The 57,548-nt window shown below is 66.7% G+C and carries 47 protein-coding genes; 17 read left to right on the top strand and 30 right to left on the bottom strand.

The features are described 5' to 3' along the window. Window positions 1-210: 210 nt before the first annotated feature. Window positions 211-1,011, bottom strand: a complete 801-nt coding sequence (locus KHO41_RS32990; protein ID WP_211957443.1) for an IclR family transcriptional regulator — start codon at window positions 1,009-1,011, stop codon at window positions 211-213. Window positions 1,012-1,204: 193 nt separating this feature from the next. Between KHO41_RS32990 and KHO41_RS32985 the strand changes: the two genes are divergently transcribed. The 8 genes from KHO41_RS32985 (at window position 1,205) to KHO41_RS32950 (ending at window position 8,681) form a co-directional block, all read left to right on the top strand. After that, window positions 1,205-2,137 (top strand): SDR family oxidoreductase, encoded by a 933-nt coding sequence (locus KHO41_RS32985; RefSeq protein ID WP_211957442.1) that lies wholly within the window; start codon window positions 1,205-1,207, stop codon window positions 2,135-2,137. Window positions 2,138-2,140: 3 nt separating this feature from the next. Further along, a complete protein-coding gene (locus KHO41_RS32980) occupies window positions 2,141-2,584 on the top strand; it encodes a Zn-ribbon domain-containing OB-fold protein (protein ID WP_211957441.1) in 444 nt (147 codons plus the stop codon). Beyond that, complete coding sequence (locus tag KHO41_RS32975) at window positions 2,581-3,732, top strand: thiolase C-terminal domain-containing protein (protein ID WP_211957440.1); 1,152 nt, start codon at window positions 2,581-2,583, stop codon at window positions 3,730-3,732. Before KHO41_RS32980 ends, KHO41_RS32975 begins: the two co-directional genes overlap by 4 nt. 84 nt (window positions 3,733-3,816) lie before the next feature. Beyond that, entirely contained in the window at window positions 3,817-5,433 is a 1,617-nt protein-coding gene (locus KHO41_RS32970; RefSeq protein ID WP_211957439.1) for an acyl-CoA synthetase, read from the top strand. Beyond that, window positions 5,415-5,858, top strand: coding sequence for a MaoC family dehydratase N-terminal domain-containing protein (locus KHO41_RS32965; protein ID WP_211957438.1), 444 nt, complete (start codon window positions 5,415-5,417; stop codon window positions 5,856-5,858). The genes KHO41_RS32970 and KHO41_RS32965 overlap by 19 nt, the downstream gene beginning before the upstream one ends. 10 nt (window positions 5,859-5,868) lie before the next feature. Further along, complete coding sequence (locus tag KHO41_RS32960; protein WP_211957437.1) at window positions 5,869-6,285, top strand: MaoC family dehydratase; 417 nt, start codon at window positions 5,869-5,871, stop codon at window positions 6,283-6,285. A gap of 30 nt (window positions 6,286-6,315) precedes the next feature. Further along, window positions 6,316-7,443, top strand: a complete 1,128-nt coding sequence (locus tag KHO41_RS32955) for an acyl-CoA dehydrogenase family protein (RefSeq protein ID WP_211957436.1) — start codon at window positions 6,316-6,318, stop codon at window positions 7,441-7,443. 8 nt (window positions 7,444-7,451) lie between these two features. After that, window positions 7,452-8,681 carry an acyl-CoA dehydrogenase family protein gene (locus KHO41_RS32950; RefSeq protein WP_211957435.1) on the top strand — a complete coding sequence of 410 codons (1,230 nt, stop codon included), beginning with the start codon at window positions 7,452-7,454 and terminating at the stop codon, window positions 8,679-8,681. A 165-nt stretch (window positions 8,682-8,846) separates the two neighbouring features. Here KHO41_RS32950 and KHO41_RS32945 read toward each other — a convergent pair whose 3' ends face one another. From KHO41_RS32945 to KHO41_RS32925, 5 genes are all read right to left on the bottom strand, one after another. After that, a complete protein-coding gene (locus KHO41_RS32945) occupies window positions 8,847-9,845 on the bottom strand; it encodes a tripartite tricarboxylate transporter substrate binding protein (protein WP_211957434.1) in 999 nt (332 codons plus the stop codon). Between the two features lie 44 nt (window positions 9,846-9,889). Further along, window positions 9,890-11,119 carry a CaiB/BaiF CoA transferase family protein gene (locus KHO41_RS32940; RefSeq protein ID WP_211957433.1) on the bottom strand — a complete coding sequence of 410 codons (1,230 nt, stop codon included), beginning with the start codon at window positions 11,117-11,119 and terminating at the stop codon, window positions 9,890-9,892. A 21-nt stretch (window positions 11,120-11,140) separates the two neighbouring features. Further along, entirely contained in the window at window positions 11,141-12,280 is a 1,140-nt protein-coding gene (locus KHO41_RS32935; protein ID WP_211957432.1) for an acyl-CoA dehydrogenase family protein, read from the bottom strand. A 137-nt stretch (window positions 12,281-12,417) separates the two neighbouring features. Further along, the gene (locus KHO41_RS32930) at window positions 12,418-13,416 is read right to left on the bottom strand and encodes a tripartite tricarboxylate transporter substrate binding protein (protein WP_211957431.1); all 999 of its coding nucleotides are present in this window, start codon (window positions 13,414-13,416) and stop codon (window positions 12,418-12,420) included. A 218-nt stretch (window positions 13,417-13,634) separates the two neighbouring features. After that, on the bottom strand, window positions 13,635-14,114 hold the full coding sequence (locus KHO41_RS32925) for a MaoC family dehydratase (RefSeq protein WP_376989885.1): 480 nt from the start codon (window positions 14,112-14,114) through the stop codon (window positions 13,635-13,637). A gap of 195 nt (window positions 14,115-14,309) precedes the next feature. Here KHO41_RS32925 and KHO41_RS32920 point away from each other — a divergent pair, with 195 nt between their 5' ends. Continuing rightward, a complete protein-coding gene (locus tag KHO41_RS32920) occupies window positions 14,310-15,233 on the top strand; it encodes a LysR family transcriptional regulator (RefSeq protein ID WP_211957430.1) in 924 nt (307 codons plus the stop codon). Between the two features lie 822 nt (window positions 15,234-16,055). Here the strand turns inward: KHO41_RS32920 and KHO41_RS32915 are convergent. The 13 genes from KHO41_RS32915 to KHO41_RS32855 form a co-directional block, all read right to left on the bottom strand. Beyond that, window positions 16,056-17,756: an AMP-binding protein gene (locus KHO41_RS32915; RefSeq protein ID WP_211957429.1), complete on the bottom strand. Its 1,701-nt coding sequence runs from the start codon at window positions 17,754-17,756 to the stop codon at window positions 16,056-16,058. A gap of 109 nt (window positions 17,757-17,865) precedes the next feature. Next, on the bottom strand, window positions 17,866-18,696 hold the full coding sequence (locus KHO41_RS32910) for an SDR family NAD(P)-dependent oxidoreductase (RefSeq protein ID WP_211957428.1): 831 nt from the start codon (window positions 18,694-18,696) through the stop codon (window positions 17,866-17,868). Window positions 18,697-18,736: 40 nt separating this feature from the next. Continuing rightward, window positions 18,737-19,165, bottom strand: a complete 429-nt coding sequence (locus KHO41_RS32905) for a MaoC family dehydratase (protein WP_211957427.1) — start codon at window positions 19,163-19,165, stop codon at window positions 18,737-18,739. A gap of 9 nt (window positions 19,166-19,174) precedes the next feature. Further along, window positions 19,175-19,618 (bottom strand): MaoC family dehydratase N-terminal domain-containing protein, encoded by a 444-nt coding sequence (locus KHO41_RS32900; protein WP_211957426.1) that lies wholly within the window; start codon window positions 19,616-19,618, stop codon window positions 19,175-19,177. A gap of 20 nt (window positions 19,619-19,638) precedes the next feature. Continuing rightward, a complete protein-coding gene (locus tag KHO41_RS32895) occupies window positions 19,639-20,832 on the bottom strand; it encodes a lipid-transfer protein (RefSeq protein ID WP_211957425.1) in 1,194 nt (397 codons plus the stop codon). Between the two features lie 29 nt (window positions 20,833-20,861). Beyond that, a complete protein-coding gene (locus KHO41_RS32890) occupies window positions 20,862-22,001 on the bottom strand; it encodes an acyl-CoA dehydrogenase family protein (protein ID WP_211957424.1) in 1,140 nt (379 codons plus the stop codon). 159 nt (window positions 22,002-22,160) lie between these two features. Then, window positions 22,161-22,931, bottom strand: coding sequence for an enoyl-CoA hydratase/isomerase family protein (locus KHO41_RS32885; protein ID WP_211957423.1), 771 nt, complete (start codon window positions 22,929-22,931; stop codon window positions 22,161-22,163). Between the two features lie 169 nt (window positions 22,932-23,100). Next, window positions 23,101-24,144, bottom strand: coding sequence for an acyl-CoA dehydrogenase family protein (locus tag KHO41_RS32880; protein ID WP_211957422.1), 1,044 nt, complete (start codon window positions 24,142-24,144; stop codon window positions 23,101-23,103). Beyond that, window positions 24,141-25,289: an acyl-CoA dehydrogenase family protein gene (locus KHO41_RS32875; protein ID WP_211957421.1), complete on the bottom strand. Its 1,149-nt coding sequence runs from the start codon at window positions 25,287-25,289 to the stop codon at window positions 24,141-24,143. The genes KHO41_RS32880 and KHO41_RS32875 overlap by 4 nt, the downstream gene beginning before the upstream one ends. Before the next feature lie 22 nt (window positions 25,290-25,311). Beyond that, window positions 25,312-26,337, bottom strand: a complete 1,026-nt coding sequence (locus KHO41_RS32870; RefSeq protein WP_211957420.1) for a tripartite tricarboxylate transporter substrate binding protein — start codon at window positions 26,335-26,337, stop codon at window positions 25,312-25,314. A gap of 56 nt (window positions 26,338-26,393) precedes the next feature. Continuing rightward, window positions 26,394-27,539, bottom strand: a complete 1,146-nt coding sequence (locus tag KHO41_RS32865; RefSeq protein WP_211957419.1) for a CaiB/BaiF CoA transferase family protein — start codon at window positions 27,537-27,539, stop codon at window positions 26,394-26,396. 29 nt (window positions 27,540-27,568) lie between these two features. After that, window positions 27,569-28,573 (bottom strand): Bug family tripartite tricarboxylate transporter substrate binding protein, encoded by a 1,005-nt coding sequence (locus KHO41_RS32860; RefSeq protein ID WP_211957418.1) that lies wholly within the window; start codon window positions 28,571-28,573, stop codon window positions 27,569-27,571. Between the two features lie 36 nt (window positions 28,574-28,609). After that, the gene (locus KHO41_RS32855) at window positions 28,610-29,842 is read right to left on the bottom strand and encodes a CaiB/BaiF CoA transferase family protein (RefSeq protein WP_211957417.1); all 1,233 of its coding nucleotides are present in this window, start codon (window positions 29,840-29,842) and stop codon (window positions 28,610-28,612) included. A gap of 101 nt (window positions 29,843-29,943) precedes the next feature. On the opposite strand from KHO41_RS32855, the gene KHO41_RS32850 reads away from it, so the two are divergent. Further along, window positions 29,944-30,762, top strand: a complete 819-nt coding sequence (locus tag KHO41_RS32850; RefSeq protein ID WP_211957416.1) for an IclR family transcriptional regulator — start codon at window positions 29,944-29,946, stop codon at window positions 30,760-30,762. A 54-nt stretch (window positions 30,763-30,816) separates the two neighbouring features. On the opposite strand, the gene KHO41_RS32845 is transcribed toward KHO41_RS32850, so the two are convergent. The 3 genes from KHO41_RS32845 to KHO41_RS32835 form a co-directional block, all read right to left on the bottom strand. Next, window positions 30,817-31,521, bottom strand: coding sequence for a dienelactone hydrolase family protein (locus KHO41_RS32845; protein WP_211957415.1), 705 nt, complete (start codon window positions 31,519-31,521; stop codon window positions 30,817-30,819). Between the two features lie 315 nt (window positions 31,522-31,836). After that, on the bottom strand, window positions 31,837-32,655 hold the full coding sequence (locus KHO41_RS32840; RefSeq protein WP_211957414.1) for an IclR family transcriptional regulator: 819 nt from the start codon (window positions 32,653-32,655) through the stop codon (window positions 31,837-31,839). Between the two features lie 20 nt (window positions 32,656-32,675). Next, window positions 32,676-34,097 carry an aldehyde dehydrogenase family protein gene (locus tag KHO41_RS32835; RefSeq protein ID WP_211957413.1) on the bottom strand — a complete coding sequence of 474 codons (1,422 nt, stop codon included), beginning with the start codon at window positions 34,095-34,097 and terminating at the stop codon, window positions 32,676-32,678. A gap of 289 nt (window positions 34,098-34,386) precedes the next feature. Between KHO41_RS32835 and KHO41_RS32830 the strand changes: the two genes are divergently transcribed. Further along, the gene (locus KHO41_RS32830; protein WP_211957412.1) at window positions 34,387-35,295 is read left to right on the top strand and encodes a TauD/TfdA dioxygenase family protein; all 909 of its coding nucleotides are present in this window, start codon (window positions 34,387-34,389) and stop codon (window positions 35,293-35,295) included. Window positions 35,296-35,412: 117 nt separating this feature from the next. On the opposite strand, the gene KHO41_RS32825 is transcribed toward KHO41_RS32830, so the two are convergent. The 4 genes from KHO41_RS32825 to KHO41_RS32810 form a co-directional block, all read right to left on the bottom strand. Then, window positions 35,413-38,178, bottom strand: a complete 2,766-nt coding sequence (locus KHO41_RS32825; protein ID WP_211957411.1) for a LuxR C-terminal-related transcriptional regulator — start codon at window positions 38,176-38,178, stop codon at window positions 35,413-35,415. Between the two features lie 158 nt (window positions 38,179-38,336). Continuing rightward, window positions 38,337-39,350, bottom strand: a complete 1,014-nt coding sequence (locus KHO41_RS32820; RefSeq protein WP_211957410.1) for an acyl-CoA dehydrogenase family protein — start codon at window positions 39,348-39,350, stop codon at window positions 38,337-38,339. Between the two features lie 52 nt (window positions 39,351-39,402). After that, on the bottom strand, window positions 39,403-40,563 hold the full coding sequence (locus KHO41_RS32815) for an acyl-CoA dehydrogenase family protein (protein WP_211957409.1): 1,161 nt from the start codon (window positions 40,561-40,563) through the stop codon (window positions 39,403-39,405). 37 nt (window positions 40,564-40,600) lie between these two features. Then, the gene (locus tag KHO41_RS32810) at window positions 40,601-42,172 is read right to left on the bottom strand and encodes a long-chain-fatty-acid--CoA ligase (protein ID WP_211957408.1); all 1,572 of its coding nucleotides are present in this window, start codon (window positions 42,170-42,172) and stop codon (window positions 40,601-40,603) included. Between the two features lie 552 nt (window positions 42,173-42,724). On the opposite strand from KHO41_RS32810, the gene KHO41_RS32805 reads away from it, so the two are divergent. Further along, on the top strand, window positions 42,725-44,032 hold the full coding sequence (locus KHO41_RS32805) for an MFS transporter (RefSeq protein ID WP_211957407.1): 1,308 nt from the start codon (window positions 42,725-42,727) through the stop codon (window positions 44,030-44,032). Window positions 44,033-44,141: 109 nt separating this feature from the next. Here the strand turns inward: KHO41_RS32805 and KHO41_RS32800 are convergent, their stop codons facing one another. Together KHO41_RS32800 and KHO41_RS32795 are read right to left on the bottom strand one after the other, a co-directional pair. Then, a complete protein-coding gene (locus KHO41_RS32800) occupies window positions 44,142-45,332 on the bottom strand; it encodes a lipid-transfer protein (protein WP_211957406.1) in 1,191 nt (396 codons plus the stop codon). Window positions 45,333-45,756: 424 nt separating this feature from the next. Then, window positions 45,757-46,938 carry a porin gene (locus tag KHO41_RS32795; protein WP_211957405.1) on the bottom strand — a complete coding sequence of 394 codons (1,182 nt, stop codon included), beginning with the start codon at window positions 46,936-46,938 and terminating at the stop codon, window positions 45,757-45,759. Window positions 46,939-47,184: 246 nt separating this feature from the next. On the opposite strand from KHO41_RS32795, the gene KHO41_RS32790 reads away from it, so the two are divergent. Both KHO41_RS32790 and KHO41_RS32785 read left to right on the top strand, forming a co-directional pair. Next, window positions 47,185-49,932 (top strand): LuxR C-terminal-related transcriptional regulator, encoded by a 2,748-nt coding sequence (locus KHO41_RS32790; protein ID WP_211957404.1) that lies wholly within the window; start codon window positions 47,185-47,187, stop codon window positions 49,930-49,932. Between the two features lie 335 nt (window positions 49,933-50,267). Next, window positions 50,268-51,266 (top strand): tripartite tricarboxylate transporter substrate binding protein, encoded by a 999-nt coding sequence (locus tag KHO41_RS32785; RefSeq protein ID WP_244874151.1) that lies wholly within the window; start codon window positions 50,268-50,270, stop codon window positions 51,264-51,266. A 259-nt stretch (window positions 51,267-51,525) separates the two neighbouring features. Here KHO41_RS32785 and KHO41_RS32775 read toward each other — a convergent pair whose 3' ends face one another. After that, on the bottom strand, window positions 51,526-52,029 hold the full coding sequence (locus KHO41_RS32775) for a DUF1643 domain-containing protein (protein WP_211957402.1): 504 nt from the start codon (window positions 52,027-52,029) through the stop codon (window positions 51,526-51,528). Between the two features lie 178 nt (window positions 52,030-52,207). Then, entirely contained in the window at window positions 52,208-52,417 is a 210-nt protein-coding gene (locus KHO41_RS32770; protein ID WP_211957401.1) for a hypothetical protein, read from the bottom strand. Window positions 52,418-53,210: 793 nt separating this feature from the next. On the opposite strand from KHO41_RS32770, the gene KHO41_RS32765 reads away from it, so the two are divergent. The 3 genes from KHO41_RS32765 (at window position 53,211) to KHO41_RS32755 (ending at window position 56,622) form a co-directional block, all read left to right on the top strand. Continuing rightward, complete coding sequence (locus tag KHO41_RS32765; RefSeq protein WP_211957400.1) at window positions 53,211-55,070, top strand: vWA domain-containing protein; 1,860 nt, start codon at window positions 53,211-53,213, stop codon at window positions 55,068-55,070. Further along, window positions 55,067-55,885, top strand: coding sequence for a DUF5995 family protein (locus tag KHO41_RS32760; protein ID WP_211957399.1), 819 nt, complete (start codon window positions 55,067-55,069; stop codon window positions 55,883-55,885). The genes KHO41_RS32765 and KHO41_RS32760 overlap by 4 nt, the downstream gene beginning before the upstream one ends. Before the next feature lie 410 nt (window positions 55,886-56,295). Continuing rightward, a complete protein-coding gene (locus KHO41_RS32755; RefSeq protein ID WP_211957398.1) occupies window positions 56,296-56,622 on the top strand; it encodes an EthD family reductase in 327 nt (108 codons plus the stop codon). Window positions 56,623-57,548: the final 926 nt, after the last annotated feature.

Here is a 57,548-nt window from a genome sequence, read left to right as displayed (position 1 = left end):
AGGGTCGGGAGTCGCCTCCGGCACCGGAGAGTCCCGCCCCCGGTAGCCAGAGGGTCGAAGCCGGCCAGTTTCGGCCATTGATCGATATCGATGCAAGGACACTCGAACGTCAGCTCACGCAATCCGGTCAAGCAGCCGCGGCCTTGCACGCTTGCGCGAGTTCGTCTTGCAGCTAACAGTATCCAACTGCTCTTCCTGAACAGGCTCTAACTAAGTCACATCAAACTCCGCCCAGGCCGCGCGCATCGCATCCGCCAGTGCCAGCAGCATCGGCGCGAAGCGCGCCACCAGCGGCTCATAGTTGTCGTCAGGGGCGGAAAAGCTGAGGCTCACGGCGTAAATCGCGCCATATGGACCGGCAACGGCCGTAGCAATTCCCGCGGCGCCGATCACCGTCTGTGAACGGCAGTAGCCGTGCTTTGCATGGTGGGCCAGTGCCGCGGCGATGCGCGCCTTGTGCTGCGGCCACCCGGCGCCGCTATGCGCAGCCAGCGCAGCCAGTTGCGCCTTGCGCGAAACACCGGACAACGCTGCCAGATAGGCCTGCCCGATCGAACTGTCCTCCATCGGGAAGCGCGAGCCCGCCATTGCCGTGCGGCGCATCGGTCCGCGTCCCTCGCGGATCGTTTCCAGATAGATCATCGAAATGCCGTCTGGCGCCGCCAGCGCAACGTTGACCCGCTCCTCCGTCGCGACCTTGCGCAGCAGCGGCAGCACGACCTCCAACTCGGAACGGCCAATCCGGAACGAGCGCGCGAGGCTCAGGCACACCGGTGCAAGCCGGTAACCGCGCGACACGCTGTCGTACTCGAGATAGCCCGCCGACACCAGCGAATGCGTCAACCGGCTGACGGTCGGGCGCGGCAGGCCGCTGCGCTCCGCAAGCTGCGCGTTACTTAGCATGGACGCCCCTCCCAGGAACGCGCGCAGCAGATCAAGGCCGCGCAGCAGTGTCTGGCTGCCCGGGGTTATCCGGGTGAAGGGCTCGGCATCCGACATCGTCCGGGGCATGGCGTCGTTTCACATATCGAAACGCTCATATTGCGGCTGCTGTTTCGCACAGTCAATACTCAAGACCGGGCGAGCACAAGGGCGCGGTCCTCCAAACGCACCGCCATCCGGCGAATCGGATGCCCCAGGCCCCGCTCGCAACGCCTATTGATCACACTAGCGGGCTCCGTCCCGCAAATCGAGGAGCAACCCCATGTCCCAGCTTTGCAAGGATCGCGTCGTCGTCATCACGGGCGCAGGCCGCGGCATCGGCCGCGAATATGCACTGGAATTTGCCCGCCAGGGCGCCAGGGTCGTGGTGAACGACCTCGGTGCCGCCGGCGACGGCAGCGGCGCCGACGCCGGCCCGGCACAATCCGTGGTCAACGAGATTCGTGCGCTCGGCGGCCAGGCCGTGGCCAATACCGACGACATCTCTGACTGGGACGGTGCGCAGCGCCTGATCCAGACCGCCATCGACACATTCGGCGGCCTCGACGTGCTCGTCAACAACGCCGGCATCCTGCGCGACAAGACCCTCGTCAACATGAGCATCGAAGAGTGGGACTCGGTGATCCGCGTGCACCTGCGCGGCACGTTCTGCCCGATGCGCCACGCCGCCGCCTACTGGCGCGATGAATCCAAGGCCGGCCGCCAGCGCGCTGCGCGCGTCATCAACACGTCTTCGTCGTCGGGCCTGTATGGCATCGTCGGCCAGACCAACTACGGCGCGGCCAAGGCCGGCATCGCCAACATGTCGATCGTGGCGTCGCAGGAAATGGGCCGCTTCGGCGTGACGGTGAACGCGATCTACCCGACCGCGACCAGCCGCCTGACCGAGGAACTGTTCAAGAAATCGGGCCTTGTCGCCGAGCCGGGCAAGTTCGACGCGTTCGACGCCAGCAACGTGGCGCCGCTGATCGTCTGGCTGGGCAGCGAGGCATCGTCGGGCGTCACCGGCCGCGTCTTCGGCGTGCGCGGTGGCTCGATCACCGTGGCCGAAGGCTGGTCGGCTGGTCCGTCGGTGGACAAGGGCTCGCGCTGGGAGCCGGAGGAACTGACCGCCGTGATCCCGGACCTGGTGGCCAAGGCCGCCGCGAACGCCAACACCTCGGGCAAGCGCCCGGCCGCCAAGCAGGAGGCCTGAGCGATGTCCGGCCCCAAGTCTGGTCCGGCGAAGCCGGTACCGGTTCCCGTCCCGGCCACGGTCCCCTTCTGGGAAGGCACGCAAGCCGGTGAACTGCGCGTGCAGCGTTGCGATGGCTGTGGCACGCACATCTTCTATCCACGCACGCACTGCCCGTCGTGCGGCGGCGGCAAGCTGTCCTGGGTGCGCGCCAGCGGGCGCGCCACGCTGCATTCCTATGTGATCAGCCACATGGCCATGCCCGGCTGGCAGGGCGAAACGCCCTACGTGATCGCCGTGGTCCAGCTCGAAGAAGGTCCGCGCATGATGTCCAGCCTGGTCGGCGTTCCTGCCGATCCTCAACACCTGCAACTCGATATGCCGCTCGAAGTGGTATTCGAGGCGCGAGGCGAAATGATGCTGCCGATGTTCAAGCCGGCCGCTGCACAGACGGAGGCCGCGCAATGAGCAAGCTTTCCCAGGCCATCGCCATTGTCGGCGCCGCCGAAACCGAAACCGGCGCGCTGCCGCACCTGTCGGAAATGGACCTGCGCAGCCTCTCCGCGCACCAGGCCCTGGCCGAGGCCGGCCTGACCATCGCCGATGTCGACGGCGTCACCAGCGCCGTGGACAACCCGATCGACGTGGCCCACCACCTCGGCATCCAGGCAAAGTGGTTCGATGGCACCAACGTCGGCGGCTGCTCGTTCATGATGAGCGTGCGCCACGCCGTGGCCGCGATCCGCGCGGGCCACGCGTCGGTGGTGCTCGTCACGCACGGTCAGTCGGGCCGCTCGCGCGTGGGCTGGCCGCCGCGCAGCGTGGCGCCGTTCTCGAAGCAGGGCCAGTTCGAGCTACCGTTCGGCTCGGGCGGCCCGCCCAACACGTTCACGCTACCGTTCCTGCGCTACGCGAAGGAAACCGGAACCACGCTGGAGCAACTGGCCGAAGTCGTCGTCGCGCAAAGCCACTGGGCCGAAGGCAATCCGCGCGCGGCGCGTGGCAAGCGGCTCACGGTCGACGAGGTGATGAACGCGCCGATGATCGCCTACCCGTTCACCAAGCTCGAATGCTGTGTGGTGACCGATGGCGGCGGCGCACTGGTGATTACCTCGGCCGAGCGCGCGCGCGATCTCAAGACGGCTGGCAAGCCGGTGTACATCCTCGGCACGGGCGAGGCCGGCGAGTCGTCGCTGATCTCGCAGATGGAAGACTTCAGCAGCTCGCGCGCGTTCCGCATGTCGAGCCGGCAGGCGTTCGACGAAGCGCGCCTCACGCCGAAGGACATCGATCACCTGATGGTGTACGACGCCTTCGCCCACCTGCCGCTGTACGGGCTGGCCGACTGCGGCTTCGTGGAGCGCGGCGAAGCCGGGCGCTTCATCCAGGACGGCCACACGCGTCCGGGCGGCAAGCTGCCGATGAACACCAACGGCGGCGGCATCCTGTACACGCACACCGGCATGTACGGCATGTTCGCCATCCTCGAGGCCGTGCGGCAGTTGCGCGGCGAGGCGTTCCGGCAGGTCGACAACGTCCGCACGAGCTTCGTGCAGGGCGTGGGCGGCATGTTCACGGCGGCCTCGGCGCTGGTGCTGGCAAACGAGCTTCAATAACACGCATCGACAAGAACTGCCGGCTGTCTCCGCTCCGCCCACGGGCGGAGCCGGAGCGCGGCCGGCCTGATGGAGACCCCTGCCATGGAAGACCAGAACTGGTCTTGTCTGGGCGACCGAGCCCGGCTGCACCCCGACCGCCCCCTGATCATCAACGGCACGACAGGCGACACGCTCACGTACGCCGAAGTCGACCAGCGCTCCAACCGCCTCGCGCACTACCTGTACAGCCTCGGCCTGCGCCCCGGCGACCACATCGCGATGGTGCTCGAGAACAATATCCGCTGCATGGAGATCGGCTGGGCAGCGCTGCGCGCCGGCCTGCTGCTGACGGCGGTCAACCGCTTCCTGACACCGGACGAAGCGGCCTACATCATCGCCGACAGCGGCTCGAAGGCGGTCATCAGTTCGCTCGCCATGCGCGAGCTGGCCGAGAGCCTGTCCACGCGCATGCCGGGCTGCCCGATCCGTCTGATGGCAGACGGCACCATCGACGGCTGGCAAAGCTACGAAGACGCCGTGGCGCGCTTTCCCGCCACCCCACTGCCCGACGAAAGGCTCGGCGCGCTGATGCTCTACAGCTCGGGCACCACTGGCCAGCCCAAGGGCATCCTGCGCGCGCCGCACTCGGACAAGGTCCACGAGTATCTCGACCCGTTCCGCAAGAAGCAGTTTGCCGGCTGGGGCTTCTTCGAGGGAATGGTCTACCTGTCCACGGCGCCGCTGTACCATTCCGCGCCACTCGGCTGGGTGCTGCAGATGGGCGCGGTCGGCGCCACCGTGGTGTACATGGAAAAGTTCGACGCCGAGAAGGCGCTCGCGCTGGTCCAGCAGTATCGCGTCTCGCACAGCCAGTGGGTCGCAACCATGTTCGTGCGGATGCTCAAGCTGCCCGAGGCCACACGCAAGGCCTACGACCTGTCGAGCCTGCGCTGTGCCACGCATTCGGCAGCGCCGTGCCCCGTCGACGTCAAGCTGGCGATGATCGACTGGTGGGGTCCGATCATCCACGAGTACTACGGCGCCACCGAAGGCAACGGCATGACCATGATCGACACGGCCGACTACCTCGCCCATCCGGGCTCGGTCGGGCGCGCCGTGGTCGGCATCCCTCACATCTGCGACGACGACGGCAACGAGCTGCCGCCAGGCCAGAGCGGCCTGATCTACTTCGAGCGCGACAGGCAGCCATTCCACTACCACAACGACCCCGAGAAAACGGAGTCGGCGCGCCATCCGCGCCACCCGAACTGGACCGCCGTGGGCGATGTCGGCTACCTCGACCAGGACGGCTACCTGTACCTGACCGACCGCAAGACGTTCATGATCATCTCGGGTGGCGTGAACATCTACCCGCAGGCGATCGAGGACGCGCTGGTCACGCATCCGAAGGTTGGCGACGCCGCCGTGATCGGCGTGCCCGACGCGGAGATGGGCGAATCGGTCAAGGCCATCATCGAGCCGGCCGAAGGTGTGGCGCCATCGGCGGAACTCGCCGAGGAACTGATCGGCTACCTGCGCGGCAAGGTCGCGCGCTACATGATCCCGAAGTCCGTGGACTTCATCGAGCGCATGCCCCGCCTGCAGACCGGCAAGCTCTACAAGCAGGAACTGCGCAAGCGCTACTGGGAAGCGGCCGGCAAATCCGTCGAAGCCCCCCTTACCAAATCACTGGAGACCACATGTTCGACAAAAACCTGATCGGCCACAGCTTCGGCCGCCGCAGCATTACCGTTGAAGCCGGCGGCTTGCGCGACTACGCGCGCGCCATCGGCGAGACCAACCCCGTCTACTTCGACGAGGCTGCCGCGCGCGAGGCCGGCTATCCGGCCGTGCGCGTGGCGCCTGCCTACTTCTTCTGCCTCGAAAGCAAGCTCGGCCTCGCCGCCAAGGTCAAGGAAGTCCTCGACTTCGACGTCCGCCGCATCCTGCACGCCGAGCAGTCGTTCACGTACCACACGCCCGCGTTTGCCGGCGACACGCTGACTTTCGAAACGAAGCTCGTCGACATCTACGACAAGAAGGGAGGCGCGCTCGAATTCTTCGTCACGGAATCGCGCATCACCAACCAGGACGGCATGCATATCGCCGATGTGCGCAAGGCGCTTGTGCAGCGTCAACTGTAAGGAGAACACCATGCAATCGAACCTGGACCAGTTCAAGGCCGGCGACGCCATCGCCGCGCTGACGCTCGCACCTATCTCGCGCACCACGCTGGCGCTGTACGCCGGCGCCTCGGGCGACCATAACCCCATGCACATCGACATCGACTTCGCGCGCAAGGCCGGCCTCGACGACGTGTTCGCACACGGCATGCTGTCGTGCGGCTACGTGGGACGTCTCGTGACCGACTGGGCCGGCCCGGACCGCCTGCGTGCGCTGTCGGTGCGCTTCACCGGCATCACCCACGTGCATGACCAGCCGCACCTGTCGGGCAAGGTCATCGAGCGCTTCGAGCAGGACGGCGAGACGCGCCTGCGCGTCGAAGTGGCGTGTGCCAACCAGAAGGGCGAAGTCAAGATCAGCGGCGAAGCCGTGGTCGCCGTGGCCTGAGGGCCGACACTACCATCAGGATAGGGAACCATGAACTTCGACTTTTCCGAGGACATGGACATGCTGCGCGAGCAAGCGCGCAGGATGTTGCAGCAGAAGTGCCCGACCAGCGCCGTCAGGCGGGTGCTGGAGGGCAAGGACACCTTTGACCGCAAGCTGTGGAAGGAAATCGCGCAGGTCGGCTGGACCGGCACGGCGATTCCGGAAGCATACGGCGGCGCCGGCCTTGGCTATGAAGGACTGTGCGTGTTGGCCGAGGAACTCGGCCGCGTGGCGGCGCCGGTGCCGTTCGCGTCGTCGGTCTACCTGGCCACCGAGGCGATCCTGGCCCACGGCACCGACGCGCAGAAGGCCGCATGGCTGCCACGGCTCGCCGCGGGCGAAGTGATCGGCGCCTTCGCGCTGGCCGAAGGACTCGGCAATCCGGCCGCCGCGGCCGTGCATGCCCGCGTCGAGGGCGGACGCCTGAGCGGCACCAAATGGCCGGTGATGGACGGCGGCATCGCCGACTTCGCGGTCGTGGTGGCCAACGACGACGCGGGTACACCGGCTCTCTACCTGGTGGACCTCGCCGCTGCCGGCGTCACGCGCGCGCCGCTGGAAACCGTCGACCCGACCCGTGCGCAGGCCAGGATCGTGTTCGAGGCCGCGCCCGCCGAGAAGCTCGCCGGTGGCGAGGCAGGCTGGGCGCCGGTCGAGCGCCTGCTGTGCAAGGCGGCCGTGCTGCTGGCGTTCGAGCAGGTCGGCGGCGCTGCCGCATGCGTGGAAATGGGCACCGCGTACGCCAAGGAGCGCATCGCGTTCGGCCGTCCCATCGGCTCATTCCAGGCCATCAAGCACAAGCTGGCCGACATGTACACCGCGACCGAACTGGCGCGCTCCAACGCCTACTACGGCGCCTGGGCGCTGGATGCGGATGCACCCGAACTGCCGCTCGCGGCTGCAGCCGCGAGTGTCTCGGCCACCGAGGCGTTCCGCTTCGCCTCGCGCGAGAACATCCAGACTCACGGCGGCATGGGCTTCACCTGGGAACTGGACTGCCACCTGTACTTCCGCCGCGCCGGCACGCTCGCCATGCAACTGGGCAGCGTGGCGTACTGGAAGGACCGCCTGGTCACCTGCTGGGCCGACAGCAGCGCTGCCGGCGCCGCCAACTGAGGACTGCCATGGATTTCAACGATACGCCGGCAGAAGCCGCATTCCGGGCCGAGGCCCGCCGCTTCCTCGAAGCCAACGCGCCACGCCGCCGCAACGACGTGGCCCAGTCGCGCCAGCGCTATGCCGAAGACGCCAATGGCCTGGTCCGCGCAAAGGACTGGCAACGCCGCAAGGCAGAGGCCGGCTTTGCCGCCATCACGTGGGACAAGCGCTGGGGTGGCCGCGGCGGCACCGCCATGGAACAGGTGATCTACAACGAGGAGGAAGCGCAGTTCGATGTGAACGCCACGGTGTTCGGCATCGGCCTGGGCATGTGCATCCCGACCATGATGGCTTATGCCACGCCCGCCCAGCTCGACCGCCATGTTGCCCCGGCGCTGCGCGGCGAAGAGATCTGGTGCCAGCTCTTCTCGGAGCCTTCTGCCGGCTCTGACCTCGCCGGCCTGCGCACGCGCGCCGAGCGTGACCGCGACGACTGGGTCGTCAACGGCCAGAAGATCTGGACCTCGGGCGCGCACCATTCGGACTATGGCCTGCTGCTCACGCGTACCGATCCGTCCGCGCCCAAGCACGCGGGCATCACGGCGTTCTTCGTCGACATGAAGTCGCCCGGCGTCGAAGTGCGCCGCATCCGCCAGATTTCGGGCACCTCGCACTTCTGCGAAGTGTTTTTCACGGACGTGCGCATTCCCGATGCGCAGCGGCTCGGTGAAATCAACGGCGGCTGGAAGGTAGCACTGACCACGCTGATGACCGAGCGCCTGGCTGTCGGCGAAGCGCCTCGCCCGAACATCGACGATATGCTCTCGCTGGTGCGTCAGAGCGATGTGGACGGCGTGCCTGCGCTGGACCATGCCGCAGTGCGCGACCGCCTGGCGAGCTGGTACGTCAAGTCCCAGGGTGTGAAGTACACGCGCATGCGCACCATGACGCGCCTGTCGCGCGGCCAGGCACCGGGTCCCGAGGCATCGGTGTGCAAGGTCGTCAGCATCGGACTGCTGCAGGAGATGGCCGATTTCGGCATGGACCTTGCCGGGCAGGCCGGCGCGGTGATGGACGGCGACCTTGCCCCCATGCAGGGATGGTTCCAGACCGCCATGCTGTACGCGCCGGGTTCGCGCGTGGCAGGCGGCACGGATGAGATCCTGCGGAACATCATCGCCGAGCGCGTGCTCGGGCTGCCGGGCGATGTACGCGTGGACAAGGATGTGCCGTTCAACCAAGTGACGAAGCGGTAGGACATGGGGCGGCCGAGGTGCCGCCCTTTTCTCCTTTCTCGTCGGTAGAAGATCAAAAGCACCAAAGCACCAAAGGACAAAAGCCCCGGCCGGGGCTTTTGTCCTTTGGTGCTGCCGCGAGTATCGGGCCCGGCAACCGTGCCAGCCCCGCCGCCAACCCTCGCTCTAGTTCTGGCCCGGCTGCTGGCCGATCATGCCGAGTACATTGCGATAGCGTTCCGCCTCGCGCACGAAGTCCTGTGCCGCGGGTGCGCCCACGAGCCCCACAGGTTCGGCGCCAGGATTCTGCTTGGCAATAAAGTCCCGGTAAGCCGGCGACGTCACGATGGCGCCCACTTCCTTCTCGAGCCGCCGCACCACCGGTTCCGGCGTGCCGCTGCGCACGGCAAGGCCGATCCAGACGTACAGGCTGTACCCGGGGAAGCCGCTCTCGCGCACGGTCGGCATCGCCGGGATCTCCGCCATGCGCGTCTCGCCCGTTGTCGCGAGCGCGCGCAGCTTGCCGCTGCGGATCAGCGGCAGCGCCGCCGAAGCATCGACCAGAGCAAGGTCGACCGAGCCGCCAATCACGTCTGCGGACAGCTGCGAGAAACCCTTGTACGAGATCAGGTTGAACGCCGGACCGCCTTGCCGGCTCAGATCCAGCACACCCACGCGATAGCTGTTGCTGTACACCGCCATGCTGACAGCGCCCGACTTGCGCCGCGCCTCGGCCAGCGCCTGCGCGAAGGTCGCGAAACGCGACTGCGACGCGGTCACCAGCAAGGCCGGGCCACGGCTCACTACGGCGATCGGGCGCAGGTCGCGCACCGGATCGTATTTCGCCGCGCTGTTGGTGAATGGCACGGTAAGCGTCGAGACGGCAGTCAACAGCAGGTTGTAGCCGTCGGCCGGCGCACCCAGCACGGCTTGCGTGGCCAGCAGCGTTTCCGCTCCCGGCTTGTTGTCCACCACCACTGCCTGCCCCAGCGCCGGCGCGAGCCGCTCGGCCAAGTAGCGCATGACCGTATCGGCGCCGCTGCCGGGGCCGATCGGCACGACCAGCCGCACCGCCCGGGTCGGGTAGTCCGCTGCCTGCACAGGCAGCACGCCCGCAGCGCCGGCGGCCACCGCCAGCGCTGCACCCAGTACCAGTCGCCGCCTGCCCGAGATGTTGTTCTTCATGTCTTGTCTCCTCCTGCTCTTGTATTTTTTCCGCAGTGAATGGCCTACTTCGCAGCGGGCGCGAGCTGTGTCACGCCGGCCGTGACCAGCCGGTCAATCTGCGCCGCGTCGTAGCCCAGCTCGCTCAGGATTTCCTCGCCCTGTTCACCGGCACGCGGTGCATGGCGGGTCATGCCCGGCTGGGTCTTCGACCAGCGCGACGGCGACGCCATCGAGCGCATGCGGCCTTCGGTCGGGTGGTCGACGAACTCGAAGAAGCCGACCGCCGCGAGGTGCGGGTCGTCCAGCAGCGATTCCATCGTATGCATCGGCATCACGGGGATGTCCGCGTCTTCCAGCATCCGCTGCCACTCGGCCGTGGTACGGGTCGTCATGATGCCGGCGACCATCTCGTACAGCGCATGGATGTGCTCGGTGCGTTTCGCGATGGTGGAGAAGCGCGGGTCCTCCTCCATCAGGCGTGGCTGGCCGTTGAGCGCGAAGAAGGTCCGCCAGTGCTTGTCGTTGTACAGCAGCACGCACAGGTAGCCGTCCTGCGTGGCATACGGCCGACGGTGTTCGTTCAGGATGCGGGCATAGCCGGTCGTCCCGACAGGCGGGTCGAAGGTGTAGCCGCACATGTGGTCCGACAGGATGAACTGCGCCATCGTCTCGAACATCGGCACTTCGATCGACTGCCCTTCACCGGTTTCCTTGCGGTGATACAGCGCCGCCGTCACGGCATTGGCGGCAGCCATGCCGACGATGCGGTCGGCAATCGGGCTTGGCGCATAGCGCGGCACGTCGCCGCCTGCGCGCATCGACAGCGAGGGGATACCCACCGCCCCCTGGATCAGGTCGTCATAGGCCGGACGCGCCGCGTACGGGCCTGCCTGTCCGTAGCCGTAGGCCCCCACGTAGATGATGCGCGGATTCGCTTGTGCGACGTCGTCGTACGACAGCCCGAGGCGAGCCATCGCCTGCGGACGCACGTTGTAGATCAGCACGTCGGCCGTGGCCACGAGCCGCAGCAGCGCGTCGCGGCCTTCCGGCTGTTTCAGGTCAAGCACCAGGCTGCGCTTGCTGCGGTTGGCATGCAGGAACATGCCTGCCATACCGGGGTGCCGGCACGGGCCCACGCCGCGCACGCTGTCGCCGCCCGGGGGCTCGATCTTGATGACGTCCGCGCCGAAGTCGCCGAGGATCTGCGTGGCGAACGGCCCCATAAGCACCGTCGTCAGGTCGACGATGCGTACCCCGGCGAGCGGGCCGCCGGTCTGATTGATGGTTTGCATAAGATATCTGCCGGAAGTCGCTCAGAGCTGGCGCGAGATCAGGTCGCGCAGCACTTCGCTGGCGCCGCCCGAGATGCGCGAGACGCGCATGTCGACGAACGCGCGCGCAATGGGGTACTCCATCATGTAGCCGTAGCCGCCATGGAGTTGCACCATGTCGTCCAGGCCCTTCCACATGGTTTCGGTCGAGAACAGCTTGGCGATGGCCGCCTCCTGCACCGTCAGCTTGCGGCGCATGTGCTCGGCGATGTAGTGGTCCACCATCGTGCGTACGGCCACCGCGTTCGCCTTGATGTCGGCCAGCTTGAACTTGGTGTTCTGGAAGTCCCACACGGTGCCGCCGAACGCCTTGCGCTCCTTCACGTATTCGACGGTCTTCTCGAGCATGGTCTCTAGGCGGACAGCCGCGCCCACGGCAATCAGCAGGCGCTCCTGCGCCAGTTCCTGCATCAGGTAGCGGAAGCCCATGTTCTCTTCGCCGAGCCGGTTGTTCACGGGCACGCGCACGTTATCGAAGAACAGCTCCGCGGTGTCGGCAGCGGCCTGGCCCATCTTCTGCAGCTTGCGGCCGCGGCGGAAGCCCTCGCGATTGGTCTCGACCACGATCAGGCTCACGCCCTTCGCGCCCGCCGACGGGTCGGTCTTGCAGGCCAGTACGATGAGGTCGCAGTTGAGTCCGTTGGAGATGAACGTCTTGCTGCCGTTGATCACGTACTCGTCGCCGTCGCGAACGGCGGTGGTGCGCAACGACTTGAGGTCCGAGCCGCCGCCCGGCTCGGTCATGGCGATGGCGAGAATCTGCTCGCCCGCACAGATGCCAGGCAGCCAGCGCTGCTTCTGCTCCTCGGTGCCGAGACGCAGGATGTACGGCGCGATGATGTCCGAGTGCATGCCGCAGGCAAAGCCCGATACGCCCGCGCGCATCCACTCTTCCTGCACCACGGCGGCATGGCCGAAGTCGCCGCCGCCGCCGCCGTACTCGGTCGGGATGGTCACGCACAGCAGGCCCTCGCGGCCGGCCTTGCGCCAGATCTCGCGCGGCGTGCGGCCGGCCGCATCCCATTCGGCCTGTTGCGGCAGGCATTCGGTCTCGAAGAAGCGCCGCGCGGGGGCGCGCAGCATTTCATGGTCGTCGCGATAGACGTTACGGGTGATATCCACCGGGTGCTCCTGTTGCTGGGTGTGGTGCGTCCGGCCCGGCGAAGACCGCGCAAGGCGGCGCGGCTGCCTGGAGGGGCCGGACTGCATTGGCGCGCCCGTGCCGGGCCATTGGCCGGAGGGCGCCTTGTTGCTTACGACTACCCGCCTGCGGGCTTGGCGAACACTTCGCGGACCCGCGCGGCTTCGCGTTCGGTTTCCTTGACGGCCTGCGGGCCGACAAACCCGACCGGCTCGGCACCGGGCGCACGCGAGGCAAGGAAGTCACGGTATTCCTGCGAGGCAACGATCTTGCCGATCGCCTGCTCCAGCTTGCGGACCACGGGCTCCGGCGTCTGGCTGCGCACGCTCACGCCAATCCACGCATAGAAATCAAAGTTCGGGAAGCCGCTCTCGCGCATGGTGGGCACTGAAGGCAATTCAGCCGAGCGCTGGACCGACGTGACTGCCAGGCCGCGCAGCTTGCCGGACTTGATCAGTGGCAACGCGGCCCCGGCATCGATCAGTCCGACGTCGACCGCGCCGCCGATGATGTCGGTCGAGGCTGCTCCGGCCCCTTTGTAGGTAATCAGGTTGAACGAAGGACCACCCTGCCGGGCCAGGACCTGGGCCGCCACGCGGTGGCTGTTGCCATAGATCGCAAGGCTGACCGAACCGGACTGCCGGCGCGCCTCGTCCAGCAACTGGCCGATGCTGGTGAAGCGCGACTGCGGGCCGGTGACGAGCATAGCGGGCCCGCGGCTGATGATGGCAATCGGGCGCAAGTCGCGCAGCGGATCGTAGCCAGCGGCACTGTTTGTCAGCGGCACGGTGAGCATGGCGCCGCTGCTCATCAGCAGGCTGTACCCATCCGCCGGCGCGCCCAGCACGGACTGCGTGGCGATCAGCGTTTCCGCGCCCGGCTTGTTGTCCACGACGACAGGCTGTCCGAACAGCTTGGCCAGCCGTTCGGCGACGAAGCGCATGCTCGTATCGCCACCGCTGCCGGGAGCGATGGGCACCACCATGCGCACGCTGCGCGTCGGGTACTCCTGCGCGTTGGCGGGCTGCATTGCGCTCAACGCGATGGTCAGCGGCACCACCAGCGCGCCAGGCAGGCGTGTCAGTACTGACCGCACGGTGATACGGGTCTTGTTCATGATGCGTTGTCTCCTTGTTTTCGGGGGGCGCCGGCTGTCGTGCCTGGCGCCGTATCGCGCGGCCTCTGTGCGGGCCACTGCGGGTAAGCCGATGGTAATGACTCCGTCCTCACGACGGAAATACGGGTTTCGTATGGAGCCATATGCCGCGGGTATAGTCGCCAGCGTCCGGGGGGCAATCCATGCACCAGCCTCCCGGTTCTGCCGAGCGCACCCGGTCAGGACTCCGCGCGAATGCGCATCAGCCGCAGCGGGTCATAGACCAGCACGGTTTCGCCGCGATGGTTGACCACGGCGTTGCGCGTGCGCACGAGGCCGCGGCCCGGCTTCGACGTGCGCCGCTGTTCGACCACCTCGCATTCCACGTGGATCGTGTCGCCGACGAAGGTCGGGCCCTTCACATCGAGCGACGTTCCGAGAAAAGCCAGGCCCGACGCCTGCATCGACGGCACCAGCAGCCCCTCGGCATAGCTGTAGACCAGCGCGCCCGGCACCACGCGGCCCTGGATGGCCATGCCGGCCCGGCCCTCCCCGGCCACCGAGAACAGTTCCTCGTTCAGCCAGGTCAGGTTGGCGAACTGGACAAGGTCGGTCTCGGTCACGGTGCGACGGCGCGTGCGGAAGCGCGTGCCCACGGTCAGGTCGTCCCACCAGGGACCACTGTCGAGCGTCAGCATGTTGTGTTCGTTAATCTGCATCTTCAATTCGGGAATGACGTTTGGAAATTCGAGTGCGTTGCCGCTGCACGGGCCACTCGCCATCGTAAGAAGCCAGCCCGCACACAGGAAATACTTTGTTCGTGTAGCGCCATACGCGGCGCGTATGGCGGCGAAGCAGACTGCTAGAATGAAACGCACCCCCGTCTCCCGTCATCCCCCTCATCCCCGCCATCCATGGAGCTACGTCAACTGCGGCAAGCGCTGATGCTCGCCGAGACCCTCAACTTCTCGCGCGCGGCGGAACGGCTGCATATGGCACAGCCGCCGCTTTCGTCGTCGATCCGCAAGCTCGAGGAAGAACTCGGCGCGGTGCTGTTCGAGCGCCTGCCCACGGGCGTCAAAGTGACGCCGGTCGGCGAATCGGTCCTGAGGACCGCCCGCCGGGCGCTGTTCTACATCGACGAGGTGCGGCGTGTAGCGCGTGAAGGAGAAGCCGGCGAGCACGGCGTGCTGCGCCTGGGCTATACGAGCTCGGCGGCCTATGACCTTGTGCCGCGGCTGATCAGTGCGTTCCGCGCGGCCTACCCTGCGGTCGAACTGGTCCTCGACGAAGCATCGACCACCGAGATGCTGCGCGCGATCGAAGCGCAGACGCTCGACGCGGCCATCGTGGCCTATCCCGTCCTCGAGCCGACCACGGCCACCATCACGCTGATCGAGCCCGGCGAGCTTCAGCTAGCCGTGCGCGCGGACTCGGAACTGGCGCGCCGCGACAGCATCGCGTTTGCCGATCTGGCGGGGGTGCCCTTCATCATCCATTCGCGCCAACAGGCTCCTACGCTGCATGCGCTGACCATGAACGCATTTCTGCAGACCGGCGTGCGGCCCAACATCGTTCAGGAAGTCACTCACGTGCGCAGCCTGCTGAGCCTGGTCGAAAGCGGTATGGGGGTCGGGCTGGTGGCGGCCTTTCTCGGCAAGCACGTGAGCGGTGCTATCAAGCTGCTGCCGCTGGTCGATGGTCTCGACCGGATCACGGTTGGGCTGGCGCTGGCGACGTCGGCGGAGGATAGTACGGCGACGGCGAGGAATTTTATTGCGATTGCCGCGCGGGTTTTGTCGCCCGGGGGCGATGCGGTGGATAACGACGAGGTGTAGGCGATTGGGGGCTTCTGGCCGGGACGGCGTTGTCGCTCTTGGCATGCGCCGCTGTTTCGCCGGCGTAGCCGGCGAGTCACTTTTTGTCCGAGCGACAAAAAGTAACCAAAAAGCGCGTCGTTGCCGCTGGCCATCAATTCCACGGCGGCAGTCGTTCAAACGGCTTTGGACGCCTGCGATGGTGGTCGGCCGTTCCAACCTGCTACGCCATGTGAGTCAGAACCTGTGCCTGGCGTGGCACGACTTTTGGACGATCCCCAAGACGGACTCGGGTACAGCGTTTCAATAAGGTCAGTGGTGGGACGCCTTCGGCTGCGCTGCGCGCACGTCGTCGTGTGGGGGCAAGCTCATCAACGTCGCTGGCGCCCGAGGTCCGTTTTTTTGCTCTACGTGCATGCAAGCGCGGGCCTCGTCACCGAGGCGTGGTTCGCCTTGGGCCTGCGTGCTCAGACTTGGGCTCTGCGCGGAGCGCAGCCGAAGGCGATCACACGATGCCGCTAGCAGCAGGGTCCACAGACGCTTGCAGGGCTCGTTCAATCAGCGCTGTAATTCTGACCACGGTCGTGCCCCACGCGGCAGGCAGCGTGACTGACTCTGAAGCCTATACCCGTACAACACCCCTGGCACACTACGATAAAAATTCGCCCCTTTGGGGCAACCAAAACGCGTTTTTGGTTACTTTTGTCGCTCGGACAAAAGTGACTCGCCGGCTACGCCGGCGAAACAGCGGCGCCCGCCAAGCACGACAACCCCAAGCCCCGCGAAACTCCACCCTCCACAAGTCGAACCGGCTGAATTGCCCCTCTCACTCGCAGCCTTCTGCTACGCCTGCTGCCGGTCCAGTGCATCCTGCCGCGCCTGCATTTCAGTCCATTGCAACTTGCCCGTCGCATTGCGCGGCAGCGCCTCCACAAACTCCACCAGGCGCGGCACCTTGTACGCGGCCATCTGCGTCCGGCACCACTCGATCAATGCCTCGGCAGCAATCGTTCCCTGCATTCCCGGGCGCAGCACCACGAACGCCTTCACCGTCTCGCCGCGGCGCGGGTCGCGCGCCGAGATGATGCAGGCTTCCTTCACGGCCGGATGGCCATGCAGCATCGACTCGATCTCCGCCGGCCAGATCTTGAAGCCCGCCGCATTGATCATGCGCTTGAGGCGGTCGGTGATGTAGAAGTAGCCGTCCTCGTCGTAGTGGCCAATATCGCCGGTGCGGATGAAGCGCTTGCCGTCGATCTCGACGAAGGCCGCCGCCGTGGCATCGGACATGTTCCAGTAGCCGAGGAACAGCGTCGGCGTATGGGTCACCAGTTCGCCCGATTCGCCGGGCCCGAGTTCCTCGCCGGACTCCAGGTCGAGCACGCGCGCGTCGACGTTGATGAATGGAATGCCCGCGCACTGGCGGCGCGCGGCATGGAGCGGGTTGATATGCGTTGCCGCGCAGGTCTCGGTCATGCCATAGCTCTCCAGCAGCGGCAGCCCGAAGCGCTGCTCCAGCGCATTGGCCACGGCATCGGGCATGGCGGTGGCTCCGACCATCAGGCGCTTGACCGAAGAGATATCGTGCGGCTGCCGCTCCAGCACGGCCAGCGCCTCCATCAGCATCGGCGTGACACCGCCGAAGCCGCCAAGACGGCGCCGATCGACCAGCGCCAGCGCGGCCTCGGCATCCCAGCGCGTCAGCCACACCAGCGTACGGCCGCTGCCCAGCACCACGTGCATCTGGCACATGCCGGCCAGGTGGTTGAGCGGCAGCACGCCGAGTTCGTTGTATTCGCCCTTGACGTCGTCGCCGACACCCATCCAGCGCACACGCGCCTCCAGCGCGTGCACGAACGCCTTGTGGCTGAGCATGGCACCCTTGGGCTTTCCCGTGGTGCCCGACGTATAGGCGATGACAGCCAGGTCATCGCCCTTCGCTACGGAAGCCGTCGGCATGATGCCGGCCGTCAGCGCGCCATGGAACGTGTGTAGCCGCGCTTGCCCCACAACCGTGAAGGGCTCGCTCACCAGCGGCGGAATCGTCAGGAACGGCACGTCGGCGGCGCTGCCGGCAAGCTCCGAATAGGCGCCGACCACGCAGCCGACCAGGGTGCCGTCGTCGAGCAGTTGCTGCGCAGCCGGCAGCAGCTCCTGCATGGTGATCACCACGCGCGCGCCACTGTCGCGAATGTAGTACTCCAGCTCCGCCGGCGTGCTCATCGGGCTCAGGGCGACAACCACGGCGTCGCAACGGTGCACGGCATAGCTGGCGATGGCGAACTGCGGGCAGGTCTGCATCAGCAGGACCACGCGGTCGCCACGGCGCACCTCCAGATGCTGCTGCAGGTAGCCGGCCAGGCGCAGCGCGCTCAGGTGCAGCTCCCGATAGCTGATCTGGCGGCCATAGTATTCGACGGCGGTCTTGTCCGGCTGGCTGTGCGCGAAGCATGCCAGGTGATCGAACAGGTTCCGGTCCGGTACGTCGAGCGTGCGTGGCACGCCGGCCGGCCAGTGCGCGTAGTGTCTTGTCAGTCGCGGCATTGTGATGCGTCTCTCCCTGCGTCCCGGCACTCACGTGCCGGGCTGAAAGTGACGCCGGCGGCTTGATTGGCCGCCGGCATCGGTGCTGCGTGCTTCTATGGTTTAGGCGTCAGAAGCCGCCACGGCCACCACCGCAGACAATGGTCTGGCCCGTGACATAGTTCGACTCGGGGATGCAGAACATGTAGACCGAGCCCGCGGCCTCTTCCGGCGTGCCGGCACGGCCCATCGGGATTTCCTTGCTGGCCATCGCGAGACGGTCCGGATGCACGCCCACCTTGATGTCGCGGCCATCGATGCTGACGGTCTTCTCCTCCGCCGTGGCCTCGGTGAGGCGCGTCGAGATGAAGCCGAACGCCACGCAGTTGACGTTGACCTTCATGCGGCCCCATTCCTTCGACAGCGTCTTGGTCATGCCCATCACGCCGGCCTTGGCGGCCGAGTAGTTGACCTGGCCCGGGTTGCCGGTCGTGCCCGAGATCGACGAGATATTGACGATCTTGCGGAACACTTCCTTGCCGGCCTCGGCTTCGGCCTTGCTGGCTTCACGGAAGTACGGCTGCACGGCGCGCAACAGGTTGAACGGGGCCTTCAGGTGGCAGTCGATGATGGCGTCCCACTGCTCGTCGCTCATCTTCTGGATCACGTTGTCCCAGGTGTAGCCGGCGTTGTTGACGATGATGTCGATGGCGCCGAACTTGTCCAGCGCCGCCTTGACCAGGCGCGTGCCGAAGTCGGAATCGGTCACGTTGCACGGGAACGCCAGGGCTTCGCCACCGGCCTTCTCGATTTCAGCCACGACTTCATTGGCCGGTGCCGCATCGAGGTCGTTCACGACTACGCGTGCGCCCTTGGATGCGAACAGCAGCGCCACGGCGCGTCCGATGCCTCGGCCACCGCCGGTGACGATGGCGACTTTGCCTTCGAGAGGTTTGCTCATGGGTTATCTCCTTGATGTAACGGGATTCGGTTGACTGGTATCAGGCCACGGCGACCACGGCCTCGCCGGTGATCTTGACTTCGCCCTTCTGGTTGGCGCACTGCACCTCGACCCGCAGGCGTTCTTCGCCATGGGACTCGAAGCGTTCGACGACCTTGCCGGACAGGTTCGGCTGGTCATGCACCTGCGTGATGCCGACGAAGCGGACGGCCAGCTCGCGAATGCGCGTATGGCCAGCCCACTCCGTGATCAGGCGTCCCACGTAGGCGGCCGAAAGCATGCCGTGGGCAAACACATCATCGAGCCCCGCGCTGCGCGCGAAGTCGATATCGATGTGGATCGGGTTGTGGTCGCCCGACGCACCGGCATACAGCGCCAGCGTCGTACGCGAGATCGGTGCAATCTGCAGCGCGGGAATGCTGTCGCCTGCCCGCAGCTTGCTCAGGTCGTGCAGAGTCGTTTCGCTCATGGTCTCCCCTCAGATACGGCGCTGCACGAGCGCGCCACGGACGTCGGCAATATGCACGCCGTCCTGGTTGGTGATGCGCGTTTCCTTGACCAGGAACTCCAGCGCGCCATCCTTCTTGTCGTAGATGTCGACGATCTTCGGCTCGTAGGTCAGCACGTCGCCGGCGAATGCGGGCGTGTGGTAGACGTAGCTCTGCTCGGCGTGCAGGATGCGCTTGAGGTCCATCTTCGCCAGCTTCAGCAGGTCCATCGTGTTGAAGATGCGGCCTTCGAGGCAGGAGAAGAAAGTCGGCGGCACGCGCACCGAGCGGAAGCCGGCCGCGAGCGCAGCCTCGGGATCGGAGACTAGCGGATCGGTGTCGCCGATGGCCTTCGCGTAGAAGCACACGGCGCCTTCTTCCACCACGACACTGCGCTTGCCAAGGCTGTGGCCAATCAGGTTTCTGTCGAGCATGATGTTCCAGTCCTCAAACTTCAGTTCTTGCCGTACAGCGTCACCACGCAGGCACCGCCGAGGCCGAGGTTGTGCTGCAGCGCCAGTTTCGCGCCTTCGACCTGCCGCTTGTCGGCCGTGCCGCGAAGCTGGTTAGTCAGCTCGTAGCACTGCGCCAGGCCTGTCGCGCCCAGCGGATGGCCCTTCGACAGCAGGCCGCCCGACGGATTCGTCACGACCTTGCCGCCAAAGGTATTGCCGCCATCCATGATGAACTTCTCGGCCTCGCCTTCGGCGCAGAAGCCCAGTCCCTCGTAGGTCAGCAATTCGTTGTGGGCGAAGCAGTCGTGCAGCTCGCACACCTTGATGTCCTCGGGGCCGACGCCGGCCTTCTCATAGACTTCCTTCGCGGCGGCGCGCGTCATGTAGGCGCCCACGTACGAGATCAGCGACGGCGGGTCGAACGACTCGACCGGGTCGGTCGTCATCGACTGCGCCAGGATCTGCACGTCCGCGCGGATGTTGTGCTTCTTCGCGAAGCGTTCCGACACGATCAGCGCGGCGGCCGCGCCGCACGTCGGCGGGCAGGCCATCAGGCGCGTCATCACGCCCGGCCACACGACCTTGTCGTTCATCACGTCATCTGCGCTCACCACATTCTTGAACAGTGCCAACGGGTTGTTCGCCGCATGGCGGCTTGCCTTGGCGCGGATCTCCGCAAACGCGCGCATGCTGGTTCCGTACTTCTGCATGTGCTCACGCCCCGCGCCGCCAAAGCCGCGCAGCGCCTGCGGCACGCCCATTTCCACCGCATCGGCCGTCAGCCCGTTGAGGATAGGCAGGAACCGTGCGCGCGGCGGCGGACGGTCATCCCAGTGCGCCTTCAGCGCGCCGGCCTGCATCTGCTCGAAACCGAGCGCCAGCACGCAGTCGGCAGCGCCGGTCTCGACGGCCTTGCGTGCGAGCCACAGCGCGGTAGAGCCGGTCGAGCAGTTGTTGTTGACATTGACTACCGGGATGCCGGTCATGCCGACTTCGTATAGCGCGGTCTGGCCCGACGTGGAGTCGCCGTACACGTAGCCGACGTAGGCTTCCTGGATCAGCTCGTAGCCGATGCCGGCATCCTTCAGCGCCAGGCGCACGGCGTCGGCGCCCATATCGGTGTAGCTCGGGCTCTGGCCCGGCTTGCTGAAGGGGATCATGCCGACGCCGCCGACGATGACTTTCTCGCTCATGTTCTGTCTCTCTTTGCTTCGGTGAATGGTCAGAGCTGGCGCGCGATCAGCTCGCGCTGCACTTCGTTGGTACCGCCGGCGATCCGGCTCACGCGGTAGTCCGTAAACGCACGCGCAATGGGGTACTCCAGCATGTAGCCGTAGCCACCGTGGAGCTGCACCATGTCGTCAATGGCCTTCCACAGCGTCTCGCTGGCATGCAGCTTGGCGATGGCCGCCTCCTGGACGGTCAGGCGGCGCCTCATGTTCTCGCCGATGTAGTAGTCGACCAGCGTGCGCAGCGCGACCGACTGCGCCTTGATGTCTGCCAGCTTGAACTTGCTGTTCTGAAAATCCCACACGGTGCCGCCGAACGCCTTGCGTTCCTTGACGTACTCGACGGTGATGCCAAGCAGGCGCTCGAGCGCGGTCGCGGCGTAGACGGCGATCAGCAGGCGCTCCTGCGCCAGCTCTTCCATCAGGTAGCCAAAGCCCTTGTTCTCTTCGCCGAGCAGGTTCGTTGCGGGCACGCGCACGTTGTCGAAGAACAGTTCCGCGGTATCGGCGGCGGGCTGGCCCACCTTCTCGAGCTTGCGGCCGCGCCGGAATCCTTCCCGGCTGGTCTCGACCATGATCAGGCTGACGCCGCGTGCGCCGGCGGCCGGGTCGGTCTTGCAGACCACCATCACCATGTCGGCACTCATGCCGTTGGAGATGAACGTCTTGCTGCCGTTGATGACCCACTCGTCGCCATCGCGCACGGCGGTGGTGCGACAGGCCTTGACGTCGGAACCGCCACCGGGCTCGGTAATGGCCACCGCCAGGATGGTCTCGCCCGCGCAGATGCCGGGCAGCCACTTCCGTTTCTGTTCTTCCGTGCCGAGACGCACAACGTACGGCGCAACGATGTCCGAATGCAGGCCGAACCCGACGCCGGACAGCCCGGCACCATGCATCTCTTCGCAGATCACCGCCGCGTGGCCGAAGTCGCCGCCGCCACCGCCGTATTCGGTCGGTATCGTGACGCAGAGCAAGCCCTCGCGGCCCGCCTTCAGCCAGCTTTCACGGTCGACGCGGCCGGCCTGGTTCCAGGCCTCCTGGCGCGGCACGCACTCGCGCACGAAGAAGCGCCGCGCGGTGTCGCGCAGCATCTCGTGATCTTCCCGGAATACGGTACGGTTGACTTCCACGGTTTCCCCCAAACTCGATTTCTGGATTCGGCCGCTCCGGAATCGGTGCGGCACAACGTGAATCCATGGTATCGATGGGGCTCGCGCACCGTACTCCCTGTAATAGGGAGGGGGGTGCCTGCAGCGGCTACCGCGGCCGGCCTTGTCGTGCCCGGCAAATCACACGCCGCGGAAGACCGGCGCGCGCCGCTCCGCCATGGCGGCGACGCCTTCCCGGAAGTCTTCCATCACGAACTGCCAGCCCTGCTCCGTCGCTTCGCGCTCCGTGGCACGTTCGACTTCATCAGCCAACCCGCGCCGCAACGTTTCACGCACCGACATGACGGAGCGCGGTGCCGATGCAGCGATCTCCGCAGCGAGCTGCTGCGCTGCGCTGCGCACTTCGGCCTGCGGCACCAGCACGTCGGCCAGGCCGATGCGCACGGCCTCAGTGCCGCTCACACGGCGGCCGGTATAGAACAGCAGTGCGGCCTGCTGCGGGCCGACAAGGCGCGGCAGCGTGGCAGTGAGGCCGAACCCCGGGTGCGTGCCGAGGCGCGCGAAGTTGGCGCTGAAGCGGGCTTCATCGCAGGTCACGCGGAAATCCGCGGCCAGCGCCAGTCCAAGGCCACCGCCAATGGCCGCGCCATGCACTGCGGCCACGACCGGCTTGCCGGTGCGGAAAAGCCGCAGCCCCGCTTTGTACAGACGGCTGCCGTCGCGGCCCGAGGTACCGCCCGCGCGCGCGCTGAAGTCGGCGCCGGCGCAGAAGGCCTTGCCGTCGGCTGCCAGCACAATGGCGCGGCAGGCCGGGTCGCGATCGAGCGTCTCGAACACGTCGGCCAGCGCGGTGATCAGGTCGAGGTCGAAGAAGTTGTTGGGCGGGCGGCGGATTTCTACCGTGGCAACGAACTGGTCGATCTGCACGTGAAGGTCATCGGTCTGCTGCATGAGTGGTCTCTATTTTCAGGTGTGAGGATCTGCGCCGCATACGGCGGGCGCTGCGCGGGTGCGGGGCGGTATTCATTGACGCCTGCCGCGGCGGCCAGGCCAGCATTTCGAGTATCGATCGCTGCGGCAACACCGCGGGGCATCTGGCTACGTCTTCACGCGGGACGGGTCATGAGTCCTCAGCGGTAATGTCAGCCCATAGCGCATCGCCGCCATGGGTGATGGCTTCGCGGCCCAACTGCTCTGCCCAGTCGCCGTCGCTGCCATACTCCGCACGCCAGCTCCACAGACGGCGCGTGCCGTAGTGCAGCGAATGCTCGTAGGTGAAGCCGATCGCCCCGTGCACCTGGTGCGCCACCGCTGCCGCCACGCTCGCGGCCTGCCCGCAGATCACCTTGGCAATCATCGCCTGCCGTTCCCACGCTGCGCTGCCCATGGCCGCACAAGCCGTCGCCACCGCCATGCGCGCGGCCACGACATGGTCGGCCATTTGCGCGAGCTGCTGCTGAATCGCCTGGAATTTGCCGATCGGCCTGCCGAACTGCGTGCGTTCATTGGCGTACTGCACGGCCTGGTTCAGCACGCGCTCCATCACCCCGGCCATCTGGATCGACTGCTGCAGCGCGCCGAGCAGCTTGGGATTGCCCGACATACCTTGCGCCGCGGACACAGCACGCACGCCGTCGAAGGCGAGCGAGTCGCGGGGTTGCGCGGCGGCGTTCGTTGCCTGCGTCACCGTCGCTCCGGCAGCTGGCATCAGCAGCCAGAGTGTGTCCTCCTCCTGCTGCACCGGCACCAGCGCATGCGTGAGCGCACGGCCCCAAGGCGCGGCCACGGTGCCGTTGAAGCGCCAGCCGTCACCGTCGCGCACGACGCGCGCCTCGTCCTGCGGCAACGCCAGCGCAAGCGGGCCCTCGGGCATGTCCAGGCCCAGGCGCGCCAGCACCGCGCCGGCCACGGCGGTTTCGACGAACGGCACCGGGGCGAGATGCTTGCTCGCGGCCAGCAGCACCGGCAGCGCCTCGCTCCATGTTGCGCCGGCACCGCCCTGCTCTTCCGGTGCGAATACGCGTGTCAGGCCGTTGTCTTCCAGGCAGGCCCAGAGTTCGGCCGGCCACTCGCCGTTTTCCGCCGCCTCGACCAGGGCCAGCGTGGCCTCATTGGGAAAAATCCTGCCGGCAGTCTCTGCCAGCATTTGCTCAAGTTCGCTCATCGCAGTCCCAGTCCCTTTGCCGTAATGCCCCGAAGGATTTCGCGCGTGCCGCCACGTATCGAGAAGCACGTCGCCGCCTGTGTCAGGAACGACTGCGCCTGCTCGAACGTGTCACCGTCCGGACGCAGCTCGGCGCCGAACAACGCATGCGCCAGCTCCGGCATGCGCTGCTCGTGCACTGCGCCGAAGTCCTTGACGATCGACGTCGCCAGGCGCGGGTCCTCGCCCTCGTTGAGCATCTGGCCAATGCCGCGTGACATCGCGCGCAGGTTGGCCAGTTCGGCCACGGCACGGCCGAGTTCCACCGCGTGCAGGCGGTCGCCCGCGCTGGCGCGGTCCAGCATCTCGCAGAGCAGCGGCACGCCGCTGAGGTACCGGTCCGGGCCGCTGCGCTCGAACGTCAGTTCGGTCGTGACCTGCTTCCAGCCGTCGCCTTCGTTGCCGATCAGGTGTTCGTCGGGCACGAACACGTTCTCGAACACAACTTCTGCAAAATCGCGGCGGCCCATCATGTTGCGGATCGGACGTACCGTCAGGCCCTTGCTCTTCATGTCGACCAGGAATTGCGACATGCCGGTGTGGCGGTTCTCCAGTCCCGTGGTCGTGCGCACCAGCGCGCTCATGTAATGCGCGCGGAATGCGTGCGACGTCCACAGCTTGGCGCCGTTGATGAGCCAGCCGCCATCGGTCTTGTCGGCGCGCGTGCGGATCGACGCGAGGTCCGAGCCCGAATCGGGCTCGCTCAGGCCGATGCAGAAGGTCAGTTCGCCCTTTGCGATGCGCGGGACGATCTCCTGGCAAATGGCCTCGCTGGCATAGCGCATCAGCAACGGGCCGCACTGCCGCTCGGCGACCCAGTGCGCGCTGACAGGCGCACCGGCCGCCAGCAACTCTTCCAGCACGACGAAGCGCTCCAGTTGCGAGCGCTCGGCGCCGCCGTAGCGCTTCGGCCACGTCATGCCGAGCCACCCTGCCTCGCCGAGCATGCGCGAGAACGCCGGGCTGTATTCGCTCCAGTAGCGCACCTTGCGCGGTGGCAGGCTCGCCAGCGCCTCTGTCAGGAAGCCGCGGAACTCGCGGCGCAGCCTGTTCTGCTCCGGCTTGCTCGTGGCGGGCCGGATGACGATACTCTGGGCAATATCCATGTCTTTGGATCTCTTCAGATAATCAGTTTGTGCCGGCATTCAACGCAGCGGCGGCCTTCCGGAAGCGCACGGCTTCGCCGGCGAACATCGTGGCGGCTTCCTTGCCTGTCAGGGCGATCACTTCGCCCGAGGCGCTGCGCTTGAGCGAGTAGTCGCGGAACTCAGGCGCCTTCAGGATCGTGTCCAGTTCCGCTTCGAGGCGGCGCACTGCAGGCTCGGGCGTCTGGCTGCGCACGGCCAGCGCGATCGAGATGTACAGGTCGAAATCGGGAAAGCCGGACTCCCGCACCGTCGGCACGCCAGGCATGTCAGGCACGCGGGCCACCGTGGCCGCCGCCAGCGGGCGAAGCTGCCCCGCCCTGATCAGCGGCAGTGCGGCGCCCAGATCCACAAGGGCCACATCCACGGCACCGCCGATCACATCGGCAGTGGCCTGCGAGACGCCCTTGTAGCTGATCTGGTTGAATTTCGGCCCGCCCTGCATGGCCAGCATTGCGGCACCGACGCGATAGGTGTTGCCATAGATGGCCAGGCTGACCGACCCCGGCGCCTTGCGCGACGCATCGACAAGCTGCGTGAACGCCGTGAAGCGGGATTTCGGGCTGGTCACAAACACGGCGGGGCCACGCGTCATGACCGCAATCACGCGAAAGTCGGCCGGATCGTACTTGGCAGACGGCGTCAGCAACGGCACGGTGACGAGCGACGGGCTCACCAGCAGAATGGTGTAGCCGTCAGCGGGCGTGGTCAGTACGTACTGGGTCGCGAGATACGTGTCGGCGCCAGGCTTGTTCTCGACCACCACCGGCTGGCCCAGCGCGGCCGACAGCTTGTCGGCCACATAGCGCAGCGTCTGGTCGCCGCCGCTGCCGGGGGAAATCGGCGTGACGGCACGCAGCGGGCGGGTCGGAAAATCGCTGGCGACGGCCACATGGGCGTGGGCCAGCAGCAGCGGCGCAGCCAGTGCGCTGGCGAGCCGGCGCTTCCACGGCGCGGTCCGGCGCCAGCCGGGCGCGCGGCGCGAAAGGTGCAAATTGTCGATGTCCATCTTTGTCTCCGTATTCGTTGTGATTGATGAAGATGGCCAATTGATGAGGCGGGAACCTACGGCCGCTGCAGCACCGACTGCCAGCGGCCCACCTCCGCTTCCGGCAACCATTTGGACAACGCGTCGGCGAAGGTCTCCGGCGATGCTTCGGTCGGTACGCGCGGCACCGCGTTGGGCGTGCGCGAAAAGCGCGGCGCCGGCATCGGCTGCATCACCCCTTCGACTTCGACAAAGCTGCCGCGCGCCTTGAGGTGCGGATGCTGCGGCGCCTCGGCCATGTTCAGCACCGGCGCGAAGCACACATCCGTGCCCTCCAGCAGCGCGCACCATTCATCGCGCGTGCGCGTCTTGAACGCCGCCGTGAATGCCTCGCGCAGGCGCGGCCAGTTGGCGCGATCGAGATGGCGGCCGAACGATTCGGGCGACAGGTCGAGTCGTTCCAGCAAGTCCTGGTGGAAGCGCGCCTCGAGCGGGCCGATCGAGATCAGCTTGCCGTCCTTGCACGCGTAGACGTCGTAGAACGGCGCGCCCGAGTCCAGGATGTTGGTGCCGCGCTCGAGCTTCCACATGCCGGCCGCCACCGATCCGTAGAAAGAGGTCGCCAGGTTGGCCGCGCCTTCGGCGATGGAAGCGTCCACCACCTGGCCCTTGCCGGAGTCGCGTGCCTCGTACAGTGCGGCGAGGATGCCGGCGACCAGGAACATCGCGCCGCCGGCCATGTCGCCGAGCAGCGCGAGCGGGATCGCGGGCGGCTCGTCCTTGCGGCCGATGGCGTCGAGCACGCCGGTGATCGAGATGTAGTTGATGTCGTGCCCGGCCGCCTGGGCAAGCGGACCGTCCTGGCCCCAGCCGGTCATGCGACCGTACACCAGCCGCGGGTTGCGTGCGAGGCAATCTTCCGGGCCCAGGCCGAGGCGCTCCGTGACGCCGGGGCGGAAGCCCTCGATCAGCACGTCAGCCTGCTCGACAAGGTCGAGCACGAGGCGGATCGCCTCGGGATCTTTCAGATCCAGCGCAATGTTGTCGCGGCTGCGGCGCAAAAGCTGATACTTGAGCGCGCCCTTCGGCGTGCCCAGGTCGGCGGCCACGGTGCGGTCGATACGCAGTACCGTCGCCCCCATGCCGGCCAGCACCGTACCCGCCATCGGGCCCGGGCCGATACCGGCCAGTTCAATGATCTTCAGGTTGGAAAGGGGTCCCATCTGCTTGTCTCCTGCTTCGGATTCCATGGTTATTCGATCGTGATGCCCGTCGACGCGATCAGCCGCTTCCAGCGCGCGATCTCGTCGAGTTGAAAGCGGCGCATTGCCGCGGCGTCGCCATACAGCGGCTCGCTGCCGAGCTGCGCGAGGCCACGCAGCACCTCGGGCTTGCGCGCGGCCTCGCGAAAGATCGCCTCAAGCCTGCTCACAATGGGCCCGGGCGTGCCAGCCCGCACCGCGACAGCGCTCCACGCAAGCGCCTGATAGCCGGTCAGGCCAGACTCGGCAGCGGTCGGCACGTCGGGAAGTTGCGCGTGGCGCGTCTTACCCGTATAGAGCAGTGCGCGCAGGCGATTCCCCTTGACGAGCGGAAGCGCTGTGCCAGTGCCGATGATTGCGTAATCCACCTGGCCGCTCATGGCGGCGTTGGCCGCTTCGCCGGAGCCCTTGTAGAAAATATTCGTCGTCTTGATGCGCGCAATATCGTCGAGCCACCCGTTCCACAGCGCATAGGTGGGAGAACCCGCGGCATGGTTCAGCGCGCCTGGCCGCTTGCGGGCATCGGCCAACAGGTCGGCCAGCGTGCGGTACGGCGAGGACGCAGGCACCGCTACGACGCAATAGCTGCCGTCAAGCAGTGACACAGGCTCCAGATCGCGCACCGGATCATAGGGAAGATCCCGGTACAGCGCGGCGTTGGTCGTCAGCGTCGAATTGCTGGCGAAGAACACGGTGTAGCCATCCGCCTCGCTACCGAGCACGGCCTTGGCGCCGATGATGCCGTTTGCACCGGCCTTGTTGTCGACCACGACCGGCTGGCCACTGACATCGCCCACGGCTTTCGCGTAGATCCTTGCAACGATATCGGTACCGCTGCCCGCGCCGAACGGCACCACGAAGCGGATGGGGCGTACCGGAAAGCCCTTGTCCTGCGCGCGTGCAGCCTGCGGCGCCAGGCCGGCCAGCGGTGCGAGGACGGCACTGGCGCCACCCACCAGCAAGCGCCGCCTGGCACGTTGTATCGCATCGTTCATGCGTGTCTCCTTGTCTCTGTGTTCTGGCTTTCCGGCTTATTCGCCGGGCCTTCCCTGGCCTGGTTCGTTGCCACGCCCTCCGGGAATTGCCAGCCCGACTTCCGCCAGCACCTCGGCGGTGTGCTGCCCGAGCACCGGCGCGGGGCGGCGCAACGATGCGGGCGTGACACTGAAGCGCACCGGCGGACGAATCTCGCGAATGCGGCCCTCGGTCGGGTGCTCGGTGTCGCGGAAGAGGCCGACCGCTGCAAGGTGCGGGTGGTCCAGCACGGATTCGAGGCTGAAGATCTCGCCGGCAGCGATATCCAGCGACTCGCAGATGGCCAGCAATTCAGCAGTGGTCATCTGTTTGCTGATTTCCTCGAGATGGCCGTTCAGCGCCTTGCGATGGGCCATCTGATCGGCGCGCGTGGCGAGCCCATACCGCGCGACGAGTTCTGCGCGGCCACAGGCTTCAAGCAGCCGCCGCCAATGCTCTGGCGTGTACGGAAGGATGCAGACCCATCCGTCCCGTGTCGGCACCGGGCTGCGGCCCTCCAGCAGGCGCGCATAGCCCACTGGCTCGGTCGAACCATGGAAGGTCAGACCGCCGAGGTGTTCGGTCATCACGAAGGCCGCCATGGTTTCCAGCATCGGCACCTCGACGTACTGGCCGGTGCCCGTGCGCGCCAGGCAAGCCAGTGCAGCCATCACGGCATTGGCGAGCACCAGCCCGGTCACCTTGTCGGCGATCGCCGTGCGCATGTAGGGCGGCCCTTGCCCGCAGGCGTTGAGGTCGACCAGCCCGCAGGCGCCCTGGATGATGTCGTCGAAGGCCGGCTTCGCGCGATGTGGCCCGTCCTGTCCGTAGCCGATCGCCGCGCAGTAGACGATGTCAGGCTTGATCGCGGCAACGGCCTCGTAGCCGAAGCCGAGACGCTCGATGGCCTCGATGCGAATGTTGTGGAGGAACACATCCGCCGTCTCCACCAGCTTGCGCAGCGCGGCGCGGCCTTCGCCGGTCTTCAGGTCGAGCACGACCGAGCGCTTGTTGCGGTTGGCCGCAAGGAAGATGGACCCCATGCCCGGACGCGGCACCACGCCATTGCCGCGCATCACGTCGCCCTCGGGCGATTCGATCTTGATGACGTCGGCGCCGTAGTCGCCAAGGATCTGCGTCGCCACGGGGCCAAGCAGGACACCCGAGAGGTCAAGCACCCGGATGCCGGAAAGCGGGCCAGGCTTTACCTGTGCAGCATGGTCATCGATCTTCGCTTGTTCGTGATGCATGGTGTCTGTCCGCTTCGTGATGTTTTGCCTTGTCGGCGAGTATTGACCACCGCCATACCCATTGCTAGATTCGTGTTTCGATATTCGAAACAGTCAGCGTCATGCCAGTTGAAGACTCGCCCTCCACGCGCCGCCTGACGCGCGAAAGCGGCACATTCACACGCACCACCGCAGGCAGCCAGACGCTCGAACGCGGCCTGGTCGTGTTGCGTGCCTTCCTGACCGGGGCCCCCGTGTTGACCAACGCGGAACTGGCGGCGCGCACGGGCTTGCCGCGGCCAACGGTAAGCCGGCTCACGCACTCGCTGGTGGCGGCGCAGTTCCTCGAGTACGAGCACGGTTCGGAGGGCTACCGGCTTTCAGCGGTATGCCTGAGTTTCGCGAATACGTTCCGCCTGAGCCGCACCGATATCAACGAAGTGCGGCCGCTGATGCGCAAGGTCGCCGTCGGCGAGCGCGTCAACGCAGGACTCGCGACAGCGGATGATCTGTCGATGATCTATCTCGAGACGTTGCGCGAAGGCCGGTCACGGCAGTGGATCACACCCGGCGCCCGCATTCCGATGGAAGCCTGCTCGCCAGGGCATGCCTACCTCGCGGCCCTGCCGGGACCTGAACGCAAGCGCGTGCTGGCATCTCTGGCCGCACGGTGCGCGGGGACCTGGGCCGGCTACAGGGCATCGATCGCGGAGTCGGCGGCAATGATTGCCAGCGAGGGGTATTGCCGCTACACCGCCAGGCTCGGCGTCGAGGGTATTGCATGTCCCGTGCCGGGGCCCGACGGCATGATCTACGCGCTCAACCTCAGCTTCTCCGCCGAGGACGGCAAGTACGATGCGCTCGTGAAGCGCGTCGCGCCGGTACTGCTGCAATTGCGCGATGACATACAGCGGACGTGGGCCGCATTTTCCACCACGTAGGCGTGTCGTCACGGTCCGGCACGGCGCGTGCCGGATTCCGCATGATTCGCCGCCTTAGCGCCAGAGATGACGGCCGAAGAACGTCAGCGTCCGGTCCCATGCGAGCTGCGCCCAGGCGGGGTCATATTGCGTGCCCGCGATGCGGCCATCGCCCACGGCATCCTCATTGGCGAATGCGTGATGCGCGAGGTAGCGGTGGAAGGTCGCATCCACGCCGCCGCCACGGAGTTTCTCTTCCAGCTTGCCGGCGCCTTCGACCGGGAAGAAGGCATCCTGCGTCGCCCAGTGGCCGAGCACCGGCACACGGATGCGCGCCGGGTCGATCGCTTCGAGCGGCGGCATGCCGTACCACGTCACACCTGCGGCGAGTTCGGGAATGGCGTTCAGCGACAGCAGCGTCAGCGCACCGCCCATGCAGAAGCCCGTCACGCCAATGCGGTTCGCGCTTGCGCCGAGGTACTGCACCGCACCCCGGATGTCCTGCGTCACGGCATCGGCAAAGTCGAGCCCGCTCATGAGGTGGTGGGCTTCCTCCTGCTCCACCGTGCTGGCGCCACGATAGAGATCGGGAACGAGCGCAAGGTAGCCAGCGCGCGCCAGGCGGTCCGCCACGCCCTTGATCTGGTCATTGAGACCCCACCATTCCTGTATGACGACGACGGCCGGTGCGCCGGCAGCGACGTCGGGGCTGGCGAGATAGCCGTTGACGGCCTTGCCGTCCGGACGGTTGAACGAAACGGATTGTCCAATGTGTCGCATGAGCGCGCTCCCTGGATTCAGTAGTTGACATGTAAGGCGCGCCTGAGCGCGCCGCATCTGGCGTACGCCGACTTCTGGAGTGCATCTCGGCAAGCTTCCGAAGAGCGGCGTGACGTGCGCAGCATCGTGCTGTCACGAGTCAGCCGACGAGCGTACGTGATCTTAGACCGCCAACACGTCGTCCGGAACCGGCAAAAAGGGGGGCCGGCTCCCACATCGATGACGGAGAACACAACGCAGAGATCCAACGCAACGCCTCGCATCTTCCGCGGCTGTCTTCAGCCCTGTCCGCTGCGCGCTTGCCCCGGCCGCGCATCACGCCCCCGCATGCTCCAGCAGCGCCGCGAGCCGCAACAAGGCCGGCCCATGGCGCGCAGCAAGAACGTCCAGCGGCTCGGTCGCGAGCGGAATGGCAAAGCTCACCACGCAGCCCGGCAATTGCCGGCTGTGCACCGGCGCCGACATGCCCACCGGCGAATCCTTGCGGTGGACAATGCAGAAGCCGTGCATCGCAACGGCATGCACCGCCGCCTCTGCCTCCACGCGCATGTCATCCCATGCGCTGCCGTGGCGCGCGGCGAGCAGAGCGAACTGGCGCTCGCGCTCATCCGCCGGCAGCCCGCCCAGCCACGCCCAACCGGCCGACGTCGTGCCGAACGGCAAGCGCATGCCTGGCTCAACCACGCGCCCCACGCGGGTCGGGCTGCCGCGCTCGAATGCCACGACGACCATGTCCGTGACATCCGCCACGGCCAGGCCTGCGTTCACGCGCTCGGCCTGCGCAACCTCTGCCAGCATGGCGGGTGCCATGTCCAGCAGCGGCACCTGCTGCCGGAACACCAGCCCCAGGCTCATCGCCACCGCGGTCAGGCGGTAGGTCTGCTGCGCAATGTCGTAGTGAAGAAAGCCGTTTTCGACCAGCGTGCGCGTGAGCCGGCTGACCGTCGGCCGGGCAAGCCCGGTACGGTCGGCCAGCTCGGCATTGGTCAGCGCGGCCGTGCCATTGCGGAACGTGCGCAGCAGTTGCAGGCCGCGCGCCAGCGAGCGGCTGCCAGGTGTACTGCGCACGAAGCGTCCCGACTCGCGAGACAGCCGGCGCGTCGACGGCGCGTCCTCATCATCGTCGTTGTGCATGGCCGTCCCCTGCTGCAGCGTCAGCCCGTGACCGACTTGTGCTCGAGGAACTCGGCCAGGCCGTAGACGCCCAGTTCACGGCCATTGCCCGAGCGCTTGTAGCCGCCGAACGGCGCGGCGGGATCGGTCTGGGCGCCATTGATGCGCACCGAACCGGCGCGCAGCTTGCCCGCCACGCGGCGCGCACGCGCGGCGTCCTTCGACCAGACGTAGGCCGCCAGGCCGTATTCCGTGTCATTGGCGATGGCAATGGCGTGTGCCTCGTCGTCGTAGGGAATCATGGTCAGCACCGGCCCGAAGATTTCCTCGCGCGCTACCGTCGCGTCGTTGCTGGCGTTCGCGAAGATAGTCGGGCGCACGAAGTAGCCCTTGTCGATGCCTTCGGGACGGCCCACGCCGCCGGCCACCACCTGCGTGCCTTCTTCGATACCAAGACCGATCATATGCTGCACACGCTCGAACTGCGCGCGGTTGGCCATCGAGCCGACCTTGTTCTCGTCCTGCGACGGGTCGCCCACCTTGAGCGAGCCCGCCACCGCGACCGCGATGGCCACCGCCTGGTCGTGCAGGTGGCGCGGCACCAGCATCCGCGTGGGCGCCACGCAGGTCTGACCCGAGTTGATCATGCAGCCGATAACGCCGTCGGTCACCGCAGCCTTGAGATCCGCGTCGTCCAGGATCACGTTGGGCGACTTGCCGCCCAGCTCCAGCAGCACGCGTTTCACGGTGGCGGCCGCGGCGGCCGAGACCGCTGCGCCAGCGCGGGTCGAGCCGGTCAGCGAGATCACATCCACTTCGGGATGTGCAGACAGCGACGCGCCGACATCCGGGCCGAGACCGTAGATCATGTTGAACACGCCGGCCGGCACGCCGGCGTCATGCATGACTTCGGCAATGATGCGCGCATCGAGCGGCGCCAGCTCCGACGGCTTGAGCACCACCGTGCAGCCGGCCGCGAGCGCATAGCCCACCTTCCCCATGACCGTGCCGGCCGGCCAGTTCCACGGTGTCACAAGCGCCGCCACGCCGATGGCCTCGCTCACCACCTCGCTCTGGCCCATCTTGCGCACGAACTCCATGTCCTTGAGCGCCACGATGGCGGATTCGAGCAGCATCAGCCCGAGCGGCGCCTGGCGTGCCTTGCACAGCCACATCGGTGCACCGATCTCCTCGTGGATAGCGGTAGCGATATCGTCGATGCGCGCCTTGTAGGCCTCGGCCACGCGTGCGAGCAATGCGAGGCGCTCCTCGCGGCTCGTGGCGGACCAGGCAGGAAAGGCTGCGCGTGCGGCACCCACGGCGCGGTCCACGTCAGCGGCCGTGCCGAGCGCGAGCTTGCCGATCACGGCCTCGGTGGCCGGGTTGACGATATCGGCCTTGGCGGCGCCGCGGGCGGGCGCCTGCCAGGCGCCGTCGATATAGAACTCGCTGAGATTGTGCATGTCCTGAACCTTGTCTCCGTTGTCGTGGACCGGCGCCGCTCCATGACTGGCGCGCCGGGCGGATCGCGGCACTGCTGCGCACGTGCCGGTTCCGGGCACAGCATGGCGCCGCGCGGGCCCGCGCACCCCCACCCGCTGCAGGGGGGCACGCTTGCCGGGCCACCCATACCGCACGCGGCCGCACAGGATTTCATTGCACGAAATTCGTGCCTTGTTCCACGGCGTGCCGGCGGCCACCATGCACGTGCAACGGCCATCGAGCCATGCCATCCAACCAAGAGGAGACAACATGCAAGCTGCCGCCACGCTGGCCCCGGTATCCCTGGGCGCCGACACGCCCGAAGTGGAATCCTGGCCATTCTCGGTCGAACTTGCCACGCCGACCATCGGCGCAGAGATCGGCAACATCCATCTCGCCGATATCGACGAGCCGACGGTGCAGGCCCTCCGCCGCGCGCTGCAGAAATACAAGGTCCTGTTCTTCCGCGACCAGGACATCACGCCCGCGCAGCATGTCGCGCTGGCGCGCCGCTTCGGCGACCTGGAAGTCCATCCATCGATCCAGCACCATCCGGACCATCCCGAGCTGGTCGTCTTCGGGCACGACGGCAACTCGCGCGGCCGGGAGAACGTCTGGCATTCCGATGTGTCGTGGCGCGAGGTGCCGTCGATGGGATCGATCCTGCGCTGCGTGGACTGCCCCAAGGTCGGCGGCGATACGCTGTGGGTCAACATGGTGGCCGCCTACGAAAACCTGCCCGAGGCCGTGAAGGATCGCATTGCCCCCATGCAGGCGGTGCACGACGGCTTCCCCGTGTTCGGCATCCGGCTGTCGCCGGAACTCGCCCGGAACTGGCAGCGCGACTTCCCCGCGCAGGTGCATCCGGTCGTGCGCACGCATCCTGAAACCGGCGAGAAGATCCTGTTCGTCAACGAAGGCTGGACCACGCACCTGGCGAACTACCTCCAGCTCGAGCCGTACCGCGTGGGGTCGGATGCCCGCTTCGGCGAACTCGACCTGCTGGCCTACCTGTACCGCCAGGCCAGCCAGCCGGAATACCAGGTGCGCCTGAAGTGGCGCCCCAACACCATCGCGTTCTGGGACAACCGCGCCACGCAGCATTACGCCGTGTCGGACTACTTCCCGGCCGTGCGCCATATGCAACGCGCGACGATCATCGGCGACAGGCCGCGCTGACGCGGGGACGCCGGGACGCAAGGCCCGGCTGCCGCCAGTGGCCCTCCCCGCCCAAACCCAACGGGCGGACCCGCGGGACCCTATCGATGCCCGGACAGCAGGCAGAAGGCGCCTGCCCTACCCGCGCGATTCCGCCTTCAGCGCGCGCAGCCGCGCGGCAGCGTCATTGCGGCTGCCGACTTCCAGCTTGTTGAAGATGTTCTTCAAGTGCCACTTGACCGTCTCGGGCGTGATGTTCAGCATGGCGGCGATCTTCTTGTTGGGCATGGCCTGCGCCACCAGTTCGAGGATCTCGCTCTCGCGCTCCGACAACGCCTCGCGCAGCAGCGGCCGGGCTGGCGCAGCCACCGCGGACGCCTGCGGCCGGCTTGCCGCATCCACCAGGCGCTGCAGGTAGAAGCCGAGCACCGGGTCCAGCCCCTCGCGCTGCTGCAGCGCCTCCAGCAAGGCAGGCACCTGCGGCGAGGCGTCGATCAGCGTGCGCAGCAGCCCGAGCCGGTGGCCAAGCCGCAGCGCTTCCAGCAGATGCGTCTCGGCCGACGCCGGATTGCCGCAATGCTGTTCGGCTACCGCAAGCTGCATGTACAGGCAGGCCACGAAGCGCCACCGCCCGGCCGGCTCGGCCAGCGCAAGCAACGCATAAGCGCGATCGCGCATCTGGAAGTAGTCGTTACGGTGCATGCATAGATCGAGATGCCCGCGGCCGGCGCAAAGCTGCACGTCCAGCATCATGCTGTGCGGACTCTCGCCGTGCTGCGCGGCGATGGCGTCCAGGCGGTCCAGCGAGCCCTCGGCGAAGTCGGGCTCGCCCTCCTGCAGATACGCACGCACGCGTATCACGAGCACGTAGGCCAGCAGCCGGTCAGTCCGGTTGCGCAGCGCATAGTCCTCCAGCCGTTCCAGCGCGGCGTGGGCGTCGAGCGGGCGGTGCGCGGCCCACTGGCCGACGGCCAGTGCGGCCAGCGCCCGCAGGACCGTGTCGGGCATCGACACGCGCTCCAGCACGTCGATGCGCGACTCCAGCAGGCTGCACAGCGTCTCGATATCGTTGAGCTCGTACAGGATCTCCGCCAGCAGTCCGGTCGCGAGGCAGGCCACCCCGACGTAGGCCGGGCCGGATGTCTCCGCGGTCTCCAGCGCATGGCGAAGGATGGTGCCAGCGCGCGCCATCTGGCCTTCGAGCATGAGGCTCATGGCGGTCACGCAATCGGCAATCAGGCCGCTGCGGATGGACTTGTCGGCCCACGACTCCTCTTGCAGCACGCGCCGGCTGTTCGCATAGTCGCCGCTGAAAACGTACATCATCCCGAGCAGGTTCGCGCGCGTGGCGGCCTCCATCTGGTCAAGGCCGTCGGGAGTATCGCGGACCTGCGGGAGCAGCGTGGTCAGCGCGTCGACGTCGTCGGAATACAGCGCGAGGCTGGCGCGCAGCAGTGTGACCGAGAAGCGCTGATGCACGTCGAGTTCGCCGCGCGCTGCCTCCTGGTCCAGTTCCTCCAGCGTTTCCGTGACGGCCTCGAAGTCGTGCGCGTACAGCCGCAAGTACGCCCTGAAGTTGCGCAGGCGAAAGCGCCTGCGCACCTGGTCGGGGGGCAGCAGGCGTACCAGCGCAGCGATCTGGGCCATATTGCTACGTTCCAGCAGCTCGGGCACGCCCTGCTCGACCAGTTCGGCCGCAGCGTCGCTCTCGCCCGCCTGCACCGCGTGGTGCACGGCCTCGTCGAGATGGCCGCGCGCTTCGAACCAGCGCCACGCCGTCGCATGCACGGTGCGGCGCTCGGCGTCGGGCCAATCCTGCCAACGTGCCTGGAGCACCTCGCGCATCAGCGGGTGCAGCCGGTACCACACCTCCTGGCCGGGCGTGCCATGCCCGCTCAGGAACAGGCTGCTGCCCTCGATCTGCATCAGGTGCCGCGTCATCCGCGCCACCGCGCGCGGCGTGCCCATCAGCGTCGCACACAGCGACGGGGTGACGCTCTGGCAAGCCGAGATGCGCGTCAGGAGTTCCAGGTCTTCCGCCGGCAGGCCGGCGAGCACTTCCTGCTCGAAGTATTTCGCGAAAGCCTGCGCGTCGCGCACCGGTACCGATGCGCCGCGCTGCCGCCGCTGCGTCTTGAGATTGACCGCGACGAGCTGGAGGCCGGCCACCCAGCCTTCGGTCAGATCGTGCAGCCGCCGCGCCTCGCGCTTGTCGATGTCGCTCACGTGATCGCGCAGGTAGCGTTCCGACTCCGCCGCGCTGAACGCCAGGTCGCGCATGCCGATTTCCAGCACCTGTCCCTGCCCGTTGAGCGCTGCCAGCGACAGCGGCAGCGCCGCGCGCGTGGCGAACGCCAGCCGCAGGTTCGGCGGCGCGTATTCGGTGAGGCAGTGCAGCGCCTCCACGATGAACGGGTCGCGCAGGTGCTGCACGTCGTCCAGCATCAGCACCACGCCACGGGGGTGCCGCCCCACGCCGGCCAGCAGCGCGAGCATCAGCCGCTCGCAGGCCGCCTCATCGCTGTCGCGGCCCGCCAGCCGGGCGGCGTCGTGCACGATCTTCCCGTCGATCTCGGCGAAGCTGGCCAGCACGGAGTCGACGAAGCGGCTGGGATCATTCTCCGCCGGCGTCAGCGTCAGCCACGCCACGTCCGTGTCGAGGCCGAGCAGTTGCTTGCGCCAGGCCAGCAGCGTGCAGGTCTTGCCGCTTCCTGCGGGGCCCTGCACGACGACGCAGCGCTGCTGGCGCGCGTCTGCCAGGCGATCCATCAGCGCGTCCCTCGGCATCAGCCGGCGCTCGCCGCGTGGCGGCACCAGCCTGGAGGCGGCGAGGGAAGGAGAGTCGAAGGTACCGGTCGGACTGGACGCCTGCGAGGCGCCGGTCTCGGTTTCGGATGGGGGCATGGCGAAAAAGAAGCGTGAAATGCAGCCCGACTGGATCGCGGAGAGGCCCCGTGATTATAGGGGCTCCCGTGACCGTCAGGCCCCGCGTACGCACGCTGCAACGCACCATGGCGCGACTTGCTGCCCGCCCCGGCCCGACCCGATACCGCACATGGGCCTCAGGCGGCCGCAGTGACTGCGGCCAGTTGCGTGCGCACGAAATCGACGACCGGGCCGCGTTCGGCCAGCGCCGCTCGGCCCAGCACTGCCGCGCACCGTACCTGCGCGCCACCGCTGCGCGCTTCGTGCAGGCGGCGCGTGAACAGGCCAAGTTCGTGCTCGTCGGTCATGCCGATGGCCCCATGCACCGCGTGCGAGATCGCGGCGACGCGCAAGGCGGCCTCGCATGCCCGCAACATGGCAGAAGCAGCCAGCAGCGGATCCGGCAGGAAGCCAGTGCCCGCGCAGCCGATGCGCGAGCCCATCTCGGCGGTGGCGGCCTGCGAAGCCAGCACGGCCACGTCCTGCTGCACGGCCTGGAACTTGCCGATGGCGCGGCCGAACTGCTTGCGGTCATTGGCGTACAGCACCGTCAGGTCCGTCACGCGGGCCATGGTGCCGGCCATGGCGGTGGCCTGCAGCGCGTTGCAGATGGCCTCACCGTCCGCCCCCTGCACCGGGAAGCGCGCCACGGCATGCTGCGCGGATTCCCAGCGCAGCGTATCGGCCGACAGCTTCGGCCGGTACGCGCCCGGCGTGAATGCCGCTGCCACGCGCGGCAGCAGCAGCCACTCGCCGGCGCGGCTGACCAGCACGAACTTGGCCAGCGCGGCGTCCTGCACGTCGTGGCAAACCACGGCGTCACCATCGGCGCCGGCTGCCGGTGCTATCACGATGCAGCCGCGGCCTGGCTCATGTCCGGCCGAGGCCAGCAATGCGCGCGCCACGGCGGTCTGGGCGAACGGCAGGTTCAGGCCAGCGCGGCCGGCGGCGAAGAACAGCGGGTGCATGTCGGCCAGCGACAGGCCTGCGCCGTCGAATCGGGCCGGCACCAGCGCGTCGGTATAGCCGAGCGCGTCGATGCCTGCCCACAGCGCGTCGGCGCTCTCGCCAGCCTCGATGCGGCGCAGCGCCTCGACGGTACAGAGTTCGCGCAGCGGGCGCTCGAAGCCATCCAGAAGGGAATCAGTCATGGAGCTCACTCACTCAATCAATGCATCAATCAATGCGTCAGTCAGTACGCAATCAGCGCAGTCCAAGGCCGCGGGCAATCATGCCGCGCATGATGTGGCGCGAGCCGCCGCGGATCGAGAAGACCGGCGCGTACTGCGTGACATAGGCGAGCGCCAGCGCGAGCTCGCGCGACGGACGGAAGCCCGGGATGCTCGCGTTGGCTTCGGCGATCCAGTTCGGCACTTCCTGTTCGAACTCGGTGCCGAGGTCCTTGACCAGCGACGCCTCCAGCTCGGGGTTCTGGCCCGCGTCGAGACACGCACACACGCCCAGCGACATCGCGCGCAGCACCGACAGGCGCCCGGCGATGCGGCCCGCCATGTCCACCACGATCTGCGGCGGGTTCTCCAGCGCGCGCATCTCGTCCAGCCAGATATCGGCGAGCACCACGCTCGAATAGATGCGTTCGCAGCCGCTGCGCTCGAAGGCCAGTTCGGCGGTGACCTGCTTCCAGCCGTCACCCTCCTCGCCGATCAGCGCGTCGGCCGGCACGTCCACGTCCTCGAACAGGACTTCGCAGAACTCTTCCTCGCCAACGATATTGAGGATCGGCCGCGTGCTGATGCCGGGCGTCTTCATGTCGAAGATCAGTTGCGACAGGCCCTTGTGGCGATCCTCGGCGGTGCCGGACGTACGCACCAGTGCGCACATGTGGCTCGCGCGGTGGCCATTGGTCGTCCAGATCTTGCGGCCGTTGATGCGCCAGCCGGTGGCGGTGGGCACGGCACGCGTGCGCACGCTGGCAAGGTCTGAGCCCGTGTCGGGCTCGCTCAGGCCAATGCCGAACACGATCTCGCCGGCGCGGATGCCGGGAATATAGCGGGCCCGCTGTGCCGGCGTGCCGTAGCGCGCAATCAGCTGCGCGGTCTGGCGGTCGGCAGTCCAGTGCGCCACGACCGGTGCGCCGAACGACAGCAGTTCCTCGGTTAACACGAAGCGCGCAAAGTGGCTGCGCCCGGCGCCGCCGACATCCTCGGGCAGGTTCATGCCAATCCAGCCCTGGGCGCCGAGCGCGCGGGTGAACGCGGCATCGTGGGCGCCGATGCTGCGGGCCCGCAGATGGGGTGGATAATCGCGCAGTTCGCTGTGCAGGAAGTCCCGCACGGGCGCGCGCAACGCTTCGTCTTCCGGCGGAATGCCCGCCAGTGACAGCGTCGAGAGAAGAGAAGTCACGGATGCTCCAGGAATGATGGATCGGACGCGCGGCCCGTCAGGCCACGCTGCGCGCCTCGCCGCTCCAGAACGGCTTGCGCAATTCGTTCTTCAGAACCTTGCCCACGCTCGACAGCGGCAGCGCATCGCGGAACTCCACGCTGCGCGGGCACTTGTAGCCGGCGATACGCTCGCGGCAGTGCGCGATGATTTCCTCGGCGCTGGCGCTCGCGCCGGGCTTGCGCACGATGACCGCATGCACCGACTCGCCCCACTTCTGGTTGGGCACGCCAATGACCGCGCAAAAGGCGACTGCCGGGTGGCTGGCGAGGGCGTTCTCGACTTCGGCCGAATACACGTTCTCGGCGCCGGTGACGATCATGTCCTTGAGCCGGTCCACCACGTAGACGAGGCCTTCTTCGTCCATGTAGCCGCTGTCGCCGGTATGCATCCAGCCGTTGCGCAGCACTTCGGCCGTGGCGTCGGGCTTGTTCCAGTAGCCAAGCATGACCGTGCCGCCGCGCGCCACGATCTCGCCGACTTCGCGGCGCGGCAGTTCGGCGCCGTCAGGCCCCACCACGCGAACCTCCACCGACATCAGCGGTTTGCCGGCCGCGCGTGCCTTGCCGCTGGCGAACGCCGCGTCGTCGTGGTACTCGGGTCCGAGGACGGTGCAGGTGGCCGACAGTTCGGTCATGCCGTAGCCCTGCATGAACGCCACGCCGGGGAACGCGGTCCGTGCGCGCTGCAGCAGCGTCTGCGAGATCGGCGAAGCGCCGTAGGCGATCAGCCGCAGCGAACTCGCATCCAGCCGCGCCGCCTCGGCCGAGCTGGCAGCCATCCAGTCGACCAGCATCTGGATCATGGTCGGCGCCAGGCCGATCTGGTTGATGCGCTCGCGGGAAATGGCTTCGAGTGCCGACTGTGGCGTGAACCCAGGCATCACCACCTGTCGCGCACCCGAGGCAAACAGCGCGTTGGTAGCGGCGAACGCGGCGAGGTGGAACATCGGCATCACATGCAGGAAGACAGCTTCCGCGCCGCAGCGCCCTGCGAGGATGGAGGCCATCGCCGTCGTCGTCAGGTTGGCGTGCGACAGCATCACGCCCTTCGGAAAGCCCGTGGTGCCGCCGGTGTAGAAGATGCCCGCGAGGTCGTCGCCGTGGCGCCAGGCATCCTCGACCGGCTCGCTGGCTTCGACCAGGGCTTCCCAGCCGATCATGCCGTCAGGCACAGGCCCGTCGCCGGCATAGATCAGGTGGCGCAGGCTCGCCGCGCCGGCCTGCAACGCGGCGGCCATGCCCTTGAAGGTGTCGTCGACGATCAGGATGCGGGTGCCCGAATCGTTGAGCGCGTACAGCATTTCCGCCTGGCTCCAGCGGATATTCACCGGGTTCAGCACGCCTCCCGCCCACGGCACGGCGAGGTTGTATTCGAGATAGCGGGCCGAGTTGAGCGACAGCATGGCGACGCGCTCGCCATCGGCCACGCCAAGGTGGCGCAGCCCGCCGGCCAGGCGCGCCACGCGGGCGCCGAGCTGACGAAAGGTCAGGCTGTGTTCGCCGCAACGCACCGCCACGGCGCCGGGGCGTTGCTGGAGGGCGCGATGCAGCCCCTGGGTCATGTACATGTTGGTCTCCCCGGTCCGTGACGCCGCACATGCGGCGTACGCCACGGCCCCTGTTTCTGGTGGGCTTCGCCCGCGGACAGGCCCATGCCGCCATGATCGCGGCCGCAGGCAGACGGAGCACCCCCAGTGCGGAGGGGGACGCGCACGCGCGGCCAGCCCCCTCTCGGCGAGGGGGGGCGCAACGGAGGGCCGTGGGGCGCCGGAATCGGATGGGCGCCGCCCCGTCCCCCCTGCGACGGGGAGGGATGGCGAAGGCGACATCGGCGCAGGATCGCTCCCGAGCCGCTGGCACGACAGCGCGCACGGACGAATTGGCACGCAGACGGTCACGCCGGCGCAGCCACCCCAACACTTCCACCATCGGCTTGCCACAGGAGACAACTGCACATGACCAGCGTCGAAGCACCCCTTACCACCGCAACCGTTGCCGGAGACTGGCCGTTCTGACCCGCGCACGAACGTTCAACCCTTCGCAGCATTGCGGTGCCACGCCCGTCCCCGGCGCCTGGCGCCGCCAACCCGCACACCGCGGCAAGTCGTCCCCACCTCCCCATGAACGATTCCCACACCTTCCGGGCCGGACCGGCATGGACCATCGTGGTCCTCCTCCTGCTCTACATGCTGGTCAACTTCCTCGACAAGATCGCCCTCAGCATGACGGCCGCGCCGCTGATGGCTGAACTGAACCTTTCCGCTACCGAGTTCGGCACCATTGCCGGCAGCTTCTACTGGCTCTTCTCGCTCTCGGGCATCCTGGGTGGCCTGCTGAGCCGCCGCATCGACGCGCGCTGGCTGCTGCTAGGGATGGGAATCCTGTGGGCGGTGCTGCAGATACCGGTGATATTCGCCTCAAGCGCGCGCGAACTGCTCTGGGCGCGCATGCTGCTCGGCGCTGCCGAAGGCCCGGCGTTCCCGATCGCGGCCGTCGCCCTGTTCCGGTGGTTTCCCGACGACAGGCGCAACCTGCCGATTTCCATCGTCAGCAGCGGCGCTTCTGTCGGCCTGATACTGGCCGGGCTGATGATTCCGGCGATCTCGGCGGCGTGGGGCTGGCGCAGCAACTTCGTGCTGCTCGCCGTGATGGGTGCGGTCTGGTCGGTGCTGTGGCTGTGCGTCGGCTGCAACCGGCGCCTCTTGCGCGGCGGCACCGGGGCTCCGGTCGCTGCATCCAACAAGGGCGCACACGGCTTGCCCGACTCGCTGCCCTATCGCAAGCTGCTCACCGATCGTTCGGTGATCGCGATTCTTGGCGCGGGTGCGGCCGGCTATACGGCGCTTGGCGTGACCATGACCTGGCTGCCGCTCTACCTGGAGCGTGGGCTCGGCTACAGCGCCACGTCGGCTGGCCAATGGTTCACGGTCGTCGTGCTTATCATTGTGCCGGTACAGATCATCCTGAGCGCAGTCTCGCAACGCCTGCTGCGACGCGGCTTTTCGAGCCGCACCGCCCGCGCAAGGCTGCTGGCCGTAGCCATGCTGACGTCTGCGCTGCTGATGATCGCACTGGGCCAGCTTCCGCTCACACCGCCGCAGAAGGCAATCACGGTCGCGCTGGCATGCGGGCTCGGCAACCTCGCCATCGTCTTCGGTTCGGTGATGCTTGCCGAGGTCACGCCGCAGCGCCAGCTGGCGGTCCTGATCGCGGTGCTCACTGCCGTCGGCAACATGGCAGCCGCCGTCGCCGCGGCGGCAACGGGCCGTTTCGTCGACACGGCGGGAGCAGAAAATGCCCACGGCTACGAGATGGGCTATGTCATCGCGGCAGCCATGCTGCTGTGCGGCGCCCTGGCGTGCCTGCGCTGGCTGCACACGGACCGCTCGCGGCAGAACCTCTGCGCGAAAGCCCTGGCCAGCGCCTGACACCGATTGCATCCCAAGGAGAAATGGCCCGCACATGTGCGGGCCATTTGCCTTTGACTTCACGTGGACCTTCCGGCGTCCTCACTCGCTCGCCAGCGGTCGCCGGCAATCAAGCGCGGCCATACAGCGTCACGACACAGGCGCCGCCCAGGCCGAGGTTCTGCTGCAGCGCGAGCTTCGCGCCGTCCACCTGCGTGCTGCCGGCGGTGCCGCGCAACTGGCGGGTCAGCTCGTAGCACTGGGCAAGGCCCGTGGCGCCGAGCGGATGGCCCTTCGACAGCAGGCCGCCCGACGGGTTGGTGACAAACTTGCCGCCGTAGGTGTTATCGCCGTCCTCGACGAACTTCTCCGCGCCGCCCACCGGGCACAGACCCAGCGACTCATACGTGAGCAGCTCGTTGTGGGCGAAGCAGTCGTGCAACTCCACCACCTGGATGTCGGACGGGCTCACGCCGGCCTTCTCGTACACCTGGCGCGCCGCGGTCTGCGCCATGTCGAAGCCGACCACCTCGATCATCGAGCGTGCGTCGTACAGCTTCGGGCTGTCGGTAGTCATCGACTGGGCAAGGATGCGCACATCGGTCTTCAGGCCGTGCCGCTTCGCGAAGTCTTCCGAGCAAATGATGGCGGCGGCCGCGCCGCACGTCGGCGGGCAGGCCATCAGGCGGGTCATCACGCCCGGCCACATCACCTTCTCGGCCATGACGTCTGCTTCCGACACTACCTTGCGGAACAGCGCGAGCGGATTGTTGGCGGCATGACGGCTGGCCTTGGCGCGGATCTTCGCGAAGGTCTCCATCTTCGTGCCGTACTTCTCCATGTGCTCCTTGCCCGCGCCGCCGAACTGCAGCAGCGCCATCGGAATGCCGGCGGCGGCCGCTTCGGGATTCAGCTCGGCGGTCAGCGCGAGCGCGCGGCCGAGCGGCGCGGGACGGTCGTTGAACACGGCGTCGAGCGCACCCGGGCTCATCTGTTCGAAGCCCAGCGCGATCGCGCATTCCACCGCGCCGCTTTCCACGGCCTGGCGGGCCAGGTACAGCGCGGTGGAACCGGTCGAGCAGTTGTTGTTGACGTTGATGACCGGAATCTGCGTCATGCCCACCGGATACAGCGCAGCCTGGCCCGCCGTGGAATCGCCATAGACGTAGCCGACATAAGCCTGCTGCACCTTGTCGTAGGCAATGCCGGCATCGGCGAGCGCGAGGCGCGCGGCTTCGGCGCCCATCTCGATGTAGGTGCCGCTGGTACCCGGCTTGGTGAACGGGATCATGCCGACCCCGGCGACGACAACCTTGCTCATATCGAATCTCCTTGCTGTGTGAATGTTGGGTTGCGGGTTTCAGGCTTCATGTCTCCTGATCGCAATTCGAGGGATGGTCCCGAAGGTATCGGCCCACGCCACCCCGCGCACCGTGCGCGGCGGGGGGCGCAGGGCCCCGCTCCGTCCCCCCCGCCACGGGGTGGGCAGGCAAATGCCGGCCTCGCCAATATGAGCTCGGGAAGGCCACATCCAAAGTGCCGTCCGCCTCGCGTACCCATGACTCGCCGTACGGTCATCCCGTCCAACTTCCACACAGCCCTCCATGCCCGGCTTCCCGATCTCCGGCGACATGCGCGTTCACATCGGGCAATTCGCCGCGACGCCCGTCGTTGTTCCGCGCCATGAAAAAGGGCGCCACACCCTGACGGTGTGGCGCCCTGCCTGCATTGCGCGCGAGCCGCGATCAGAAGATGTGGCGGATACCGGTGGTCACGCCCGCCATGTTCTTCTGTCCGGGCGCTGCCGCATAGCCGAACGCGAAGGCGTTGTACACGCTGTCGAACGCGAGAGCGCCGTTGTGGGCCCACGCGGTCGTGATGTACACGTCGGTGCGCTTGCTCAGGTTGTAGTCGAGCGTCAGGTTCAACTGGTACGGATTGGCCGGGTTGGTGCCAGGCCCGACGGAGCCGGCGACGGTCGGCGCGCGGGCTTCACGGATGTCTGCGTAGAAGTAGCCGAGCTGCACCGCCAGCGCGGCGGTGGCCTGGTAGTTCACGCCCGCCCACCAGTAGCCGTCGCGGATCAGCGCATTGCCGTTGGCAAACTCGGCCTTGTTCCAGCGGTAGCCGCCCATGACCTTGAGCGGGCCCGTGGTGTAGCTCGCGCCGGCGCCGATCTTGACAACCTTGCCGGTGGAGCCGGTCGTGACTGCCGGATTCCACTGGTCGTAGGCCAGGCCAAAGCCGAAGCGCCCGTCGAGATACATGACCGACGCGCCCCAGGCGGTGTTGTCCTTCCAGTTGCCCGGCGTCTCGCCAGCACCGCCGTTGGCCAGCACGGTACCGGAGCCCAGCGCGAAGGCGGCCGCTCCGGTGCCGAACGAGTAGTGCGCCACCGCCTGCACCGGCCCGAAGTTGCCGGTGTACTTGACCATGTTGTTCTCGCGATAGTTGACGCCCATCTCCCAGATGCCCGGCTCGTAAGTCGCGGCAAAGCGCATCGGGCTGAAGTTCACGAGGCCGTCGGTGATCGACGTGGTCTGGCGGCCCAGCGTGATCTTGTTGTTGGCATCGTTCAGGCCGACGGTGGCCACGCGGCTGAACAGCATGCCTGCAGTGGACGACTGCACCTGGCCGGAATCGGCCTGGAAGCCGCTTTCGAGCACGAACGATGCCTGCAAGCCACCGCCAAGATCCTCCAGGCCGCGCAGGCCCCAGCGCGAGGACGACAGGCCGCCGGCAAACGGCTGGCGGAACAGCGGGCCGACAGATTGGGTGGCGGCTGTGGGCAAGGTCGATGCCCGGTTGACGTATTCGACCGATCCGTCGATCACGCCATACAGTGTCACGCTGCTCGCGGCGTGCGCCGCGCCAGCCGTAGCCATCAGCGTGGCCACGGCGGCCAGTGCGATGTGCGATTTCCTCATGCTTCGATGTCTCCTGGTTTTAGTCGTTATGCGCACGCCGCAAGCCGGCCGAAGGTGCCGGCGCACACGCGGCGTGGCGCGCCGGGAGCGTGCAAGCTTTCCTTCCGGCGTATTTGCAGGTTATCGGCGGCAAGCCGAAGCCGGCGCCACCCGGTGGTGGTGTGCATTTCGTGCCCCACCCTCCCTACTCTTCGGCGCGCAACGTTCCCCCGGGGCTATTCCTGACAACACTTGCACTCCACGCCCATGTCCCATTCCAAAATCGTCTCCAGGTTTGCACCCCCGCGCGCGCACCCCGACACCGTGCCGCGCGATGCGCTGCTCGCCCGCCTTGCCGGCCAGCAGCACTGCCGCCTTGTATTGCTGAACGCGGGTGCCGGGTACGGCAAGACGACGTTGCTCATGCAATGGCGGCAGGCGCTGCTCAGGGAAGGAAAGGGGGTGGCGTGGCTGTCGGCAAGGCCGGGCAGCGACACGCCGCGGCAGTTCTGCGCCAGCCTCGCCGGCTCGCTCCGCCATGCGGAACTGCCGCTGGCAGCGGGCCTCGAGCAACTGCTGGCGGCTCAGGAAACGGATATCGGCGCCGCGCTCGTGCCGCTGCTCGTCAATGCGGTGGCCGCGTGCGACAGCACGGTGCTTCTGCTGATTGACGATTTCCATCACTTCGGCAGTCCCGAGGTCACCGGCATCGTGCAGGGACTGATCGACGAGGCGCCGCACAACTTTCACCTCGCGCTGTCCACGCGCGTCATGCCTGGCCTGGAACTGGCACGGCTGCGTGCGCTGGATGGGCTGGTTGAATTCGACGCCAGCGCACTAGCCTTCAACACGGCGGAAACCGCGGCATTCCTGAAGGCAAGGCTCGGCCCCGTCCTGGGTCATGCGCTTGCCCGCGCCACGCACGACTGCACGGAAGGCTGGCCTGCGGGACTGCAGTGCTTCGCCACCGAGGCACGGCATGCCGACAGCGCCCATCTGCAACGTCCCCACCGCTTGCTGCGCGCCAGCATCCCGTTGGCGGCGTATTTTGGCGAAGACGTGACCGGCACTCTGCCATCGACGCAGCGGGCGCCCCTTGCGTTGCTTGAAGCGCTCAGCATCCTCCCGCGTTTCGACGCGGCCATGGCCGTTGCCGTAACAGGCGACGCTCAAGCGCAGGCGCAGCTCGAATCCGCGCTCGCGCATAACCTGTTCCTGCTGCCCGAGCAGACGCCGGACGGCCGGTGCTGGCTGCGCCTGCATCCGCTCTTCGCCGCGTTCCTCGGGCAGCGGCTGCAAGCGTCGGGACGCGAACTCGCGCCGCTGCACCATGCCGCTGCCCAATACTTCGAGCGTGCCGGCCAACTCCCCGAGGCGCTCCAGCAAGCCATCCTCGGCGGCGACATCGACGCCGTGGTCCGCCTGTTGCGGCACGAGCAGGCGGGCTGGAGCGATTTCACCGCCGTACGCCACCTGCGCCACTGGCTGCGCGACCTGCCCTACGATGCGCTGGCGCGGCATCCCGACGTACTGGTCCGCGTGGCCTGGGCCTGCGTGCTGATACCGTTGCCGCGCCAGGCCGCGCGCTGCCTGGACGCGGTCGACCCGCGTCATCTGCCGGCAAGCTGGGCGGCCGACCTGCCGCTGCTGCGCGGCGTGATCGCCATGCAGCACGACGATGCGACGGCGTGCAACGCGGCCCTGCCCTCCGAGCCACAGCCGGGATGGAGCGAGATCCAGCGGCAGGTGCATGCATCGCTGACAATTGCCTGCCTGGCCCGGAGCGGCTGCATCGACGCCGCGCGCGCGCATTACCATGCCGTGGACACGCAGGCAGCGCTCGCCGCGCAGCGGGGGCTGTCGTATGCCGTGACCATGGCAGCGGCCCGCGTCGAATGGCTGGCCGGTCGGACCATGGAGGCCCAGCGCCTGGCCACATCCGTACTCTCGGGCATACCCCGGCGGATGCAAGCTGCCTCGCCCGCAGCCGCCTATGCCTGCGTACTGCTTGCCGAGGTGCTCTGCGAGCACGAGCTCGACGATGCCGCGCAAAGCGTGCTGGACGATGCCGAGCGGCTGGTGCGCGTGACGCAGCCGTCAAACCGGATCGGTGCCGCGCTGGCCCGCGCGCGCCTGCACGCCGGAGCGGATGGCATTGGCACCGCGCTCGAACGGCTGGCGTGCGCCGAAGCCGGTTTCCGGCGCGAGCGCATGCTGCGTGCCGCGGCGTACTTGGTCGCGGAGCAGGTGCGGCTGCTGGCCATCACCGGCGCGCTCCACCAGGCCGAATGCAAGGGACTGGCGCTCGACACGCTGGCGGCGTCGCTGCGCGCCGGGGATGCCGATCCCATGGCGGACGCCGAGCGCGACGAAATCGCGCTGCTCGCCGCTCTCTCCGGTGCCCGCCTCGCACTGGCATCGCAGCGTCCCGATGATGCGCTGGCGCGATGCGATATCGCCGCGCGCCTGGCAAAGCGGCTTGGCCGTGCGCCGCTCGGCATGAAAGCCGACCTGTTGCGCGCGGTCGCGCTGAGTGCCAACGGTCGCATCGCCGCTGCACTGGAATTGGCGCGCGGGGTCATCACAGCCGGTCGGGAGATGCGCCTGCTGCGGTCGCTGCGCGAGGAAGGGCCGGCGTGGTGCGCGCTGCTCGCTGCGCTCTCCTGCCCGGACGACCTGGCGTTGGAAAGCTACCGGATCCGGCTCGCCACGCAGCCCGCGCTGCCTCGCGCCCCCTGGCCGCCCAATGCGCCCACTGCCACTCTTGCAGGGAAGCCGGCTAACGGCGCGCCCGCACAACGCCGCACCGGTGCCGACATGTCCGCGCTGACACCGCGCGAGCGGCAGATCATGGATCTGGTCGAGCAGGGCCTGCCGAACAAGCGCATTGCCCAGGTCCTCGGGTTGAGCCTCGACACGATCAAATGGAACCTGAAGAACATCTTCGGAAAGCTGCGCGTGTCGACGCGCTACGAGGCCATCATGGTGATCCAGCAGCAGCGGCAGGAAGCATGAAGGACCGACGGGTGATCGCGCCCGCTGGATGTCCGGAAGTCCCCGCCAGCGCGATTCAGGGTAAATCGGGATCCCCACCCTGCGGTCCCGTGTCGAGCTCCCGCACTGCCCCGCAAAGCGGCCTCCGGCGCGGCTTCCGTGTCGCGCCGGCTGGTTCCGCCAGGCGGGCGCAGGTTGGGGACGACGCCCCACCCCACCCCTGCGAGGAGGATCACGGCGGACCATGACACCGCATGATCGTCCGACGGACCTGCATCACCGGCATTCGCGCAACGCCATGACGCAGGGCGAAGAGGAAAAACAGACAAGACAGAGACAACGGAGACAACGACCCCATGCAAACCAAGTTGCTTGCCGCCTGCGCGTTCGTGCTCGGCGCCATCACTGCAACCGGCGCCAGTGCAGCTGGCGCCGCCAACGCCGCTGCCGACGGCCCCTACCCGAACCGCCCTATCACCTTCGTGCTGTCGGCATCCGCCGGTGGCGCCAGCGACAGCGTCACGCGCATCCTGGCCGAAGACCTATCCACGCGGCTGGGCCAGCCTGTCGTGGTGGAAAACAAGCCCGGCGGCGGCGGCATCATCGGCACCACCGCGGTGGCAAAGGCACGGCCGGACGGCTATACGATTCTGTTCACCTTCCCGCAGGCCGTGCTGAACAACCGGTTCCTCTACAGCAAGCTGCCCTACGACCCCGTGCGCGACCTCACGTTCATCACGGAAGTGTCGGGCGGCGACATGGTGATGACCGTGCCCGCCGCGCTGCCGATCACCAACATCACTGAACTGCTTGCCTACGGGGGCAGGCATGGGCTGACCTTCGGCAACTGGGGACCCGGCTCGTACGCGCACCTCATCGCCACCTACCTCGGCAAGTCGAAGAAGATCGGCGTCACGCCGATCTCCTACAAGGGCGAATCGCCCATGCTGCAGGACGTGGCAGGCGGCAACGTCAACGTCGCCGTCAGCACGCTGATCGCAGCCCAGCCGTACCTGCAGAACGGACGCCTGCGCGCCATCGCGGTTACGGGTGGCAAGCGCCTGCCCAGCCTGGCCAGCGTCCCGACGCTCGCCGAGCAGGGCCTGTCGGAGCCCGAGTACGACATGACCGGCCTGCTACTGATGATGGCCCCCACCGGCACGCCCGCGCCGATCCTGGAACGCCTGGAGAAAGAGGTACGCGCCGCCATCGACAACCCGAAGTTCCGTGCACGCCTGCAACCGCTCGGCCTGTACGCCATCGGTAAGGGTGCCGCCGCCGCGCGCAAGCACTATGACGAGATGTATCCGGTGCAAGAACGGCTGGTGAAGATAAGCGGAGCCAGGCTCGACTGACCGATGCATGCAGGGGGCCTTTCTCCCTGCCGTTCGACAGCCCCTCCGGGCCGGGGACATTCCGGTCCACACCAGACAGGGCTCCGGCCCGAAGACAAGGAAACTTCCATGATCAGGCGCCTGCTTGCCGCCTGCGTTCGGCAACTGGGGCAACGGCTCCCATGCCCACCTGATCAGCGCATATCTCGCACAGACAAAGAAGATCAACGTGACACCGGTCGCCTACAGGGGAGAGGCCCCCATGCTGCAGGACCTGGCTTCAATCATTGGGCAGCTCCAGCAGTTGGCATGTATAGGCCAGCGGCAACGGGTGTCCCGGCGTGCCGTCCGCGAGCAGGTCCAACGCATGCAGCTTCACGCCGGCGTCGCGCAGTAGCGCCTTTACGATGGCGACCATGGCAAGGCCACGCCCGTTGCTGCCCCAGGCGCAGACAACCAGGCCGCCTCGTGCCGCTACGTCCAGAGCGGCGCGACGGATGGTGGCAAGGTTCTTCGGGCCTACCGGATAGCCGGCGCGCTTCAGGTCGCGCGGGTAGGTGGCGCGATAGGCAAACAGGTTGACCACCTGGATGGAGCCGCAGCCGTTGCGCGTGGCAAACCCCAGACACTTTCGGATGGTCGGATCGTCCTCGCCGGCGTCTGCCGTGCTCGGGTTGAGCATCACGAACAGCATGGGTTTGTCGGTGCTCCATTCTCGCGCCAGGTGGTAGCGGTACGTGCCGCAGTTGGAAATCGTGGCGCTCTTCACGTATCCGTCGGACATTTCCGCCCACCCTTGGGTGCGACCCAAAGTCGCGAACCGCATGCTCGAATGCCCGCCCGGTAGCGCTCATCCAGGCGCGGACTTCGTCCACGGTGGACGCCGCGCCGCCTCGCAAACGCGAACTTCCGTGGATGGCTGGTCAGCTCGCGCCGCTCTAGCTCCTCCGCGCGATCGCTCCTCAGTGCTTGCGCGCCGCGATTACCCGCTCATTCAGACCCAGTCTGTAGAGCGTGGCGCCCACCTCGGTCAGCAGGGCTCGCTCCTTTCCTTGTACGGCCGGATCAGCGAGCAGCACCGCCAGGCCGGCGATGGCGTCGTCCACGTCCAGCTCGATCTTTTCATCCAGCGCCAGGCGCTCGAACTCGCGCAATACATCATCTGGGTCCATCGTGACTCCTCTCAGGTATGCGCGCCAGTCTAACGGGGACGATCTCGCAGGAGGCCTGTAATAAATTTAATACATATGTGATATTAAATACTTTTAATGCAAGAAGCGGGTCGGTCAGAGCGGCCGCACCCAGGCTGTGGGCAGCGGGCGTAGACCGGCCATTCACTGAGCTTCAGCGCCTCACATCATACGACCGCAGCCGGATCCCCAGCGTTCGTAAGAGTACGCACGCGCATAACACTTCACGCAACTGCATCAAGGGCTCCACGTGCGGTTCGGAAAACGATCGCAACGTGTTTGACTCCCCGATACAGCCTCGTTTCCTTCTGCCGCCACGATAGTTACTTCAACTCGTAGGCCCTCGTTTTTTTTGCTGCCGGAAGCGGAAAGTCGATTGCCTTCGCGTGTGCGTTCCCGGCAAGCAAGCGAAGTAGAGGTTATGTCGAGTTCCATAGGGATTCGCGTTTCCCTTTTCAGGAACGAGACGCCTGTATATCCATCTCAGCGCAACGCGAATTTGAAGCGGCGCAGCGCTACGAGCGATTCCACGGCCAACAGGGTTCGCAGCAGCATCTGCGTGTCCATATGATGAGAACCCTATCGCAGGCTGCGCAGGCATGCGATCTGCCGCCTGTTCACATGAGATCTACACGATTTTTACTTCCCCGGACCCGCTCAACGCAAACCTCGCCATCCGCCCCACGAAGCCCCCCACGATGAACTATAACTACTGGGGCTCGACCGCAGCCTGACCATCGCGCAAGCGCCCATCCATCCGAACAGGAGCACCGGCATGGCCAAGCAGCTCGCAATCGTTATCGATGCATCGGGCTCGATGTATCACTCCGCCGGCAACGGCTCATCCCTGGACAAGATCGTCGAAGCCTCGCAATCGGTGCAGTACATCATCGATGAGATCCAGAACAAGACCACAACCGATGGCGACACCTGGGCAGTCTCGCTCTGGTACTTCGCCACACAAACCAGTTCCCTGTTTGCCCAGGTGAATTTCCCTGTGGGAAGTACCGCGGGCCTGAAGACCCTGGTCACCTTGATCGAAAACGAGGTCGTGGTTCAGGGCGCGGTCGGCCACATGACAGACATCTTCCGCGCGGTGCGTACCGTCGCGGACTACATGGTCGCCAATCCGCCGCTGCTGTTTCCCCCTGGGTACGCAAAGAAAATCGTGCTGTTCACCGACGGCAACCAGACGATCGAGCACAGCGGCCTGTTGACCCAGAACGGCTACGAAGCCGAGCAGGGCGTCGACTTCGCGACGCTGCTGAATGGCAACGCTATCGCCCTTAATGCGCAGGGCATCGGTTCGGATCTGCTCAACATGACGCTCACCGACCTGGTCGCGGAAGCGTTGCCTGCCGGCAGTACCGTCAAGACGATCAGCGCCACGCCACAATACGCGGCCGACACCTCCGCGGCGCTGATGACCAATTCGATGAAGGTCGTCAACAACAATGGCATCCTGCCCTTGCGCCCGCTGTCGCGGCCACCGTCCAGGCTGCTGTGGGAACAGTTCAGCCTGCCTGCGCTGGTGCCCGAAGGTGCCGACGGCAGGACACGGCGCCGCAACGAAGAGTTTTTCGAGGTGGACGTCGACGACATCACACAGGAGTTGTTGCTGGGCCTGACTTGGCATCATCCCGGGCGGCCCTCGATCGAGGCCCGGTCGCCCTCCGGCACTTCGTATCGCAATGGGCTGAACGGTGCCTTTGAAATCGGGGTGGGATGGATGACCGCACTGCACATCCCCGCGCCGGAATCCGGTACGTGGCGCGTGCATGTCGCGGGCGATCCGCAATTCCGGCCGCTGCGCATGAACCTGATGGCGCGCTCGGTCTGCCCGGAGTTCGATCTGCTGCTGCGGGTCGATCCCTACCTGCTCAAGCCGCACGACACCAGCATCGTCACCGCGACACCCATGTACAAGAACAACATCGCGGAAGGCAAATTTCAGGCAGTGCTGAGCGATTTCAGGGGCCGCTCATGGCCGATGGCACTGCAGAGCGATGGCACTCTTGCCGCCAAGGCGGACTTTCCCGTGCCCGGCCGGGCACCGCTGCGGGTTGAGCTGCATGGGCTGCTTGAGGGCAGGCGCAAGGTCGAACGCATGGAGTTCACGTCGGTCCAGGTGGGACGCCCGCACGAGCCGCGTCTTGCGGTCAGTCCGGATCACTACCGGCCGGGCCAAAGGTACACGGTCAATGTGACGATCAGCGATGCGGAGTTCACTGCTGCAACCCAGATCTCGTTCGGGACGGGCATCGACGTAAGACGCTTCAGGGTCCTCACCCCGATCGCAGCCATCGCCGAGATCATCGTCGCCGGCAATGCCTTCTCTGGTACGCGCGAGGTGCTGACCTTCCAGCCCGACGCCGAGACCCTGGGCGGCATCGTCGTCGAGGGGCAGCAGGCAGGAGACGGGCAGCGCCCGATGACCGGCTTCATCAGGGCATTGCGCTTCGACGCCCGTGGCCGTCTGGTCGCCGCCCTGCTGGACGCGGATCGCGAGCTTGCCGTGCCGCGCCACGACGAGCGCCTGCAGCACCTGCTGGAGAAGGCGCGCGACACCAACGCAGCCGTCGAGATCACCCTCGATGAACAGGGCAGGCTTGCCAGCATTACGGTAAGCGAATGAGCGCGGAGTTCGGTGCGGCCCCTCCGGCGGACAGCGCGGAAGTCGTCGCGCGCTTCGATGCCATCCTCACCTGGGCGCGGCGGCACCGCAGCAGGCTCGGGTATTTCGCGGCGCTCTATCGCGGCGTCACGTTGCGCGCGCGGAATGCACTGGACCTTGGAGCCTTCGAGCAGCCGCAAGCGGCTGAGCGCCTGCTGGTGCTCTTTGCCTGTCGCTACTTCGACGCGCTGGCAGGCCATCTCGACGGCGCCCCGGTCACCCGTTCCTGGCAAGTTGCCTTCGACGCCGCCGGGCGCTGGAGGCCAACCGTATCGCAGCACCTGCTCCTCGGCATCAATGCCCATATCAACCTTGACCTGGGCCTCGCCGCGGCCCGCACACTCGACGAGTACCCGCTGCCCAGGGCAGATTTCGACCGGATCAACGACTTGCTGATCCAGATGGTAGACGAGATCGAGACCCGGCTGGCCAGGATCTGGCCGCTGCTGCACCTTCTCGACTGGCTGGCCGGCAGGCTGGACGAGAAACTGATCGGCGCCGCCCTGGTGCAGGCGCGGGCCGAGGCATGGGATTTCGCCCTGGCCTTGCGCGCCGCCGGCAACACTCAGGGCGGGCTGATCGAGCAAAGAGATCATCGCGTGGCGGAGATCGGGCGGCATATCATCTCGCCCGGGCCGGTGTTGGGGTTGGCGCTGGCCACCGTGCGGATGGGCGAGTTGCGCGGCATCGTCGGCATCATCGACCTGCTTGACGCGGAGGCTGCGCACGCCCGCACGGAAATTGAGGCGGCTTCAGGGGGCCAGCCGGTCAGCTAGCCAGTCGACTGCCTGCTGCGGGGAACTGTTACATCCAGAGCATCCACAATCATGTGGAGGCTGCCTGCCGGCTGGCTTCGATTTCTTCGATTCCATTGAACGAGCGCGTTGGCTGATTCTCTGCCGTACACCTCGGAAGAACGGAGGGCCGTACCCCGCCATATGCCGCCACTCGACGGCATGGCCGAGTTACCCACCACGTCGCCCGCCCACCGGCTACACTGCACTCTCTGAGTGAGGAGGAAGAATCTCGGATGCTGAGAAGAGTCATCGTGATGAATCCTTTGTCCGTCGTACTCCTCATGCTGTCGCCCAGGAAGGGGGAACGCGCCCGCCATTGAACCGCTCGCCATGCATGAACGGCGCTCTAACGCCCGAAATCTCAGTCAGTGCAAAGTCAGGAGAACACCATGATCAAGGTCAACGTGATGTATCCGTACACCGAAGGCGCCCGCTTCGACCACGCCTACTATCGCGACCGGCACATGCCGATGGTGAAGGCGAGGCTGGGTAGTGCCTGCGCCTACTACACGGTTGAAAAGGGTCTGGCCGGCGGCGCATCAGGTGCACCTCCCGCCTTCGTGGCGATGTGCGCATTCATCTGTGATTCGGCCGAAGCCTTCCAGGCGGCCATGCAGGAGCACGGCGCCGAGATCCTGGGCGACATCGCCAATTACACTGACATCGCGCCGGTGCTGCAGATCAGCGAGGTCATCGTCGAACGGTCGGATCGTTGAACGCACCGGATCGGAACTGACGACATCCGGACGCTTGGTATCGGCCATGAGCAGCCGTTCGACGCGAAAAGCTAAATCGTTCAAAATGGTCGCTTCGAAGCACTCACGTATATACGCGGTCGAGGGTTTGGACCAGGAATGGCGCACGGCTTGTATCGTCACATCGCTCGCACGCTCACGCTAATACGCCGTCTATACCTTCCTCATTGGCCGGTCACACGTGCTTGGGCGTGGAGATAGTTCACTGTGTCTGTGTCGCTCATCAGGGGTGTACCATCGCAGGTAATAGCGTAGATCCAATAGCTGACCATGAATCTTGAGCTTGGCTCCGAAGATAGCTCAAAATCTACCTTCTCGCACTTGAGCAAAAGTGGCAATTTACTGCGATCGAAAGGACCTAAGTCACGTGCATAGAGTGATTTCCCCCTGTAAATTGGGTACGTGACAAAGGTAGTCAGACAAAGCGATCGACCGCTGAGGGTCGCGAAGAGCCGACTGCATGACGGATGCTCGGCACGCGCAGGCAGCCGCCCATTTTCGCCCCGCAGCCCCAATCGCGCGCGCCGCAGTATTGCTTCCAGCAACCGGCGCCGTGATACCAGCAGATATCACAATATCTGCCGGGAGCGTGGGCAATTTGCGCGCCCGTCGGAATCGCTACTGCGTATGGCGTCGATGTTCCGCCCTGTCGCCGGTGGTCTCCCACCCGCCGAAGCACGTCGCGCTTCAATCCGGCTAATCCGCATGCCCCCTGCTCTTCTCGCGGATTCAGACACCCAATTGTTGCGCGAACACGCCGAATCGATTGTCTGGAACAAGACGCCGATGGCGATATATGGCCTACATTCGGCCGACGCTGGTAAGCGTCCGGCCAGTTCTGTCTAAACATTGAAGATCGAACGCCGGATGCGGCCGTCAGAGCGATC

It is taken from the genome of Cupriavidus numazuensis, from assembly GCF_905397435.1.
Taxonomy (GTDB): domain Bacteria; phylum Pseudomonadota; class Gammaproteobacteria; order Burkholderiales; family Burkholderiaceae; genus Cupriavidus; species Cupriavidus numazuensis.
The sequence above is the reverse complement of the archived record's forward strand: the minus strand, read 5'-3'. Positions and strand labels throughout refer to the sequence as shown.

What these genes read in the sequence shown, in the direction of transcription:
- KHO41_RS32990 (WP_211957443.1), bottom strand. Translation starts at nt 1,011, where the DNA reads ATGCCCCGGACGATGTCGGATGCCGAGCCCTTCACCCGGATAACCCCG.
- KHO41_RS32985 (WP_211957442.1), top strand. Translation starts at nt 1,205, where the DNA reads ATGTCCCAGCTTTGCAAGGATCGCGTCGTCGTCATCACGGGCGCAGGC.
- KHO41_RS32980 (WP_211957441.1), top strand. Translation starts at nt 2,141, where the DNA reads ATGTCCGGCCCCAAGTCTGGTCCGGCGAAGCCGGTACCGGTTCCCGTC.
- KHO41_RS32975 (WP_211957440.1), top strand. Translation starts at nt 2,581, where the DNA reads ATGAGCAAGCTTTCCCAGGCCATCGCCATTGTCGGCGCCGCCGAAACC.
- KHO41_RS32970 (WP_211957439.1), top strand. Translation starts at nt 3,817, where the DNA reads ATGGAAGACCAGAACTGGTCTTGTCTGGGCGACCGAGCCCGGCTGCAC.
- KHO41_RS32965 (WP_211957438.1), top strand. Translation starts at nt 5,415, where the DNA reads ATGTTCGACAAAAACCTGATCGGCCACAGCTTCGGCCGCCGCAGCATT.
- KHO41_RS32960 (WP_211957437.1), top strand. Translation starts at nt 5,869, where the DNA reads ATGCAATCGAACCTGGACCAGTTCAAGGCCGGCGACGCCATCGCCGCG.
- KHO41_RS32955 (WP_211957436.1), top strand. Translation starts at nt 6,316, where the DNA reads ATGAACTTCGACTTTTCCGAGGACATGGACATGCTGCGCGAGCAAGCG.
- KHO41_RS32950 (WP_211957435.1), top strand. Translation starts at nt 7,452, where the DNA reads ATGGATTTCAACGATACGCCGGCAGAAGCCGCATTCCGGGCCGAGGCC.
- KHO41_RS32945 (WP_211957434.1), bottom strand. Translation starts at nt 9,845, where the DNA reads ATGAAGAACAACATCTCGGGCAGGCGGCGACTGGTACTGGGTGCAGCG.
- KHO41_RS32940 (WP_211957433.1), bottom strand. Translation starts at nt 11,119, where the DNA reads ATGCAAACCATCAATCAGACCGGCGGCCCGCTCGCCGGGGTACGCATC.
- KHO41_RS32930 (WP_211957431.1), bottom strand. Translation starts at nt 13,416, where the DNA reads ATGAACAAGACCCGTATCACCGTGCGGTCAGTACTGACACGCCTGCCT.
- KHO41_RS32925 (WP_376989885.1), bottom strand. Translation starts at nt 14,114, where the DNA reads ATGCAGATTAACGAACACAACATGCTGACGCTCGACAGTGGTCCCTGG.
- KHO41_RS32920 (WP_211957430.1), top strand. Translation starts at nt 14,310, where the DNA reads ATGGAGCTACGTCAACTGCGGCAAGCGCTGATGCTCGCCGAGACCCTC.
- KHO41_RS32915 (WP_211957429.1), bottom strand. Translation starts at nt 17,756, where the DNA reads ATGCCGCGACTGACAAGACACTACGCGCACTGGCCGGCCGGCGTGCCA.
- KHO41_RS32910 (WP_211957428.1), bottom strand. Translation starts at nt 18,696, where the DNA reads ATGAGCAAACCTCTCGAAGGCAAAGTCGCCATCGTCACCGGCGGTGGC.
- KHO41_RS32905 (WP_211957427.1), bottom strand. Translation starts at nt 19,165, where the DNA reads ATGAGCGAAACGACTCTGCACGACCTGAGCAAGCTGCGGGCAGGCGAC.
- KHO41_RS32900 (WP_211957426.1), bottom strand. Translation starts at nt 19,618, where the DNA reads ATGCTCGACAGAAACCTGATTGGCCACAGCCTTGGCAAGCGCAGTGTC.
- KHO41_RS32895 (WP_211957425.1), bottom strand. Translation starts at nt 20,832, where the DNA reads ATGAGCGAGAAAGTCATCGTCGGCGGCGTCGGCATGATCCCCTTCAGC.
- KHO41_RS32885 (WP_211957423.1), bottom strand. Translation starts at nt 22,931, where the DNA reads ATGCAGCAGACCGATGACCTTCACGTGCAGATCGACCAGTTCGTTGCC.
- KHO41_RS32880 (WP_211957422.1), bottom strand. Translation starts at nt 24,144, where the DNA reads ATGAGCGAACTTGAGCAAATGCTGGCAGAGACTGCCGGCAGGATTTTT.
- KHO41_RS32875 (WP_211957421.1), bottom strand. Translation starts at nt 25,289, where the DNA reads ATGGATATTGCCCAGAGTATCGTCATCCGGCCCGCCACGAGCAAGCCG.
- KHO41_RS32870 (WP_211957420.1), bottom strand. Translation starts at nt 26,337, where the DNA reads ATGGACATCGACAATTTGCACCTTTCGCGCCGCGCGCCCGGCTGGCGC.
- KHO41_RS32865 (WP_211957419.1), bottom strand. Translation starts at nt 27,539, where the DNA reads ATGGGACCCCTTTCCAACCTGAAGATCATTGAACTGGCCGGTATCGGC.
- KHO41_RS32860 (WP_211957418.1), bottom strand. Translation starts at nt 28,573, where the DNA reads ATGAACGATGCGATACAACGTGCCAGGCGGCGCTTGCTGGTGGGTGGC.
- KHO41_RS32855 (WP_211957417.1), bottom strand. Translation starts at nt 29,842, where the DNA reads ATGCATCACGAACAAGCGAAGATCGATGACCATGCTGCACAGGTAAAG.
- KHO41_RS32850 (WP_211957416.1), top strand. Translation starts at nt 29,944, where the DNA reads ATGCCAGTTGAAGACTCGCCCTCCACGCGCCGCCTGACGCGCGAAAGC.
- KHO41_RS32845 (WP_211957415.1), bottom strand. Translation starts at nt 31,521, where the DNA reads ATGCGACACATTGGACAATCCGTTTCGTTCAACCGTCCGGACGGCAAG.
- KHO41_RS32840 (WP_211957414.1), bottom strand. Translation starts at nt 32,655, where the DNA reads ATGCACAACGACGATGATGAGGACGCGCCGTCGACGCGCCGGCTGTCT.
- KHO41_RS32835 (WP_211957413.1), bottom strand. Translation starts at nt 34,097, where the DNA reads ATGCACAATCTCAGCGAGTTCTATATCGACGGCGCCTGGCAGGCGCCC.
- KHO41_RS32830 (WP_211957412.1), top strand. Translation starts at nt 34,387, where the DNA reads ATGCAAGCTGCCGCCACGCTGGCCCCGGTATCCCTGGGCGCCGACACG.
- KHO41_RS32825 (WP_211957411.1), bottom strand. Translation starts at nt 38,178, where the DNA reads ATGCCCCCATCCGAAACCGAGACCGGCGCCTCGCAGGCGTCCAGTCCG.
- KHO41_RS32820 (WP_211957410.1), bottom strand. Translation starts at nt 39,350, where the DNA reads ATGACTGATTCCCTTCTGGATGGCTTCGAGCGCCCGCTGCGCGAACTC.
- KHO41_RS32810 (WP_211957408.1), bottom strand. Translation starts at nt 42,172, where the DNA reads ATGTACATGACCCAGGGGCTGCATCGCGCCCTCCAGCAACGCCCCGGC.
- KHO41_RS32805 (WP_211957407.1), top strand. Translation starts at nt 42,725, where the DNA reads ATGAACGATTCCCACACCTTCCGGGCCGGACCGGCATGGACCATCGTG.
- KHO41_RS32800 (WP_211957406.1), bottom strand. Translation starts at nt 45,332, where the DNA reads ATGAGCAAGGTTGTCGTCGCCGGGGTCGGCATGATCCCGTTCACCAAG.
- KHO41_RS32795 (WP_211957405.1), bottom strand. Translation starts at nt 46,938, where the DNA reads ATGAGGAAATCGCACATCGCACTGGCCGCCGTGGCCACGCTGATGGCT.
- KHO41_RS32790 (WP_211957404.1), top strand. Translation starts at nt 47,185, where the DNA reads ATGTCCCATTCCAAAATCGTCTCCAGGTTTGCACCCCCGCGCGCGCAC.
- KHO41_RS32785 (WP_244874151.1), top strand. Translation starts at nt 50,268, where the DNA reads ATGCAAACCAAGTTGCTTGCCGCCTGCGCGTTCGTGCTCGGCGCCATC.
- KHO41_RS32775 (WP_211957402.1), bottom strand. Translation starts at nt 52,029, where the DNA reads ATGTCCGACGGATACGTGAAGAGCGCCACGATTTCCAACTGCGGCACG.
- KHO41_RS32770 (WP_211957401.1), bottom strand. Translation starts at nt 52,417, where the DNA reads ATGGACCCAGATGATGTATTGCGCGAGTTCGAGCGCCTGGCGCTGGAT.
- KHO41_RS32765 (WP_211957400.1), top strand. Translation starts at nt 53,211, where the DNA reads ATGGCCAAGCAGCTCGCAATCGTTATCGATGCATCGGGCTCGATGTAT.
- KHO41_RS32760 (WP_211957399.1), top strand. Translation starts at nt 55,067, where the DNA reads ATGAGCGCGGAGTTCGGTGCGGCCCCTCCGGCGGACAGCGCGGAAGTC.
- KHO41_RS32755 (WP_211957398.1), top strand. Translation starts at nt 56,296, where the DNA reads ATGATCAAGGTCAACGTGATGTATCCGTACACCGAAGGCGCCCGCTTC.